The following is a 56993-nucleotide window of genomic DNA, read 5'->3' as shown; positions in this document are numbered from 1 at the left end:
CGGAGCGGTTGTCGGAGTCGTTCGACACGCGCGTCACGGTCAGTCTCGGCAAGCGCAAGGGAAAGATCACTGTCGAATTCGGCTCCATCGACGATCTGGAGCGGATTGTCAGCATGATGGAGCAGTCCAGGCCCTAAGGAGGGCCCATCCCGGAGGTCACAGTGGAAACGTCACTGTGACGTTCGGGTTTACGGCCCTGGAGAGGCGTAAAGCGTTGATCGCTTATTCTTGCTGGCGAGCACTGTGTGATGCGGCGTGAGTGTGGATGAATCAGACAGCTGGAGGCTGAGCAGAGCAGTGTCGACCAGCGTGACCGCACTTACCCTCGGCGGACTCGACAAACTCCCGGTGCATGCGCGGCGATGCGTGTTCTGGGAGATCGATCCGGCGGTGGCGGCGGATTCCCATAGCTTCAGTGACCCGGTCTTCGAAAAGGAGGCCTGGCTCTCGACCGTGATGTTGCAGTGGGGGTTGTGCGGCCAGGTCGCCGTCATCGAGGACAAACCGGCCGGCTGCGCCATCTACGCGCCCCCGAGTGCGGTGCCCCGCGCGGGTCTCTTCCCCACGTCCCCGGTGAGCCCGGATGCAGTGCTGCTGACCACGCTGAGCGCCGAAATCCCGTTCCAAGGGGAGCAGGTTGGTCAGCAGCTGATCCAGGCCGTGGTGGGCGATCTGGTGCGCCGCGGTGTGCGGGCCATCGAGGCGTTCGGCATTCGCAAGGATCCGCCGACCAGTTCCATGCCCGCCGTCGGTTCCATGTCGTTGCGCGAGCGGATCGGTTCGCCGCTGCGCTCCCCCGCACCGTCGCCCTCGGGGTGCTCCCCCGAGAACTGCATGATCGAGGCGGACTTCCTGGAGGACGTGGGTTTCAAGGTGGTCGCCTCGCATTACCGGTTCCCGCGCCTGCGGCTGGAATTGGATCACGAGCACCTGTGGAAGGAAGACGTCGAGCGCGCGCTCGATCAGCTCCTCGCGGCGGCGGCGCTCACCATGCCGACCCGCATCTCCACCCGCTGACCACTCCCCCGTCCGGCTCCGCCGCAACGAAAACCCCGCCTCCCGGAAGTTCGGGAGGCGGGGTTGTTTCATGTGAAACATTACAGCCGGTCTGCGGCCGCCAACTCTTCGGCGAGCAGTTCGGCGAATGTGTAAGTCCCGGTGGGCTGGTCGTCCTGGCCCAGCAGGTACAGCCGCTTCACCGAGATCAGGATGGCCTCGGCGATGACGTCGCGCATGCGCGGGTTGGTCAGCACCGTCGCGTCGTAATCACTGGTGAGATAGCCGATGTCGACCTGCACGGTCGGCATCTTGGTGAGGCGCAGCAGGTCCCAGGTGCGGGCGTGGGTCCGGCAGTCCTGCAGCGAGGTGCGGGCCACGATCTCGCGCTGGATGAACCCGGCCAGCACTTGACCGATCATCGACGTCGACCCGTGCGAGTTGCCGAAGTGGAAGCTGGCCACGCCGCTGGCGGAATCGTTGTCACTGCTGGCGCAGCGCAGCGAGATCATCAGGTCGGCGTCGAAGGTGTTGGAGGTCTCCGCCCGCTCGGCATCGGAGGGGTTGGCCCCCCACGGCCGCGACAGGAAGGTCTCCATACCCGTTGCCGCCATGCGGCCTTCGAGCCGGCTGGCCAGATCCCAGAGGATCTCCGATTCGTAGACGTCACCGAATTCGGTCGGCACCGGCGAACCCTTGTCCGGCCCACCCAGGCCCGGATCGATGACGATGCGCTTGCCGGTGAGCTGCGGCCCGGCCCGGTGTACCACCTCTTCCTCGGCGATCCGATGCGGATTGCCGCCGGTGACGCGGGCGCCCAGCAGATCCAGCGAGCGCAGCGTGTCCGGACCGCAGATGCCGTCCGACGAGAGCCCGATCTCGCGCTGGAACGCGGTGAGCGCATCGTGGGTGTGCGGGCCGAAGTACCCGTCGACCCGGCCCACATAGAAGCCGAGATCCTGCAGCCGACGCTGCAGGGTGGCGACATCGTCGCCGTAGAGCGGGGCGGAGAGCTGGTAGATGAGCGTACGGGCGCCGAGGCGGTACGAGGCCTCCTTCAGCGCACGGTAGGTGGCCGGGCCGACCACGCCATCGACCAGGAGACCGCGGTACTGCTGAAAAGCGCGGACTGCGGAGTCCAGATCATGGTCGAAGGTGGCGTCGGCGTCCTTCCAGTACTCCCCGTCCAGACCCGCCGGATCGCTGGTGGGATGAGTGTGCAGGAACCCGAGGCTTGCCAGGGTGCTCCGAACCTCTGCTACGGCTGGTCCTGTATCGCCGTGACGAAGTCGGTGCATGCGTGAGAGCCCTTTCCTTCCGCCAACCCGGGTACCCATTCGCGCGGTGGTTCACACCACCGCGCGACCGGAGCGTCGAACGATTGTTTCAGACCCGGACCGAATTTCGGCAACTGTCGAGTGCAGGGATACTAACCCCGGCGCCAGCGTCAGGGGCCGTAGGCGTCGCTCCGCCTCTCCGCGCTTGCCTGTGCAACCACGTAGGCCCCCGCTGGCGCCGAAATTCTATCCAGCGTCGCTAAAGAACTTCTTCGAGTTCGCGCAAGAGGGCGGCTTTGCCCTTTGCTCCGACGATCCGCTTGGTTTCCTTGCCCCCTTGGAACAGGACCATGGTAGGCAACGACAGGATCCCGTAGTGCTTCGAGGTCTCCGGGTTGTTGTCGGCGTCGAGCTTGGCGATGGTGATCTTGTCCGTGTTGGCGGCGATCTCCTCCAGCACGGGGGCGACCATCTTGCACGGGCCGCACCAGGCCGCCCAGAAGTCGACGAGCACGGGCTTCTCGCTGAGCAGTACTTCGTCGGCGAAGGTGGCGTCGGTCACCGTCTTGGTGGCACCGGTCTTGGCGTCGGACATTGCCAAACTCCTTAGTTGTTCACTTCCACCGGCTGACCGGCGTGATCGAGGGTGTTGCTGGTGATGTCACCCTGGTCGGCGAGCCAGCGCTCGGCGTCGATGGCCGCGCGGCAGCCGGTGCCGGCGGCGGTGATGGCCTGCCGGTAGGTGTGGTCCACCAGGTCGCCGGCGGCGAAGACGCCCGGCACCGAGGTGTAGGTGCTCTGGCCCTGGACCAGGACGTAGCCCTCGTCGTCCAGATCGACCTGGCCGCGCACCAGTTCGCTGCGCGGGTCGTGGCCGATGGCGACGAACAGGCCGGTGGCGGCCAGCTCGGAGGTCTCACCGGTGCGGGTGTCGCGCAGGGTCAGGCTGGTGACGCTCGAATCACCGTGCACCGCAGCGACTTCCGAGTTCAGGATGAAGCGGATCTTGTCGTTGTTCTTGGCCCGCTCCAGCATGATCCGGGAGGCGCGGAACTCCTCGCGGCGGTGGATGATGGTCACCGAGCTGGCGAACTTGGTGAGGAAGGTCGCCTCCTCCATCGCCGAGTCGCCGCCGCCGACCACCACGATGTCCTGGCCCTTGAAAAAGAAGCCGTCACAGGTGGCGCAGGCGCTGACGCCGCGGCCGAGCAGCTCCTGCTCGCCCGGGACATTGAGGTAGCGGGCCGCCGAACCCATGGCGAGGATCACGGCGTGCGCCTCGTACACCTCGCCGCCGACGGTCACCTTCTTGACCGGACCGGTCAGATCGAGGGCGTCCACGTCCTCGGTGCGGATGTCGGTGCCGAAGCGCTTGGCCTGCTCCCGCATCTCCTCCATCAGATCGGGGCCCATGATGCCCTCGCGGAAGCCGGGGAAGTTCTCGACCTCGGTGGTGGTCATGAGCGCGCCGCCGAACTGGGTGCCCTCGAACAGCAGCGGTTCCAGTTCCGCGCGAGCGGCGTACACCGCGGCGGTGTAGCCGGCCGGGCCGGAGCCGACGATGATCAGGTCGCGAACAGGCGTGCTCAAGATGGCCCTCCGAAGCTGTAGTACAGAATCTCGATCGCTCGAGCGTGAGCGAACCGGTCAACAACAGCCTAAACGCTCACATTCCCGCGCTTGATTGCCTCCGCTCGCTGCGGCGGGTTCGTGGCCGGGCTAGCCGATATCGGTGCGGCCGAGGACCTGCGGATGGCCAGGCGTGCAATTCGTTCCGAGCACGGCCGCAGTGATCTGTGGCGCTTTCGGGCCTTGGAGCAGGACCAGGACACCCGGGGTGCCGGAGAACACGACGCTGCGGCTGCCGAGGACCTGGCGGTCCAGATCGGCGGCGCGTAGGCAGTCGGTGAGGGCGGTACCCGCGGCCAGGGGGCCGGTGATGTCGTGGCGGCCCATGGCGGTCAGGACGACGCCGGGTGAGAGGGCGGGGTCCAGTTCGTCGTCGGTGGGCTGGGCGGCCGGGGTGGTCGGGCGGGTGCTCAGGGCGTCCACGGCGACGACGGCGCCCGCGGCCAGGGCGGCGGCGGCCGCGGCGGCGGTGAGCCAGCGCAGGCGGCGGGACGGGCGTTCGGTGAACTCGGCGGGCTCGGTCTCGTCCTCGTCCAGGTCCGGCGGGAGGAGCGGTTCCTCGAGTTCGCGGGGGTCGAGGCGACCGGTGGCGAAGATGGAGCCGTCGAGGACCGGCATGGGTGCGGTGGGGATAGGGGTGTCCGCTGCCGCGAGGTCGTCGATCATGCGTTCCAAGCGGTCGGCCACGTCGGTGGGGATGGGGCGGGTGATGTTCTCGTCGCGTCCGAGTTCGCGCAGCCGGTCGTCGATGCCGTCGAGGGCGTTGAGGTAGCGCATGGCCTCCGGGTCGCGCCGGACCGCGGGCCAGAGCCGTGCGGACTGCTCCGGCGGCAGGCTGCCGCCGTGCAGATCGGCCAGCAGCTCGGTGGAGAAGGTTTCCTCCATTGCCCCTCCAGGGCGTCGAGTGGGAATCACAGACCTGTCTTCGTATCGGACGTACGGGAACCGTACAAGGTTCCCCCAATAGTGCGGTGTTCGAGCGGAATTCAGGTGTTCATTGCCCGGCTGTGTCGGGGTGCAAACGTCCTATTCGCGAAGTTTCATCTCGAGCCTACGGCGGCCGCGGGCGCAGCGGCTCTTGACCGTGCCCTCCGGGATGCCCAGCAGGGCAGCGGCATCCGCGATGGAGTAGCCCTCGAGTTCCACCGTGACCAGTGCGGTGCGCTGATCGGCGGGCAGCGTGAACAGTGCCGCGTCGACCAGCAGGCTGGCCTCCAGGGCCGCGAAATCGTCTCGCGGACAGGCGGGCTCGTCGGCGGTGTCCTCGGACAGCGGTTCGGTGCGGCGCAGTTTGTTGCGGCGGATGCGGTCCAGGCAGGCGTTGACCACGATGCGGTGCATCCAGCTGCGGACCTCGGCGTCGCCGCGGAATCCGGCCGCGCCGCGATGCGCGGACAGCAGGGCGTCCTGGAGCGAGTCGGCGGCGTCCTCGGGACTGTAGGAGGCGCGTAGCGCGGTTTGGTAGAGGTGGTCGCGATGGCGGCGGAACAGTTCGGCGAAGGCGTGCGGTGCGCCCGCGGCGTGCGCGGCCAATAGTTCGCGATCGCTCGCGTTCGACGGTGACTCTGTCCTCGATGCTGACACTGCGTTCGGTGACGACAATGCATCCCCTCAGAGCGGCGAACTCCCCATGCCGAGAGTGTCAAGATCATATCGGGGACAACGATTCAGCAGCGGTGAATCGCGTGAGAATGCGCAGGTAGCGGCCGTTTGGTCCGTATCACGCGACCTGGTGGCGGTCAGCGCTGAGGACGTCGGAAGAGCCCGTCAGGCACTTGCTTCGAAGCGGATTTCGGCGATGGCCGTCTGGAACTGGCCACCGTTGTTCGCGAGCTGGGTGATCCACAGGAGCACGTACCGGGCGGGCTGGTCGGTCCGCACCGGGATCTCGGTCATGCCCTCGCCGAGCACCGCCGACCCGACCAGCTGGGTCTGGTCGAGGGTCGGCGAGGCGGTCGGCGAGGTGCGGATCTCGACCTGCGTTCCGGGCGAAGGCGATTCGATGCTCACCTTGGTCAGCTTGGACGGGCTGCCGAGGGTGGCGAGGACGCCCACGCCCTTCTTGAGGGCCGGGAACTGCTGGAAGTAGGCGTCGCTGCGCCAGGTGGTGGTGGGGTTGTTGTCCAGCACGGCCCCGACGCTGCCCACATTGTCCGGGGTGCCCTCCGGGGAGAACACCGTCGCGCCGGTGACCGGCACCGGCACACCGCCGACGGGCGGCGCGCCGACCGGGGTCTGGGTGGCCGCGCCCGGGCTGGGCGGCGGCGTCGCCGAGGTGGTCAGGCCGATATTGCGCTGTTCGTTGAGCGGCGCGTTGGAAGAGCCGGGCGCGAACACGCTCAGCAACCACCAGATGATGACGCCGACCACGAGCGCGGCCAGCACGCCGAGCCCGACCAGGATCCACATCATCCGCTGCGAGCGTTCCTTCTCGGCGGCGAGCAGTTCCGGATCGGCGAGGGTCTCGTCGGGTGCGCTGGGCGGCTTCTGCCCGAGCCGCAGCACCGGGATGAAGTCGGTCTTCTGGTCCACCACCGACGCCTGCTCCAGCACGTGCTGGACGGTGGCGGCGGTGCGGACGCCCTTGTTGGACTCCAGCGAGCGCACCGCGACCGCGGAGATCTCGAAGGGCACCTCGGGCCGGATGTTGCGGGGCTCCACCGGGGTTCCGTCGGGCCCGAAATCGGCCAGCGGCAGTCCGCCGACGGTGATCGCGGTGCCGGAGATGCCGCCGGGGCGGATGGGCCAGTGCGCGGTGATGAGCGCGTAGAGCATGGCGCCGAGCCCGCGCACATCGGACTGGGCGTCAGAGTCGGACAGGGTGCCGGGGAAGGCCAGCACGGCGTCGCCGGAGGCGCTGATCCGCACCCGGTCGGGGTGGTCGATGGACAGCGAGCCGCCGCCGCGGTGCGCCATTTCGGCCGCGGCCGCCAGCGCCCGGATGGCGCGGGCCGCGCCGATCGGGGACGGCACGGTGTCGGCCATCTCCTTGAGCGAGCGGCCGGGCGTCCATTCGGCCACCACGATGCCGCCGGAGGAGCCGCGCACCACGTCCAGGACGCGGGCGAGACCGGGCGAGTTGATCCGGCCCAGGCGCAGGGTGCGGGACAGGATGGCCTGCGGTCCGTCGTGCCCGGAGTTCTCGGTGGCCTCCTGGTCGGCGTCGACGAAGGTGAGGGCCACCTCGCGGTCGAGCTTCACGTCCAGGGCCTGCCAGAATCGCAGGCCGCGCGCACCGCCGTGGCCGGCCAGCAGCCGGTAGCGACCGCCCGCCACGGAGGCGCCGGGGGTCAGCTTGGGGCCGCGCTGGATCCGCTTGGTCGGCGATTCCACCCGCATGGGCGGCATCTGCGGTGAGATGGCCTCGTAGACACCGGTTTCGGGACCCGCGTGGTCCTGGTCCTCCGGTAGTTCCTCTGGTCCGCCGGAACCGCTCTTGCGGTCCGCGGACTCGGCTCTGACCCCGGGCTTTCCGCCGGCCTCGCCGGCCGGAGGGGTGTCCGTGGAGAGCCCGCCGCCCGCGGCCTGTGCGGATTCGGCGGCCGGGACACCGCCCGCCGCGTCGTCGCTCACCCTCGTTCCTCCTTCGCCCTCGTATGTCGAAGACCGATGTGTCGGCGCCGGACCCGCCGCTGCGGCCTCCGGAGTAGTGCGGAAGCCGCCGTCGGGGTTCCGGGCGACATCCGGCGCGCCGCGGGAGCTGTCCGCGGGCAGGCCGGTTTGGGCAGTTGCGTTTGCCTGCCGAACAGGGTACGGGAACTCCACCTTCTCGGTGAGTTCAACCGCATCGGGTCGGATGACCGGAAGCACCATGGTCTGTGCGTCGAGGTACGGATCGAAGCGGTAGTAGTACGGCGCGGCGCGCAGGTCCGGTTTGGGCAGCAGGGTGGTCTCGTGGAGGTCCTCGAGCGGGGTGCCGTCGAGGTCCAGATCCGGGGCCGGCGGCGTGAAGCCGAGTCGCCGCGACACGGCGACGGTGATGGCCACGATCTCGGGGATGCCGAGCAGGCGCATCAGCCCGAAGGCCACGCCGAACATGACGATCGCGGTGATGCCGACCCGGATGAGCGAGCCGAAGCCGCCGAAGGAGTCCGAGAGCCGGTGCAGGCCCAGCACCTTGTCCACGATGAGCAGCACCGCGCCGCCGGCCAGTGAGGCGAGCACGACGCGCGTGATGGTCTGGCCGACATTGGCCATGCGCAGATCGCCGAGGCTGCGGTGCAGCAGCCAGCCGCCGATCACCGCGCCGGTGACGAAGCCGAGGCCGCGGGCCACGCCGAGCGCGATGACCACGTGTTCGGGTGAGAAGAACACCGGCGCCAGCGCCGACAGCGTGATCTGGACGCTGGTGATGCCGAGGATGATCCAGGTGGGCGTCCACGCCTGTTCGCGGGCGTAGAAGACGCGCAGGTGGATCAGCACCAGCGCGTACGGGATCAGGTTGAAGGCGGACCACGACACGGCTTCGCCGAGGCGGGCCGCGTCGCCGCCGAAGCGGCCGTAACCGTAGATGGCCTCACCGATCTGGGTGCCGGCGAAGGTCAGGAAGGTGACGATCGGCACCAGCGCGATCATGGTGAGCCGGGTGGCCGCGCTCAGGTCGTCGACCACGGCCGGTGTGTCGTCGGCGGCGGCGTTGCGGCTGAGTCGCGGCATGATCGCGGTCAGCAGGGTCACGCCGAGCACGCCCCACGGCAGCTGCAGCAGGAGCCACGCGTTCTGGTAGATGGTCGGGCCCGCGACGTCGGCGTGCGAGGCCACGCGCAGGGTGAAGCTGAAGCCGATCTGGCTGATCAGCACGTACAGGATGATGGCCGCGGCCATCCCGCCGAACTGCTTGAGCCGGGCGTCGAGGCCCCACAGCGGCCGCAAATCGATGCCTTCGCGGCGGATGGCGGGCAGCAGGGTGGCGACCTGGACGGCGACGCCGACGGTGGTGCCGATGCCGAGCAGCAGCAGTTTGGGTTCGCCCATCCGGACCGGGTTCAGCGTGAGCTCGCCGGGTAGCAGGGCGTAGAGCCCGAGCACCACCAGGGCGACGCAGTTGTTGAGCACGGGCGCCCAGGCGCCGGGTTTGAACACCTGGTGGGTGTTCAGGATCGCCATGAGCAGCGCCGACATGCCGTAAAGCAGCACGGCGGGCACGAGCATGAAGGTCAGCGCCGTGGTGAGTGCGGAGTTGACCTTGCTGTCGCTGGACAGGAAGACGTGCTCGGTGAGCACGGGGGTCAGGATCAGTGCGATGACGGTTCCGGTGCCGAGCACGGTGAGCGCGATGGTGAACAGCCGTCGGACGAAGGCCGCTCCCCCGTCGGCGTCCTCGCGTTCGGCGCGGACCAGGGTGGGCACCACGATGGCGGTGAGCACCGCGCCGAGCAGCAGCTCGGAGATCATGTTGGGGATCGAGCTGGCGATGGTGAAGGCACTGGCGATGGCCGGGCCGAGCACGGTCAGCAGCAGCGCCTGTTTCGCGAATCCGGTGATGCGGCTGATCAGCGTCGCCAGCGCGAGCGAGCCGGTGTCGCGCACGAGTTTCGCGTTGGAGTTGTCCGGCTTCTCCTCGGCGCGCGGTGCGGTGACCACGGCCTGCTGGCCCGAATTGGCTTGCCGCTGCGGCCCCGTCGGCGGTCCGGGGCGCGGTGCGGCCATCGGGCGCGGATTCGACATGGGAGGTGTCGGGTATCGCTGGGCGCCGGGCGGCATCGAGATGGGCCCGGTTCCGGGCGCGCGGTTGCCCGCGGCGCCGGGATGTCCCCAGTGGTAGCGCTCTTCGGGCGGGACGCGTCCGGCGGCGGGTTCGGGGCGGCCCTGCTGGGGTCGTCGCATGATGGGCCCGGATTCGCCGGGCGCGGGAACGTGGCGTTGCGGACCGGCCGGTTGACCCGGATAGGGGCGTCCCGGAATGCCCTGCGGATTACCGGGAATCGCTCGCTGTGCTCCGGAGGCGGGGCCCTGCGGCCCGCGCGGTCCGGGGCGGGGCGCGCCGCGTTCCCACGGCGCGGAGGGGGCGCGGCGCGCCGGCGGCGGCCCGTCGGGCCCGTCCTGCCGCCCGCCCTGTCCTTCGTGATGGCCGGGGTGGCCTGCGGTCCGGCCCGATGAGTCCTCCGGTCGGCCGGATGAGCGTGGCCCGCCGTACTCGCTCACCGTGCCTCCTGTCGTTTCATGTCCTGCTTGCGCCCGCGGCCGTCCTGCTCGGGACCGTGGGCGGCGCCGGCGTCGAACCCCTCCTCGTCGGCTGGATCGGACTGTCCGCGGAAGCGGTGCCAGAGCCGGCGACCGACCAGCAGGAGCAGGAGTGCACAGGCGCTCGCCGTAATTATTGCCAACACCTGACCGTAGGCGTTGGATCGCACCGATACCGAGACCGCGTTGCCGAGCGGCACGCCGTCCGGTGTGCTGAGTCCGATCGGAATGGCCAGGTTTCGGCTGTCGGAGACCTCGGTCGGGATCTGGAAGGACCGATTTCCCTTGGCCGGCAGCTGCTGTTCGCCGATATCGGTGATATTCGTCTCGGCCGGTGCGTTGATCTTGAAGCGCACCCGGATGGCCACCGGCAGGTCGTTGCGGGCGACCAGCAGCAGCGGGCTCTGTTCGGAGGCGAGGGTGTAGACGCCGCCGGGGGGCAGCACGGTCACCGATCCGTACAGGTTGTCCATGGTTTTGGTGGTCTGGTCCAGCCGCCGCTGGGCATTGGTGTCGGCGGCGGCGCCCCCGGCTCGGCGGTCGGTCAGTGACAGCACCCGGATCAGGTCGTCGCGCAGCGGGGTGAGGAAGGCGCGCGGGCTGAGTTCCTGCTGCGGCACGTCCACCAGCGCGCTCATCAGTTCGGTGATGCGCTGGCCCTGCTGGTGCACGGGTTCGGCGTAGTGCGCGGGGACCGCGTCGTCGGCGGCCTGCTCCAGATAGTCGAGCGTGTAGGGCTGCGGATCGGGCTGTTGCGCGAGCAGTTCGGTGAGCGGTCGCGGAGTGGCGAGGTTGTTGCGCAGCTGCAGGTCCAGCAGGGCGAGCACGGAGGAGGCCTCGTCCCGGTTGGCCCCCCACTGCTGCGGCGGCACCAGCAGCGCGGAACGCGGGCGGCCCGGCTGCGGGTTGAGCGCGGTCCAGGCGACGGCCCCGAGCGCGTCCTGCAATCGGGCGGCGCGCGAGTCGACGGTGACGTCGTAGCGGGCCTTGTCCGGGGTGAAGGGCGGGGTCGGCGGGTTGGATCCGATGGCGGCGAGCGCGGTGGCGGCCCAGATGTCGAAGGTGGCGGCGTGCGGGGCGGCCGGCGCGGGCTGCGTGGTGGTGCCGCCGGCGGGCGGCGGGCTGACGTCGGCCAGGGTGACCATGTCGGGGGTGCCGGGTTCGGATGCGCCGCCGGGCGCCGCGGGGGTCGCGGGTGGCGTCTTGGCGGCGAGCAGGTTGGAGCGGCCGTCGGCCGGTGCGACCGCGTTGTCAGCGAGCACGGTGGTGGTGAAGCCGTGGTGCGCGAAGAGCGCGGCGCCCTCGTTGTCGACGGTGCCCGCGTCCGGAATGGCCACGCCGCGCACCGATTTCACGCCGAGTACGGAGTCGATGAGGTCGGCGGGCGCGTTGAGCGCGCGGTCGGCGAGCGTGACGTCCCCGGCCGCGGCCAGGGCGTTCGGGTCGACCTGCGCGAATGGCAGTGCGGTCACGCACATTCCGGGCGCGAGCGTGCGCAGTCGTTCCAGCCACGCCTTGGCGGCCCGGCCGCCGCTGCCGGATCGGGTGGGTCCTTCGGGGTCGGAGGGGCTGGCCAGCACCCGGTAGTCCCTGGTCATGTCGGACACGGTGATGAGCAGGTCCGGGTCGACGGCCAAGCAGACCGCGTTGATCAGGCTGCGATCGCGGGCGCTGTCGGGTTTGGCGATGCTCTCCAGGGCCGAGAGCAGCTGGTCGAGCCGCCCGCCCTGGGCCAGTGAGGCGGCGAGGTCGTCATCGGTGAGCAGGGCTTGCGCGTCGGGTGCGCCGGGCTGCCCGGCGACCAGGCGGGGCCGGTCGGCCAGCGGCCAGAGCAGGGTGGTGGCGACCGGCGGGGCGTCGACGACGGACGGGACGGGCTGGCCGGGCGCGTGTTTGGGGTCGGCGCCGGGCACGCCGAGTACGGGCAGCAGGAAGCGGGCGTCGTCGAGGCGGGCCTGGCCACCGTACGCGGGTTGCCCGTTCACATTGAGCAGCAGCGGGTAGACGCCGGGCGCGTCGATGTTCAGCGACGAGATGCCGCTGGGCAGCTCGGTTCCGGAGTGCAGGGCGACGGTGACGCTGAACTGCTTGCGCTGTCCGGCGGTCAATTGGTCTGCGACGTCCTGGAATTCACCGGCGACGTCGTAACTGGCCTGGTCCAGGCGCAGTGTGGTGCGCAGCGCGCTGGGGTTGGTGACGGCCGCGCCGCGCTGGATGCGGACGCTGACGTCGTCGACCGGCCGGTCACCGATATTGGTCACGGTGCCCGACACCACGAAGTAGGGGTCGCTGCCGGCCGTGATGGCGGTCGGTGTCACCGAATCCAGTGACAGTTTCAGGAATTTGGGTGCACTGTTCTGTCCGCTACCGCTGCCGGTGGGTTCGGCGGCAGCAATGGGCGTGCCGCCCGCATGCAATGCGGCGATGATGCTGCCCGGGCCGATTCCCAGTGACGTGAGCACCGCCAGCATTACCGCGACGAGTGACAGCAGCGTGCGCCGCGATCCCGCACGCGTCATTGTCTGCCGTTCTCCATCCGGTCGATCAGCCGGTTGGCGACCTCGGCCAGCCTGCGTTCGTCAGCGTAGGCGAGCCGGGAGTCCAGTTCGCTCAAGGGAACCCAGGCCACCTTGGTGACCTCGACGTCGGCGTCGGAGAGCTCACCGCCCAGTGAGCGCATCAGGTAATGGTGCACGGTCTTGTGTACCCGCCGGCCCTCGGTGACGAACCAGTAGTCGATGCTGCCGAGTTCGGCGACCACGGTGCCGTGGATGCCGGTCTCCTCCTGGACTTCCCGGATGGCGGTCTGCTCGGAGGTCTCGCCTTCTTCGATGTGTCCCTTGGGCAGGGACCAGAGCAGGCGTCCGCGCCGGTCGGTGCGCCCGATGAGGGCGGCGCAGCGCTTCTCGCTGGGGCCGTCGAGGCCGTCCACCACGAGTCCGCCCGCGGAGGTCTCGCGGACGGTGCGCATGCGCGGTTTCGCCGCGCCGGTAGCTTTCGCCGCATTACCGGCCGAACCACGCCGCCGGGGCTGGCGGCGTCGACTGTTCGCACGATCGGCCGGGGACACTGCGTCAGTCTATAGGGGAGGGCGGCACTGCCCGCCCCAGCGCGGTGGCTCCTATATATACAGAGCTCTCATAGCAGGTAGACACCGGTCGTGAGGCGGCACGCCGGATGGCCGCACCGGGTCGCGGGACACTATTCGGGAATTGCGCCCACATGCGACTAAGCTGCGTCTTCGTGGTTTCGCCGAAGTCCGAGGAAGCAGCTGTCGATGATCGCCGTACTCGTTTGCTGGCGGCGGCAGCGATAACCCTCGGCAGGCTGTCGGATGTGCTGACTCCCCTCGGCGAACTGTTCGCCGCACACGGCCATCACCTGTATCTGGTCGGTGGCAGCGTCCGCGACGCGGTGCTGGGCCGGCTCGGCACCGATCTGGATTTCACCACCGACGCCCGCCCCGAGGTGGTGCAGGAGTTGATGCGCGGCTGGGCCGACAACCTGTGGGATACCGGCGGCCTGGCCTTCGGCACGGTGAGCGCGGCCAAGGACGGCCAGCAGCTGGAGATCACCACGTTCCGCAGCGATGCCTATGATCGGGTCTCCCGCAATCCGGAGGTCACCTTCGGCGACACCCTCGAGGGTGATCTGGTGCGCCGGGACTTCACGGTGAACGCCATGGCGGTGCGGATCGGCTCGCTGGGCGAGTTGGAGTTCGTGGACCCGCTGGGCGGTGTCGAGGCGCTGTTGGCCGGTGTCCTGGATACGCCTGCGCTGCCGCAGGATTCGTTCGCCGACGATCCGCTGCGCATGCTGCGCGGCGCGCGGTTCGTCTCGCAGCTGGGTTTCGAGCTGGCCCCGCGGGTGCGGGCGGCGATCGTGGAGATGGCTCCCGAGATCGACCGCATCACCGCCGAGCGGGTGCGCACCGAGCTGGACAAGCTGATCGGCGGCGAGTACCCGACCGACGGCATCGACATCATGGTCGAGACCGGTCTGGCCGAGTGGGTGCTGCCCGAGGTTCCGGCCATGCAGCTGGAGATCGACGAGCACCACCAGCACAAGGACGTCTACCAGCATTCGCTGACCGTGCTCCGTCAGGCCATCGATCAGGAGGAGGGCGATCCGGACCTGGTGTTGCGCTGGGCCGCCCTGCTGCACGACATCGGGAAGCCGCCGACCAAGCGCAATGAGCCCGGTGGCGGCGTCAGCTTCCACCATCACGAGGTGGTGGGCGCGAAGATGGTGCGAAAGCGCCTGCGCGCCTTGAAGTATCCCAAGCAGTTCACCGAGGACGTGGCGCGGCTGGTGTACCTGCACCTGCGTTTCCACGGCTACGGCAAGGGCCAGTGGACCGATTCGGCGGTGCGCCGCTACGTGACCGACGGCGGCGACCTGCTCCCCCGCCTGCACAAGCTGGTTCGCGCCGACTGCACCACCCGCAACAAGCGCCGGGCCGCCGCGCTGCGTTCGACCTACGACGGGCTGGAGACGCGCATCGCGGTGCTGGCCGAGCAGGAGGATCTGGCGCGGGTGCGGCCGGACCTGGACGGCAACGCGATCATGGAGCTGCTGGATCTGAAGCCGGGCCCGGATGTCGGCAAGGCGTGGCGTTTCCTGAAGGAACTGCGCCTGGACCGCGGTCCGATGACTCGCGATGAAGCCGAGGCGGCCCTGCTCGAATGGTGGCCGACACAGAAGTAGCGTCCGGCGCAGCGGTAAGGCGTTGCGTCAGAAGATGATCAGCGTCGTCCCCGCGACGATGGCCGATCGGATCTGTGCGAGATCGAACGAGCCGGTGATGCCCGGCAGGTCGATGCGGAAGAACACGTGCTCGCCGACCAGTTCGGCCCGGCTGATCCGCGCCTGACTGGGCAGCCCCGTCAGCGGAATCGGGTTGAGCGTGGTGAATCGCTTGGGCGCGCGGACTTTTCGCCAGTGCGCGCGGTGCACGGTGATCGACAGGACATTGTCGATGACCTCGGCGGAGGCCAGCGCCCGGATCCGGCGCCGCCGGTGCCGGGCCAGGATCAGTCCGTCGTCGGCGCGTTCCAGTTCCCAGTCGGGCTGCCAGCTGTTGATCCATTCCAGCAGCGCCGCAAGGGTTATCACGCCGGTGAGGTCGAGCTGTGAGGTGCGGACCTTGGTGGGGACGCCGGGGATGAGCCGCAGCCCGTGGGCGATGACGGTCAGTTCCTCGATCGGGTGGGTGTTCCAGAGCAGTCCGGTGAGCACGGTCTTGGCCTGGAAGTGCGCGCCGCGCCGCCGCACCTTGAGCGTGTGCAGGGTGGCCCGCATATCGCTGCCGAGCAGGGTGGCGCTGACCTCCTGGCCGCCGAACTGGCTGAGGATGCCTTCGGACAGCAGGGTCATGAGGACATCGGGCATCAGCGCGGTGACGGTTCCGGACCCGAAGTCGGCGGCCGGTTCGAGCCAGGCGCTGGTGAAGCTCGTCCACTGCTCCACCCAGACCTGGTCGAACAAGCGTTTTCCGAGGTCCATGCCCAGGTCCACCGCGCGCAGGGGTGACCAGGCCTTCGGATCGAAATACGTGGCCATGATTGCTTCGAGCGTACTGGCCGCCGGTGGCGACGCCAGCGGCGCGAAGGTGAACAGGAACACTCCGAGACCTCTTGCCATCCGTACTTGCGGATGGATCGGATTGATATCTCCGTAGTTGCGGATATATCCTGCCTGTCATGCCCGAAATACGGATTCGTGACGCCGCGCAGCTGCTCGGCGTCAGCGACGACACGGTGCGCCGCTGGATCGACGGCGGCGTGTTGTCCGGCCGCAAGGACGAGTCCGGTCGTCTGGTGGTGGACGGCGGGGAGCTCGCGGCCTTGGCCGTCGAACAGGCCCGCACGCCGCAGACCCGGATGGGTAGCGCCAGTTCGGCGCGCAATCGGTTTCCGGGACTGGTCACCAGAGTGGTGGCCGATACCGTGATGGCGCAGGTGGAGATGCAATGCGGACCGTTCACAGTGGTGTCGTTGATGAGCAGCGAGTCGGTGCGCGAGCTGGGGCTGCAGCCCGGCAGCGTGGCGTGGGCGAGCGTCAAGGCGACCACCGTCGTGGTGGAAACAGCCACCACCGCAACATTCAAAGAAGCCGGTGGCGCGGCCTAGGTTTCACGTCCGGTGCGGCCCTGTCCGCCACCGCGGTCCTGGGCGCGGGCCTGCTCGCGGGGTGCGGGTCCTCGTCGGACAGCGCCGAGACCGAGACCGTCACCGTGTTCGCGGCCGCGTCCCTGAAGCAGGTGTTCACCCAACTGGGCACCCGGTACGAGTCCGCGCATCCGGGGACGAAGGTGACGTTCTCCTTCGCCGGTTCCTCGGATCTGGTGGCGCAGTTGAATCAGGGCGCGCCCGCCGATGTCTTCGCCTCCGCGGACCAGAACAATATGGACAAGGCGGTGAAGGGCGGCCGGATCACCGACCAGCCACAGACTTTCGCCACCAATATGCTGACCATCGTGACGCCGCCCGGTAATCCGGCGCACGTCGATTCGCTGGCAGATCTGTCGCACGCGGGTCTGCGGCTGGTGGTGTGCGCACCGCAGGTGCCGTGTGGTTCGGCCACCAAGAAGGTGACCGCCGATGCCGGAGTGGCGATTTCGCCGGTGAGCGAGGAGTCCTCGGTGACCGACGTGCTGGCCAAGGTGACCTCGGGTCAGGCCGACGCCGGGCTGGTCTACGTCACCGACGCGGCGGGCGCGGGCGCCAAGGTGACCACCGTGAACTTCCCCGAATCCGCCAAGGCCGTGAACACCTATCCGATCGCGACGGTGGCGGATTCCAAGAACGCGTCCGCGGCCAAGGACTTCGTCGCCCTGGTTACCGGACCGGACGGTCGGAAGGCATTGCAGCAGGCCGGTTTCGGGCAGCCGTGATGCGTCCCCCGGTCTGGTTGCTGCTGCCGGCCGCCATCGGCTTCGTGCTGGTGGCCGGTCCGCTGGTGGCCCTGACCGGGGCGGTGGACTGGTCGCATTTCCTCGACCTGATCACCTCGGAGTCCTCGCGGGTGGCGCTGGAGCTGAGCCTGCGCACCTCGTTGGCCGCCGCCGCGTTGTGCGTCCTGCTGGGCGTGCCCATGGCGGCGGTGCTGGCCCGGGTCCGGTGGCGGGCGATGCCGGTGCTGCGGGCACTGGTGTTGCTGCCCTTGGTATTACCGCCGGTGGTGGGCGGTCTGGCGCTGCTGTATCTGTTCGGACGGCACGGCCTGGTGGGCCGTGAGCTGGAGTCGCTCGGCATCCGCATCGCGTTCAGCACGACGGCGGTGGTGCTGGCGCAGACGTTCGTCGCGCTGCCGTTCCTGGTGATCACCCTGGAGGGCGCGATGCGCACCGCGGGTGACCGGTACGAGCGGATCGCGGCGACCCTGGGCGCGCGGCCGTCCGTGGTGTGGTGGCGGGTGACCTTGCCGCTGCTGCGCCCGGCCCTGGTGTCGGGCACGGTGCTGGTGTTCGCGCGGGCGCTGGGCGAGTTCGGCGCGACCCTCACCTTCGCGGGCAGCCTGCAGGGCCGGACCCGCACCCTGCCGTTGGAGATCTATCTGCAACGTGAGTCCGATCCGGATGCCGCGGTGGCCCTTTCGCTGCTGCTGGTGCTGGTCGCCGCGGTGATCGTGCTGGTCGCGTACCGGCGAACGCTAACGTGACCACCATGTCGCCGATCTTCGCCTCCCGTGCCGAGCGCATCGTCGATGCGCTGCTGACCGCCGATCCGCACCTGGCCGCCGAGGTCGGTGATCATCGCGCCGATGACCGGCTGCCGGATCTGTCGCCGGGTGCGGTGGCCGAGCGGGTCGCGCTGCTGCGCGACGCCTCGCACACATTGGCCGAGGTGGATCCCGACGACCTCGCGCCGGAGGACGGCGTCGATCTGGCGTTGCTGCAGCAGCGGGTCGACGGCCTGCTCTTCGAACTCACCGAGATCCGCGAGCACGAGTGGAATCCGCTGGTGCACAATCCCGGTCCGCTGCTGCATCACCTGATCGCCCGTCCGTTCGCGCCCGCCGAGGTGCGGCTGGAGGCGCTGCGTGCCCGGCTCACCGCGCTGCCGGATGCGCTGGCCACGGCGCGCGCGGTGCTCGGTGACATGCCGGGCGTCCATGTCGGGACCGCGATCGGTCAGTTCGACGGGGTGGCCGCGCTGGTGCGCGACCAGGTGCCGGTGCTGGCCGCCGAGGCGCCCGGGTTCGTCATCGAGCCCGCCGCCGCGGGTGCGGTGTCGGCGCTGAAGGAGTTCACCTCCTGGCTGGCCGGTCGGCTGGACGGCGCGGACCGTGATCCGCGCCTGGGCCGTCGGTTGTGGGAGGCCAAGCTCTGGCACACCCTCGACACCGAACTGGGCTCGCGGGAGATCCTGGACCGCGCCCACCGTCATCTCGAGCAGCTGACCGGCGAAATCCGTTCGGCGGCGGCCGAACTGCTCGGCGTCGCGCACCCAGACGACGACACCGTGCGCCGCGCGCTGGAGCGGGTGTCGGCCGAGTGCCCGTCGAACGACACGGTGGTGGCCGTGGCCACCGACGCGCTCGCCGAGGCCACCGCCTTCGTCCGCGAGCACGACCTGGCGTCGCTGGTCGAGGACCCGCTGGTGATCCAGGAGATGCCGGAATTCGCCCGCGGGGTGGCGGTGGCCTACTGCGATTCGGTGGGTCCGCTCGAAACCGCCGAGCTCCCCACCTTCTTCGCCATCGCTCCGACCCCGGAGGAGTGGTCGCCGGAGCGGGCGGCGTCGTTCTATCGGGAATACAACGACCACATGATGCGCAATCTGACCGTGCACGAGGCCATGCCCGGCCACTATCTCCAGTTGGCGCGGGCCCGCCGCTTCCGCGGTTCGACCGCGGCCCGCGCATTGTGCTCGAGCGGGACCTTCATCGAGGGCTGGGCCGTATACACCGAGAAGCTCATGGCCGACGCCGGTTTCGGCGGGCTCCCGGTCCGGTTGCAGCAGTTGAAGTCCCACCTCCGCATGACCATCAACGCCATCCTGGACCAGTCGGTGCACTGCGACGCCATGACCGAGTCGGAGGCCATGCGCCTGATGCTCGACCGCGGCTTCCAGGAGGAGGGCGAGGCCGCCGGCAAATGGCGTCGCACCCTGCTCACCTCCACCCAGCTCTCCACCTATTTCGTCGGCTACACCGAGGTGGCCGCAGTGGCCGCGGCGCGCCCCGCCGCCACTCCCCTGCGGGACTGGCACGACGCGATGCTCGCGCACGGCTCCCCCGCGCCGCGCCACCTGGGCACCCTGCTGGGAGAGCTGACGCCGTGACCGGGCTCGAGGTGTCCGCCCGCCTGCACGACCGGGATGTCCGGGTGGCCGTGGAGGTTCCGGCCGGTGCGGTGCTGGCGGTCCTCGGCCCCAATGGCGCGGGCAAGTCGAGCCTGCTGGATGTGGTTGCGGGCCTGGCCGTTCCGGATGAGGGGTATGTCCGGCTCGATGGGCGTGCGCTGACCGACACCGCGAAACGTCTCGCGGTGCCGCCGCATCAGCGGGGCGTATCCCTGCTGGCGCAGGATGCCCTGCTGTTCCCGCATCTGTCGGTGGAGGCGAATGTCGCGTTCGGCCCTCGCAGCCGCGGTATGCGCGGCAAGGCCGCGGTGGCGCTCGCGCGGGAGTGGTTGCGGGCGGTGGAGGCGGAGGACCTGGCGGACCGTTCGCCCGATTCCCTGTCGGGCGGTCAGGCGCAGCGGGTGGCCCTGGCCCGGGCGCTGGCCGTGCATCCGCGGGTGCTGCTGCTCGACGAACCCATGGCGGCATTGGATGTGACCGCGGCCCCGGCCATGCGGGCGTTGCTGCGCAAGGTGCTGCGCCCGCACGGCGAGGACGCCGCCTTCGCGGATGCGCGTCCCGCGGCGACGATCCTGGTCACCCACGACATCATCGACGCGGTCACGCTGGCGGATCGGGTTGTCGTGATCGAGTCCGGCCGGGTCATCGAATCAGGTTCCGTCACCGAGGTTCTCGCCCGCCCGCGTAGCCGTTTCGCGGCCCGGATCGCCGGGGTGAACCTGATTCTCGGCACGGCGGTGCCCGGTGACAGCGTGGGGCTGGGCGCCGTGACGGACGGCCGCGCCGAGGTTTTCGGCCGGGCCGAGGACCAGTGGACGCCCGGTGGCGACGCCGCGGCGGTGTTCTCGCCCGCCGCGGTGGCGGTGCATCGGGACCATCCCGAGGGCAGTCCCCGCAATGTGTTCCGGGTGACGGTGTCCGAGCTGGAGGATCGCGGCGGGATCGTGCGGGTGCGCGCGGTGGACGGCCCGGGGGCCACCGCGGGCCTGGCTGCGGATCTGACCCCGGCCGCGGTGGCCCGGCTGGGCGTGGCCCCGGGTATGGAGGTGTATTTCGCGGTGAAGGCGACCGAGGTGGACGTCTACGCGTATTGACGCCCGGAGTACCGCCGGAAGCACACGCATGTCACTGTGATCCATGACACAGTTTTTGTCGTGAGATTCTTGTCGCCGGATGCGGGCGCGCCGACAATCGGATCATGACGACAGCGAGAGGACGCGGATGACGCTGGATCTGAACAGCGACCTCGGTGAAGGTTTCGGTGACTGGGCCATGGGCGATGACGCCGCCATGCTGGACGTGGTCACCAGCGCCAACATCGCCTGCGGCTTCCATGCGGGCGATCCGGCCATCATGCGCCGCACCTGCGCCCTGGCCGTGGCGAAGGGCGTCCGCATCGGCGCGCAGGTGGGCCATCGCGATCTGGCTGGATTCGGCCGTCGCGCCATCGCCGTCACCCCGGCCGAACTGCGGGAAGAGACGCTGTATCAGATCGGCGCGTTGGCGGGCTTCGCCGCCGCGGCCGGGGATCGGGTCCGCTACGTGAAACCCCATGGCGCGCTGTATCACCAGGCCGCCGCGGATCGGGCGCTGGCCGAGGCGATCGTGGCGGCGCTGCGCGACTTCGACCCCGAGCTGGCGCTGCTGGGCCCGGCGGGTACGGAACTCGAGCTTGCGGCCCAGGACGCTGGAACTCCCTTCGTCGGTGAGGGTTTCGCCGATCGCGCCTACACCCCCGAAGGTTTGCTCGCCCCACGTGGGCTGCCGGGCGCGGTGCTCGGCGCGGACGCGGCGGTAGCGCAGGCGCTGTCGATCGCGTGGCATGGCAAGGCGACGGCCGTGGACGGCGGCGCGGTGGTGGTGACGGCCGCCAGCATCTGCGTGCACGGCGACACCCCGGCGGCGGTCGACATGGCGCGCCGGATACGCGCGGCGCTCGACGAATCCGGGACGCCCGTGCGGGCGTTCATCTGATCGGGATGGTACGCGGTGACCGATCCCAGGCAGATTGAAGCCGCCGGTGCGGTGCGGGCGGCGGGTGACCGTGCGCTGCTGGTGATTCCGCCACTGCGCGCCATGGTCGCCGAGCTGTTGTCCGCGCTGGAACCGCGGCCCCGTGGCGTGCTGGATGTGCTGCCCGCCGCCGAAACCGTGCTGGTGACCCTGGATTCGCCGCGGTCGCTGGAGCCGGTGCGAAAGCGGTTGCTGGCCTTGCTGAACCGGCTGGACACGGCGGCCCGGGTCGATGCCGGTGATCGGCGGTCACCGGCGCGGCCTTCCGCCTTCGACGGCTGGAGTCGTGACGATGCCGTGGGCGATCGGGGTGAGCGGGCCGCGCCACGCGAACCGGTCGTGATCCCGGTCCGCTACGACGGCGAGGATCTGCCCGAGGTCGCGTGCCTGCTCGGCCTCTCCGAGGCCGAGGTCGTCGCCCAGCACACCGGGACCGTATGGCATTGCGCCTTCGTGGGTTTCGCGCCCGGTTTCGGCTATCTGGAATCATTCGACGCCCGGCTGACCGTGCCGCGGCGCGCCCAGTCGCGGACCGTGATCCCGGCGGGCGCGGTGGCCTTGGCGGGCGGCTATTCGGCCGTCTACCCGCGCTGCAGCCCGGGCGGATGGCAGCTGATCGGCACCACCGATTCATCGATGTGGGATGTGGACCGGGATCCGCCCGCCCTCGTGCACGCGGGGACGCCGGTCCGGTTCGTCGACGCGGGGAGGTAAGTCATGAGCGCACTGCGGGTCGATCGGGTGGGGCCACTGGCCACCATTCAGGATCTGGGCCGTCCCGGCTGGTTCGACTCCGGGGTGGGCGCGGCCGGGGCCGCGGACCGGGCCTCGCTACGGCTGGCGAACCGACTGGTCGGCAACTTCGAAGGCGCCGCGGGCATCGAGGTGCTCCTGGGCGGACTGGAATTACTGGCCCAGCGGCGTGTCACGGTGGCGGTGACCGGCGCGTCGGCCCCCGTCACCGTCGACGACCGCCCGATGGGCACTGCCTGCGTGCTGGAAATCGAGGAGGGCCAACGGCTTCGGCTGGGTTTCGCCGCCACCGGCCTGCGCAGTTATGTGGCGGTGCGCGGCGGGATCGAGGTCTTGCCGGTGCTGGGTTCTCGCAGCCGCGACACCCTCTCCGGTATCGGCCCCGAACCCCTGCGCCCGGGCGACCTGCTGCCGGTGGGCCCGCCGCCGCGCGCGCTGCCGATCGTGGATGTCGCGCCGGTTCCGGCACTGGGCAACGACCTGCTCACCGTGCGCGCGGTACCCGGCCCGCGGGCCGACTGGTTCACCGATGCCGCAGCGCTTTTCGCGGGCGAGTGGTCGGTATCCCCGGACACCGACCGGATCGGCGCGCGGCTGGACCGGCGGCACGGGCCGGCGTTGCGGCGCAGCGTCGCCGGTGAATTGCCCACGGAGGGTATGGCCTTGGGCTCGGTGCAGGTGCCGCCCAGCGGTCAGCCCGTGGTCTTCCTCGCGGATCATCCGATCACCGGCGGCTATCCGGTGATCGCGGTGGTGGTGGACGCCGACGTGGACACGGTGGCGCAGGCCCGGCCGGGGCAGTCGCTGCGCTTCCGCCGCATCGAGTGACAGCGCGTCGTCACGGATTCCGTTGCGCTACTTCAGCTTGGCGTGCATGAGGTACACGTTGTAGCTGTTCCACGCCGACATGGTGAAGTACAGATCGTTCCCGCTCGACCAGGGATGGACGAATCCGCCGTAGGTGGTGGGATATTCGCGGGTGTCGACCAGCGTCACCGGATCGGTCCACGTCCCCTGCGGTTCGGCGGCGGTGCGCAGTACCAGGGCTCCCCGGTCGAGGTCCAGGTACAGCATCTGCCACCGCCGCGTCGACGCGTCGTACCGCACCGACACCTCCCCCGCGGTCCCGGAAACCACCGGCGTGGCGAGTAATTCGTCGGGTCCGAACGCGGGCACCCAGGTGTTGCCGATCCAGTACTGGTACGCCGACTTGTTGAGCACCTGATCGCTCGGCACCCGGGCCAGCGCGATGGTGCCGAACCGGCCGTTGGGCGTGCCGAACATGTAGGCGTACCCGTCGTGCGGGGTCATCGCCATGACCTGGAACCGCCCGAGTCCGAAAACGTTGTCCCAGCGCGCCCATTCGGATTTGGTCCAGGTGTCGCCGCCGTCGTCGGACCAGGCCAGCCCGCCCAGAGTGGTCCACCACATGCCGGGCTCGAGGCGGCTCCACCGCGCCACCGACATGTAGGTCAGGTACTGCCGGCCGTGCAGCGCGAATCCCGAGGTGGGGATGGTGGTGATCTCGAAATTGTCGACCTTGCGGCTGGCCAGGATCTCGGCCGCGTGGCAGCGGCTGTCCTGGGCGAAGGTGTCCAGCACCAGGCCCTTGGACAGGTCGCGCTCGGTGCTGAAGGCGATGGCGTTGCTGCGCCAGTCCTGGTCGCCGTTGCCCGCCCCGACCGGCTCCCAGCCCTTGCCGAAGGTGTCGCCGAACACGACGGCGATCCGCCCGGGCTCGGTCTCCCACATGAGGCCGAGGTCGGTGCCGTCCACCGACCAGCGCATGTCGGTCCGGTTGCTGGAGCCGTGCCCGGTCACCTGGTTCACCAGCTCGAGTGCGTCGAGCGCGACGGGGGCGACGGGTGCGGCGACCGGCGCGGGCGCCAGCGACGGCACGGCCGGTGCGGGCTGCGGCTGCGGTTCGGGGGGCTCCCCGCCGGGGATCAGGATCGGAATGGTCTCGGGGACCTGATCGATCTGCAGCCGCGGCAACGGGATTCCGCCCGATCCGCTGTTCGCCGACGGCGGGGGCGCGGGTTCGGGTGCCGGCTCGGTGGGCGGCTCGTCGGTGGTGTCCTCGTCATCGCCCGGCTCGGCGGGCTCGGTCTCGGGCGGGAGGTTCTCGGGCCGGGGGCTCTGGTCGGTGCGGATGTCCGGGCACGGGTTGGTGCACGGGTCCGCGGGCAGCGGCGCCGGGTCGATCCGGGTGTTGTTCTGCCGGGGTCCGGGGATCGGGACCGGCGTGAACTTCGGGACCGGGACCTGGATGTGGATGGTGGTGTCCACCGGCGGGGGTGGCGGCGGCGGGAGGTCCGGATTCGGTTCCCGGGCCAGCGGATCGAATCCTGTTTCGCCGCAGGCGTTCAGCGGCGGCGGGGCCCAGGGCGCGAGGGCGTTCGCGGTGGCGGGCACGCCGGGCAGCACCATGACCCCGGCCATCGCCAGGCTGGAGAGTGCCAGTGCCGCAGGTGCTTCGGAGCGCCGCGCAGTCATTGAATCCACGGTATCGGGCCCGGCCGCATCCGGCAGAGCGCTGCCGCGTGTCGCCGGGCCGGTGTGATCGAGCCGATATCTATGCCGCGGACGGACTGGTCCGTCGACGGGAATTCGCCCCGATGGCGACGATTCCGCAGGCGTAGACGGCGGCCGCGGCCACCACCACCGCGGGGGAGCGCCCGTCCGCCGGGATCAGCAGCGCGGTCCCGGCCAGCGCCAGCACGAAGGTGATGTTGAAGATCGTGTCCTGCAGCGCGAACACCTGGCCGCGGTGGGTGTCGTCGATCTCGATCTGCATGGCCGCGTCGCCGGTCAGCTTGATGACCTGCCCGGCCAGCCCGAGCAGGAAGGCCGCCGCGAGCAGCAGCAGTTCCGCCCGCCGCTCGGTCTCGCCGGTGGCGACGGTGATCGGCGTGACCAGGGTCAGCTGCACGACGATCGCGGCCACCAGGCAGCTCACCACGGTGCGCGGGCGGCCCAGCCGCGGGATCAGGAAGGGGGCCACCACGGCCGCGGTCACCAGTCCCGCCCCGGTCGCGGTGATGGCCGCGCTGAACTTGGCGAGGTGGGTGCCGACCGCGGACGCGTCGCCGCGGCGCAGCGCCAGCACCATGAGCAGGGTGTCCGCGCCGAACACGATGCGGTGCGCGCCGATCCCGAGGAAGGCGGTGGTCACGTCCCGCGATCCCCAGGCCGCGGTGGCGCCCCGGTGCAGTCCGGCCATGATGGCCCGCACGGTGGCGAGCCCGCCCGCGGTGTCGCCGGTGGGCCCGTCCCGGTCGGGACCCAGTGCCCGGGGCCGGAATCCGGCCACCACCAGCCCGCTCACGATCGAGCCCGAGGCGCTGGCGGCGGTCGCCACCGCGGACGCGAAGTCACCGGCCCCGATCAGCCCGATGAGCGAGAACCCCAGGCCCGCGCCGAGAATCGCGCATCCGGACGCCACCGTCGCCAGCACCGAGTTCATCGGGACCAGCCAGCGCTGGGACAGCACCTTGGGCAGGGACGCGGACACGCCCGCGCCGACGAAGCGGCTCACCCCGACCACGGCCAGCGCGCCCAGCAGGAGCGGGGTGGCCCGGATCCCGGCCAGCAGCCCGGCCGCGGTCGCCAGGATGAGCACCGCGCGCAGCAGGTTGGCGTACAGCAGCACCCGGCGGCGGTCCCAGCGGTCGAGCAGCGCGCCCGCGAACGGCCCGATGATCGAATACGGCAGCAGCAGCGCGGCGAAGCCCCCGGCGATGGCCAGCGGATCGGTCTGCCGCTCGGGGTTGAACAGGATCGCGCCCGACAGCGCGGCCTGGAACATGCCGTCGCCGAACTGCCCGGTGAGCCGGACCATGGTCAGGCGCAGGGTGCCCGGGTTCTCACGCAGCGCGGCCGTCACCGCGGCGAGCCGGGTGCGCGGCTCGGCGGGCGGGGGCGCGGTCACCGGGACGGGTGCGTGGTCACCAGGGCGAACACGGCGGCGCGCATGTCATCGGCCATGGGCAGGTTGTCGACGGTGTCGGAATCGATCCACTGGTAGTGGTCGTGCTCGAGCGGGTCGAGCCGGATCTCGCCGGGTTCGGCCTCGACCACGAAGCTGTATTTGCGGACCCGCGACTTGGTGCGGGTGGCGTAGTCGAAGCCGCCCAGCACATCGGTGATGTTCACGACCCGCAGCCCGGTCTCCTCGAACAGTTCGCGGGCCACGCAGTCGGCGAAGGTCTCCCCCGATTCCACGCCGCCGCCCGGCAGTTCCCACATCCCCGCGTGCGAGCCTTCCTCGACACGCCGTACGACCAGGAGTTTGCCGTCCCGGAAGACGGCCACGCCCATGACGAAATGAGCGATCCCCTCGCTCTCGGCCTGCTGCCGGAGTTCGCGCTCGATGCCCGCGAGTACCTCGGGTCGCATCCCCCTGCTCTCCCTCCCGTTTCGCTTGCGGCACATCATGATACGGTCGCCGACCGAAACCCGCTGATGGTCGGGGCGGGATCCGGGAACGGGGCGACCGGGCGACCGGACAATCGCCGAGCATTTGCCCGGGTCGATTGCCGGAAGCGTAGTACCTGGTCGGCGGCAGGTGGGGCGGCGCTGCCCGCACGCTAGAATTTAACCCGGAATTCAAGTTGGGCCGCTGTATCGGCCCCTACCCTGGAATCCGATCGGTGCTCGCCGGTGAGAGGAGTACGGCGGTGTCCACCCTCACGACACCACACATCGATATCCATCGTGGCGGCGACCGCATGAAAACCCGTGTGGCGTGGCTGGATTCGAAGCATTCTTTCTCCTTCGGAGAACACTACGATCCAGACAACACCCATCACGGCCTGCTGCTGGTCAACAACGAGGACATCGTCCTGCCGGGCGAGGGGTTCGAGACCCATCCGCACCGGGACATGGAGATCGTCACCTGGGTGCTCAGCGGCAGCCTGGTGCATCAGGATTCCTTGGGCCATAACGGCGTCATCTACCCGGGTCTGGCCCAGCGGATGAGCGCCGGCACCGGCATCCTGCACTCCGAGAAGAACGACTCCTGGCGGCTCAGCAATGCGCCCGAACACCAGGAGCCGGTGCATTTCGTGCAGATGTGGGTGGTGCCCGACGACTCCGGGCTGACCCCCGGCTACCAGCAGCTGGAGATCGACGCCGAACTCGCGAGCGGCGACCTGGTCACGGTGGCCTCGGGCCTGCCCCGCTACCGCGACCGCACGGCAATCGCCATCGCCAGCAGCCATTCCGCCATGCATGTGGCCCGGATGCCCGGTGAGGGCGCCGAGGTCCGCCTACCCGAGGCCCCCTACCTGCATGTTTTCGTCGCACGCGGCGAGGTGGAGATGGAGGGCGCGGGGACCCTGTACGAGGGTGACGCGGTCCGGCTGGCCCGCAGCGGCGGCCAGCGGGTCACGGCCAACCTGCCCTCGGAGATCCTGGTGTGGGAAATGCATGCCCGGCTCGGCGGGCAATAGCATCGGCCCATGAACCAGTACCCGCCGCCGGACCAGTACGGTCAGTACCCGCCGCAGCAGGGGCAGCCGGGGAACTACCCGCCGGGCGCGTACCCGCCGGCGGGCAACTATCCGCCGCCGGGCGGCGGGCAGTACTGGCAGGAGTCGCCGCAGCGCAAGGGCATGGCGATCACCGCCCTGGTGTTCGGCATCATCGGCCTGCTGACGTTCTGGACCGTCCTGTTCACCATCGTCGGCCTGATCTGCGGCGTGGTGGCCATCGTGCTGGGCCTGATCGCGGTGATGAAGGCGCGGCGCGGGGCGGCCGGCGGCTTCGGGATGGCGCTGACGGGCACGATCATGGGTGTGATCAGCCTGATCGGCGGCGCGGTGATCGGCGTGCTGGTGTGGACGGTGTTCAAGGACACCGGTGCCACCGACTTCCTGGACTGTGTCCGCGACGCCAATGGCGATCAGGCCAAGGTCGATCAGTGCCAGCGCGAGTTCGATCAGCGGCTGGAGGACAAGTTCAGCGTGACGCTCACACCGGTTCCGACGCGCTGACGCCACCGGTGCTGGATCCGGCTGCCCCCGGGTGGCATTCGCGTACGGCGGCCAGCACTTCCGACAGTTCCGGTCGAAAGTCCCCTTCCGGCGGGTGAATCCAGGTGCGGTAGGCGTTGTGCTCGTCGGTGGGTGAGGGCAACACGATGGTGCTGCCGGGCTGCGCAACGGATGCGCAATCGCGGAACAGATCCGAGAACAGCGCGATGTCGAGATACGAGTCGTCGCTGGGGCCGGTGAGGAAGGTCCAGCGGCCGGAGCGCGGATGGGCGACGACCGGACCGCGCCGCTCGCGTGCGGTGAGCTGGTCGCGGACCCTGCGGCCCAGCTCGGCGGGCATGGTCACGGCGCCGACGGCCCCGACCTCCAACATGATTCGGCCCAGCGTCGAATCCACCACGCCGTACAGCCCGTGGTCCTTGCGGTAGCGTCTGCACCGGGCCAGCGCTTCCTGGGTGGCGGTGTACAACGACGGGTCCAGCGCGCTCATGGCGAACCTCCTGCTACCGACAGTAAGCCCGCGCAATCACTATGACAATAGTCACACGCCAGCGAGTTTCGCGGCGTAGCATCGGTCGCCATGGCACCTGTCTCGCCCACCGTCGCCCGGTGGGAGCTGGTCCTGCGGCTCCGTGAATTACGCGAGCAGTGCGGCTTCGATTCGGCGACGTTCGCCAAGCGCGTCGGCTTCACCCCGGCCAATTGGTCGCATGTGGAGAAGGGCCGCCGCGTCCTCACCGCCACCACCATCGGCCCGGTGCTGGAGCTGCTGGAGGTGGAGGGCGAGGAGCGCGACGAACTGCTGGAGCTGCTGCTGCTCAGCAAGGAGCGCGGCTGGTGGGCGAAGTCCTCGGCGCTGATCGGGCCTGAGCTGCAACGGTATTACGGTATGGAGCTGGGCGCGGAGAGCATCCTCAGCTACGACAGCCTGGTGGTGCCGGGCCTGCTGCAGACCGAGGAATACGCGCGGGCGCTGATCAGCGCCGACGTCATGATCCGTCCGGTGCAGGTGGAACAGCTGGTGGCGGTGCGGCTGAAACGGCAGGAACGGCTGCGCGGCGACGACCGGGTGGAGCTCACCGCGGTGATCGGCGAGGCCACCCTGTTGCAGCAGATCGGCGGCCCGAAAGTATTGCGCGGCCAACTCGAACATCTGGCGACACTGCTGGACGAACTGGATTCCATTTCGGTGCGGGTGATTCCGTTCACCGCGACACGCGGCGCGATGCTGGGTGGCTCGAGTTTCCATCTGCTGGATTTCGCTTCCGAAAGTCTTCCCACCTTCACCTGGGTGGAGAGCGCGGTTTTCGGTGGGGCCGTGGAGGATCCGGATCAGATTCGCGATCTGCGGTTCGCATTTGTGCGCGCACTCGACCAATCCCTTGGTCGCGCAGAATCTTTGGAGCTCATCAAACGCTATTCGCAAGGGTAGGAGACGCATGCGTAACGGTAAAATGCTGCACATGCTTACCACCGCGAAGTATCAGCCGGAATCCAGCGGCTGGTTCACGTCGACTCGTACCAATAACGGAAATCAGTGCGTGGAGGTTCGATTCGACGGTGATGCGGTGCTCATCCGCGACAGCAAGTACCGGCGCAATCCGGAACATCGCCCTGACGACGAGCCCATCATCACCGTCACCGCGGCCGAATGGATGACATTCCTGGCCGCCGTGCTGGGCCGCCATATCCACCGCACCGCGCTCATCGCGGAGACCGGTGCGGACGGCCACACCTCACTCCGGCACGGACCGATCACCCTGGTGTACACCCCCGGCGAATGGCGCGCTTTCGTCGACGGGGCCCGGGACGGGGAATTCGATCGGGTGCCGGTCGGCGCCTGAATCGGTGCGTTCACCCATCGTGAACGCAATGGGTGCGAAGTTCGCACACCCCGGCCGGATGCCCTCGCAATGGGCATACTGGACACCGTGACTTCGCAGCTGACGCCTCCCTCCGGTATCGACCTGTCCTTCCGTGACGCGGACGTTCGGGTGCAGGACGACCTGTTCGCGCACGTCAACGGCAAATGGCTGGACACCTATGAAATCCCGGCCGACCGGGCGGTCGACGGTGCCTTCCGCACGCTCTACGACCAGGCCGAACTGGATGTGCAGAAGATCATCCAGGACGCCTCGGCCGCCGACGCCGCGCCCGGCTCCGAAGAACGCAAGATCGGCGATCTGTACAACAGCTTCATGGCCGCCGAGGTCATCGAGGCCGCGGGCCTGACCCCGATCGCCGAGGAGCTGGCCGCCGTCGCCGCGGTCGCCGACCGCGCGGAGTTCGCCGCCCTCATCGGCCGCCTGCAGCGCACCGGCGTCGGCGGCGCGCTGGCCTTCTACGTCGACACCGACGACAAGAACTCCACCCGCTACCTGGTGCACGCCACCCAGTCCGGCATCGGCCTGCCCGACGAGTCGTACTACCACAAGGACGAATACGCGGAGATCCGCGCGAAGTACGTCGCCCACATGCGCCGCATGTTCGAGCTGGCGGGCCTGGACTACGACGCGCAGCGGGTCTTCGACCTGGAAGCCAAGCTGGCCGCGGGCCATTGGGACGTCGTGCGCCGTCGCGACGCCGAATTGAGCTACAACCTGGTGACTTTCGCGGACCTGGCCGCGGAGAACCCGGAATTCGACTGGACCGCGTGGACTTCCGCGCTGGCCGCCGGCCTGGACCGCTCGGGCGCGGAGCTGTTCGCGGAACTGGTGGTGCGCCAGCCCGATTACGTGCGCACCTTCGCCCAGACCTGGGCGTCGGAGTCGCTGGAGGACTGGAAGGGCTGGGCCGCCTGGCGAGTCGTGAAGGCCCGCGCCCCGTATCTCACCGAGGCCCTGGTCGAGGAGAGCTTCGACTTCTACGGCCGCACCCTGACCGGCGCGCAGGAGAACCGGGAGCGCTGGAAGCGCGGCGTCTCCCTGGTGCAGGACCTGCTCGGCGAGGCGGTCGGCAAACTCTACGTGGCCCGGCACTTCCCGCCCGCGGCCAAGGCGCGCATGGTCGAGCTGGTGGAGAACCTGCAGGAGGCCTACCGCCGCAATATCTCCCAGCTGGAGTGGATGGGCCCGGACACCCGGCAGGCCGCGCTGGCCAAGCTGGAGAAGTTCACCCCCAAGATCGGCTACCCGGAGGAGTGGCGCGACTACACCGCAGTCACCGTGGATCCCGCCGACGTGGTGGGCAATTACCGCAGCGGGTACGCCGCCGAGCACGACCGGGATCTGAACAAGCTGGGCGGCCCGGTGGATCGCGGTGAATGGTTCATGACCCCGCAGACGGTGAACGCCTACTACAACCCGGGCATGAACGAGATCGTCTTCCCGGCCGCGATCCTGCAGCCGCCGTTCTTCGACATGAACGCCGACGACGCCGCCAACTACGGCGGAATCGGCGCGGTCATCGGCCACGAGATCGGCCACGGCTTCGACGATCAGGGTTCGAAGTACGACGGCGACGGCAACATGATCGACTGGTGGACCGAGTCGGACCGCACCGAGTTCGGTAAGCGCACCAAGGCGCTGATCGCCCAGTACAACACCTTCTCGCCCAAGGACCTGTCCGACGACCACACGGTCAACGGCGAGTTCACCATCGGTGAGAACATCGGCGATCTGGGTGGTCTCTCGATCGCCCTGGAGGCGTACAAGATCGCCACCGAGGGTCAGAACTCCCCTGTCCTCGACCAGCTGACCGGCTTGCAGCGCGTGTTCTTCGGCTGGGCGCAGGTGTGGCGCACCAAGGCTCGCTCGGAGGAGGCGATTCGCCGTCTCGCGGTCGATCCGCACTCCCCGCCGGAGTTCCGTTGCAATGGCGTCGTCCGCAACCTCGACAGCTTCCACGAAGCCTTCGAGGTCACTCCCGGCGATGCTCTCTACCTGGATCCCGCCGAGCGCGTGAAGATCTGGTGATCACTCACCGCTGATGACCTCGAGCCCCGTCCCGACGGGTGGGGCTCGAGGCCAGGGAGTGGTGGATCAGCGCAGGCGCTCTTCGGTTTCGGCGTCGAAGAAGAACAGTTCGTCCTGCTTGGGCGTCAGGTAGAGCCGGTCGCCGAGCGCGACCTGGAAGCGCCGGTCGACGCGCGCCACCACCCGGCCCGAACGGCTGGACCATTCGTCGGCCACGCCGTGCGAGTAGACGAACGACTCCGAGCCCAGCTCCTCGAGCAGCTCCACCTCGACCGCGAGCGCATCGCTCGCGTCGGTGGTGACCTCCCACGATTCCGGCCGGATGCCGATGATGACGCTCGCGCGGTCGACGCTGTGCGGCAGCGGGATTCGCAGCTCGTTCAGCACGGCCGCGCCCTCGCGCACGGGCGCGGTGAGCAGGTTCATGCCGGGGGATCCGATGAATCCGGCGACGAAGGTGTTGACCGGGTTGTCGTAGAGCTCCCGCGGCGCGGCGACCTGCTGCAGCTTCCCGTCCTTCATCACCGCCACCCGGTGTCCCATGGTCATGGCCTCGACCTGGTCGTGGGTGACGTAGACGGTGGTGGTGCCGAGCCGCTTCTGCAGCGCGGCGATCTGCGAGCGGGTCGAGACCCGCAGTTTCGCATCGAGATTCGACAGCGGTTCGTCCATGCAGAACACCTGCGGCCGCCGCACGATGGCCCGGCCCATGGCGACGCGCTGCCGCTGGCCGCCGGACAGCCGCGCGGGTTTGCGGTCCAGCAGGTCCTCGAGCTCCAGCATGGCCGCGGCCTCCTTCACCCGAACCAGGGTGTCGGCCTTGCTCATTCCGGCATTGCGCAGCGCGAATCCCATATTGTCGGCCACGGTCATGTTCGGGTAGAGCGCGTAGCTCTGGAACACCATGGCCACGTCGCGCGAGCGCGGCGGCAGGCCGGTGACGTCCAGGCCGCCGATGCGCAGCCGCCCGGCGGTCACCGCTTCGAGACCCGCCAGCATGCGCAGACTGGTGGACTTGCCGCAGCCCGAAGGCCCGACCAGCACCAGGAATTCGCCGTCGGCGATCTCCAGGTTCAGGTCGTCGACCGCGGGGCCGGGCGCACCCGGATAGGTGAGGGAAACACCCTCGAACTGCACAGTCGCCATGGCGGGCGGGTCTCCTTGTCCAATACTCGCGCTGCCGGGGGCCTCCGTGGTTACGCAGGCAAGCGCGGGGAGGCGGAGCGACGCCTCCGGCCCCTGACGGCAGCGTGAGGGCTAGTTCTTACTTGGGCAGCTTGGGCGTGATCTGCCGGTCGATGATGGTCTGCAGCTGGTTGCCGATATCGCCGAAAGCACCTGCGACATCCCGGTTCTGCAGGCCGATCTGCTCGAGCCCGGTGCCGATGATCTGGTCGCCGCCGGGCACGAACACGCGCGCGTAGTTCTGCGGCTTGGTCAGCGGCAGCTGGTCGATGGCGGTCTTGAAGTTCGGGTTCTTGGACAGGAAGTCCGCCATGCTCGGATCCTGCTGCGCCGACTTGCGCACCGGAATGTAGCCGGTGGCCTGCGAGAAGTAGGAGGTGTTGGCCGCGTTGGTGATGAAGTCGATGAACTTCAGCGCGTTCTCCTTCCGGGCGTCGCTGATGCGCGACGGAATCGCCAGGCCCGCACCACCGGTGGTGGCGCCCGCCCGGTTCGGATGCGGCAGGAAGCCGGTGCCGAATTCGGTCTTGCCCGCGGAGTTGGTCTTGATGCTCTTGAGGTCACCGGTGGAGCCGATGGCGGAGGCGATGATGCCGTTGCCGAAGTCGACCGCGTACGTGGGCCGGATGCTGGCGTACTTCTTGGTGTTGATGGAGTCGCGCAGGTACTGGCCGGCCTTCACGGTGGCCGGGTCGCTGAACTTCAGCTTCCACTCGTCGGAGTACGCGCCGCCGAAGGTCCAGCACGGGCCCTGGAAGGTCCAGGCCAGGTAGTTCTTCGCGTCGCCCCAGCCGTGCGCCCACTTGTCGCCGCCGAGCACGCCCTGGATCTTGGGGCCCCACTCGTCGAATTCGTCCCAGCTGTTCGGGGTGCGGTCGGGCAGCCCGGCCTTCGCCCAGACGTCCTTGTTGTAGTAGAAGATCTGCGTCGAGCGCGAGTAGGGCAGCGCCCAGGTCTTGCCGTTGAACTTGTAGTCGCCGATGAAGGTGTCCACGTAATCGGACACGTTCACCCCGGCACTGGCGAAGTGGCTGTCCAGCGGCTCGATGGTGCCGTTGAGCGCGTAGTTGAACCACCACACGTCGGACAGGATGACCACGTCGGGCAGTTCGCCGCCGGAGAGCGCGGCATTGAACTTGGTCGCGACCTCCTCGTAGTTCTTGCCGGCGTCGACCAGGTTGACCTTCAGGTCCGGGTACTTGGCCTGGAACCGGTTGATCAGCTCGGTTTCCTGGTCCTTGGAGGTGCCCGGGTGGTTGGACCAGAAGGTGATGGTCTTCGAGTCGCCGCCCTGGGTGCCGCCGCCACCGGAACCGGCGCACGCGGTCAGGGCCGCGGCGCCGGCGGCCGCACCGGCCAGGCCGAGGAAGCCGCGACGCGAGAGCGCGGGAAATCGTGATTCGGACACAGGGATCTCCTTCTGGGACTTAACCCTTGACCGCACCGGAGGTGAGGCCCTTGATCATCTGGCGCTGGAGCACCAGGAAGACGACGAGGATGGGAAGCATGGTCAGGATGACCCCGGCCATGACCGGTCCCCAGTTGGTGACGCTGGGGTTCTCGGTGTTCTGGAGCAGGGTCAGGCCGACCGGCAGGGTGGCGACCCGCGCGTCGTCGGCCATCAGGAACGGCCACAGGTATTCGTTCCACTCGTTCACCAGGGTGACCACCGCGAACGCCACCATGGTGGGCCCGGACATGGGCAGCACCACCCGGGTCAGCAGCCGCCACCAGCCCGCGCCGTCCATCCGCGCCGCCTCGATCACCTCGGAGGGCAGCGACAGGAAGTGGTTGCGCATGAGGAAGGTGCCGAAGGCGACGCCGCAGAGCGGAACGATGATGCCCTGGAAGGTGTTCCGCCAGCCCAGCTGCGCGATGAGCGCGTAGTTGGAGATGATGGTGATCTGGTTGGGCACCATGAGCGCCGCGATGATCACCAGGAACACGATGTTCTTGCCGGGGAAGCGCAGGAACACCAGCCCGTAGGCGCTGAGCACGCCGAGCACGAACTTCACCGCGGACACGACGCTGGTCACGATGATGGAGTTGCGCAGGAACTGCCAGAACGGCAGCGTGGTGGTGGCGTCGTGATAGTTGGAGGCCAGCCACTGTTTCGGCCAGTAGCTGACCGGCTGGGAGTAGACCTCCGCGTGCGCCATGAACGAGCGCGTGAGGATGTAGTACAGCGGGACGCCGATGATGATCAGCACGCACACCATGGCGGCGTAGCCGAACACCTTGGCCCACAGCTCCTGATCGTTGAATGCGCGCAGTAGGTTCAGCCGCTTCACTTCTCGTCCCCTCGGTCCATGACGCGCACCTGGATCAATGTCACGATCAGCAGCACCAGGAACATGATGGTGGCGACGGCCGCGCCGTAGCCCGCCCGCTGGTTCACCCAGGATTCGCGATAGACCTGGTAGATCATGGTGGTGGTGCCGGTGCCGATGGGCCCGCCGCGCGTCATCACATTGATGAGGTCGAAGACCTGCAGCGAGTTGAGCAGCACCGTGATCGACAGGAAGTAGGTGGTGGGCCGCAGCTGCGGCAGCAACACCCGGGTGAAGGTGGTCCAGCGGCTCGCGCCGTCGATCTCGGCGGCCTCCATCAGGTCGGTCCGAACGCCTTGCAGCGCCGCCAGATAGATGACGAAGCTGTAGCCGAGGTTCTTCCAGATGTAGGTGACCGTGATCATGAACAGTGCCCAGTGCGGGTCCTGCGCGAAGTCGGGTGAGTGGATTCCCATCCGCTGCAGCAGGTCCGGGATCAGGCCGAAGCCGGGGTCGAAGATGAACTGGAAGCCCACGCCGATGGCCGCGCCGGAGATCACGTACGGCGCGAAGATGGCGGATCGAACCACATTGCGCCCGACCAGTTTGCGGTCCAGCAGCAGCGCGAGGGCCAGGCCCAGGATCATGCTGCCGAGCACCGCGGCGACGGTGAACACGACGGTATTGCCGACGATCTGCCAGGTGTCGTCGCGCCCGAACCATTCGGTGTAGTTGTCGAATCCGACCCAGTTCAGGGTGGTCGCGGAGATATTCCAGTCGGTGAAGGACAGTCGCACGTTGTCGATCAGCGGCCGATAGACGAACAGCCCCAACAGGATCAGGTTGGGCGCGACCAGGACGGTGAAGAGCGCGTAGTCCCGCCAGGGTCTGCTTCGCCACCCGCGCCCGGGGGGCGTCGGGAGTACTCGTTCGGGCCAAGATCGCACCCGCGCAGCTTTACGGCCTATGGCAACTGTCTGGTTAATTCCGGATGGTAGCTCGCTGAACTGTCGGTCGTTCTCCGCCACCGACTGTTCACCGCTCACACCATCTAGGGGCGCGGACATGGGGCGAATCGTACGACCGCCCAAGATGTTTCGAGGCCAAAACCATATGAACGGTTAGCCAACAGCGAGAATGGACGAGCGCCCCGGCCGATGGCCGGGGCGCTCGCTATGAACGTGACGACTGATTTCGAGAGTGTCCGGGTGACTCACCGGGTACCCCCGAAATCGGTTCGCTCCTCAACCGCCGGCACGCGTGCACGAGGGTGAACGGCTCTCGGCCGCGCGCTGAAGGCTCGGGGAGGCGGGGGAGCTCAGTTCCAATCGCCCCAGCCGTCGCCCGTGTTCAGGGTGCCGCCGGCGGTGTTCTGCACGATGACCGGGTCGCCCTTCTGCACGTTCTCCTGGAACCACTTGGCGTCCTCGGTGGAGACGTTCAGGCAGCCGTGCGAGGCGTTGGAGACGCCCTGCTGCGCCACGCTCCACGGGGCGGCGTGCACGAAGATGCCGCTGTTGGACATGCGGGTCGCGTATTCGACCTCGAGCTTGTAGCCCTCGGGCGCGGTGGTCGGCACGCCGTAGGTGGAGGAGTCCATGATCATCTTGCGGTTCTTCTCGCTGACGATGTAGGTCCCGTTCGGGGTCTCGTGACCCTTCTTGCCCATGGAGGTGGGCATGGTCTTCACGACCTCGCCGTTGCGGGTCACGGTGATCATGTGGGTGGTGTCGTCGGCGGTGGTGATGAACTCGTCGCCGATCGTGTAGGCCACGTCGGTGCCGCCGGCCTGCACGGTCACCTTGGAGCCGGCGGGCCAGAAGTTCTCGGGCCGCCAGCGGACCTGCTTATCGCCCATCCAGTAGAAGTGGCCGTTCACCTTGTTGGTGGAGGTGATGCGGATCGACTTCTCGGCGGCGGCGTGGTCGCCGACCGGGTCCTTGAAGTTGATGATGATCGGCATGGCCACGCCGACCACGTCACCGTCGCCGGGGCTGACGTTCGGGGCCGCGAAGTTGGCGGGCGGAATCGGCGCCTTGGCGTTCGGGTCGGTCGGCAGCGAGCCCGGCTCGGGCTGCGGCATGACCGCGGAGGGGGTGCCCGGAATATCCGGACCGCCCGGCCATAGCGGAGTCGCTGAGGCGGGTGCTGCCACCACTGCTCCGGTTGCCGCGATGGCGGCAAGGGCGATCAGTCCCGTCTTTCGATACCGGGTATGGCGCACAGCTTGGTCCTCTCAGATCTTTGTTCTTCACGCAGAACGCGGGCGCACTTCACCCGCAGTAGTCCCAACCCCGCGTTCATTACTACAGCGATCTGTCGAGTGCGCCAACCGCGTTCTGCGAGTTATTCGTACCGACTGCTAGGTGTGCGCCCGGTCACAACACCGTGGGCCGGTTCCTCGGTGGGCGTGTATGCGCCGATGGCGGCGGCGATTCACCGAAAGTGACACCGGTACGGCCGCTTTAGGAGTGATTGCTTCCCAAAACCTACTTGTGATCGAGATCACCGACATCGCTTCACGACTCGACGATGTCGAACGTGATGGCGCGCCGCGGTCCGACCGTGATGGTGTGCGGCACCGACATCGGCGCACCCCCGCGCGCGAACCGCGGCGAGAGCCGCATCCGCACCCCGCTCAGTACGGTTGCCAGCACGATGCGCAGCTCGTAATCGGCCAGGGTGGCGCCGATGCAGCGCCGGTGACCGCCCCCGAACGGCGCGTACTCGAACGGACCGTATTTGCGCTCGAGGAACCGTTCGGGCCGGAAACGCCGTGGTTCCGGCCACACCGCGGGATCGGTGTGCAGCAGGTGCACCGACACCCCCATGGTGTCCCCCGCCACCAGCGGCTTGCCGAGCAGCGTGAAATCACCTGTGAGCCTGCGCAATACGATCGGCACCGGTGGATGCAGGCGCAGCGTCTCCTGGCATACCGCGTCCAGGTAGGGCAGCTTCATCAGCTCGTCCGGATCGGGATCGGTTCCGGCAGAGAATAATTCGGCCCGCAGCCGGGCCAGTGTGTCCGGTTCCCGGTGCAGCCGGTACAGCGCCCACACCAGTGCGGTGGCGGTGGTTTCGTGCCCGGCGACCAGCAGCGTGCGCAGCTGCTCGCGCAGGTCGGTGTCGGTGATGGCGTCGCCGTCCTCGTAGCGCGTATCCAGCAGCAGCGCCAGCAGATCCGTGCCGCCGCCCCCGTGCGCGCGCCGCCGCGTCACCTCGGCGTCGATGAGTTCGTCGAGCCGGTCCCGCGCGGCGGCGAACCGCTCCCAGCCGGTCAGCCCGAACATGTTGCGCCGCAGGCCGGGAACCAGGAACAGCGTGCTGCCGAAGGACTCCAGGAAGGCGGTGGTGGCGGCGGTGTACTCGGCGCGTCGTGCGGGCTCGTCGATGCCGAACACGGCCGCCAGGATCACCCGCAGCGTGAGCGCCCGGGCCGCCGCGCGGGCGTCGACGCGGGTGCCCGGGCGCCACGGCGTCCCGGTGCGTTCGCCGTCCAGTTCGGCGCGGGTGGCGTCGCGAATGGCGTTGCCGTAGGCGCTGATTCGATTGCGGTGGAAGGCGGGCGCGAGCAGGGCGCGCTCGCGCCGGTGCCGCTCGGCGCGGGCCAGGATGAGCGAGGCCGCGCCGACCATCGGCTCGATCGGATTGGGCAGCGGCGGTTCCAGTAGATCCGTGGGCGCGCGGAACAGTTCCCGCGCACCCGCGGCGGTGCCGGTGAAGAGCACCGAACCGAGCGTGGGCATGCGCACCCGGAAGGGATCGCCGTCGCGGGCCCGCCGCCAGATGACGTACCGCTCCAGGATGTCGGTGCTCATGGCTTCCTATACGGGTGCCCGGATGAAATGGTTCGCGGCCTTGATTCGATCTTCTGGGTGCCCGTGGTGTACTCATGGGCGCACAACTCAAACCTGTTTGTTTCGAAATATAGGACTCGCCCGTGTTGCGTCAGCAGCTTTCCGTCCGGATCGTCGTGCCCGCGATCTCCGCCGTCGCCGCCCTGCTGCTCGCCGGCTGTGGGAGCACCGTCACCGGCCATCCGACGGCCGCCCCCGGCGATATCGTGCTCCCGACCACGACCAAGACCCCGGGGAACACCCCCACCAAGCCCGGTAAGCCCGGTGCGCCGACCACCACGCCGCGCGCGGATCGCGGTGGCAAGACCGACTTCCACGCCTCGATCGGCGACTGCGTCAAGCTGGGCGGCACCACCGAGAACGCCACCATCGACAAGGCGGTCTGCGGCAGCCAGGACTCCAATTACAAGGTGACCGGCAAGGCTCCGAAGAATGCCCAGTGCGGCAAGGACTCCGACCAGGTCTACTACGAGACCCTCAACGGTTCCGAGACCGGCGCGCTCTGCCTGACCATCGACTGGGTGGTGGGCGACTGCATGGAGGTCGGCGGCGACACCGCGCACCGCATCCCGTGCACCAGCAAGACGGCCACCGAGGGCGTGAAGGTGGTGTCGATCGTGCAGCACAGCACCAGCGTCGACGACTGCCCGGACGGCGATCAGGGCTACGTCTACGACGATCGCAACTTCGTCGTCTGCGTCAACACGCTCTAGGACCGGGCCGGAACACTCCGGGACCGGTAGGACGACAAGCGGCGGTGATTCTCGAATCACCGCCGCTTTCAGCATTTCTCGGCTCGGATGACCGAGGGCCGGGTCAGACGGGCCGGTAGCCCGCGCCGACACCGCCCCGTCCGTTGACGTCATCCATGATCGCGCTCATGTTGGTGCCGACCTCCGGGCCGAAGCAGGCCACCGCCAGGTAGGCGTTGACCATGCCGACCAGGGTGGTGCCGACGACGACCGGCGCGCCGGAATCGCCCTCGACGACGCACATCTGGCTCCAGGTCTCGACATTGGTGTCGAAGACATCGCCCCACGCGACGCCGCAGGTGTTGCCGGTGGTCCGGCCCTCCTTGCAGACGATGGCGGGGAAGGTCGCCGGGCCGCCCATGCCGGTGATGGTGACGCCGCCGATCCGATTGACCGGGATGACCCGGTTCGGATCGAACTGGATGACGGCGTAGTCCAGATCGTGGTTGGAGTACGCGAACTGCCCGATCTGCCCTGCGGCCCGGTCCTTCTCGGCCCAGACCTTGGAGCCCGCGTCGCCACAGTGACCGGCGGTGAGGCCGACCAGGCGACCTGCTCCGTCGTAGCCGATCGTGGTGACGGTGCATTCGTATTGATCGTCGATGATGATCCCGGAGCCGCCGCCGATGACGGCGCCTCCATCGGCGTGAGCGGCTCCGGCGCCGGTGAGCACGGTGCCGATAGCGACGGCGAACGCGCCGGTCGCCCCGGCCAGTTTGTTGATCATGTCCCTCCAGGTGTCGGAAGCCGCACGAATCGCAACCTGCGGTTACACATCCTGTCAGTATTCGGGCCCGGTTGGCGGTTGTACTGCCTTGTGTTGCCGAGCCGTGTCCTGCTGGGCTTCGCGGCACTTACCTAGTTGGATGGGGATATCGGAACAATGCACAATTGCTATCGAATTCCGATAAATTTGGTCCTACAAATTGATACCGATAGATGTTCACATCTTCCGGCAGTTAGTCGAAAACTAGAACAAGTTCTAGATATCTGCCAGGTTCTTTTGCACGAAAACCAACTCTGATGTGGCTGTTCACAGCCCTAGCGTGAATGTGATCCGGTTCTATGATCGGAACCACAATCGGTGGTGTGTTTTTCCTAACTCCGTAGTAGGGTGCGTCAAGCAAACAGTCGCCGGAGGCGGGTAACTCCGGCGTCGAGAGGGGTAGTCAGTGCAGTCGACCACGATCCCGGGGGGGCCGGGGAGTCCACCGCCGGCGTCACGGATGAATACGGCAGTGGATTGGGCCAAGGGGTACTGGCGGGACCATCCGAAACGGTCGCTGGAAACCGGCGGTCGCATGATGGTGATGGGTGTCGCGGCGGTCACCGAGCTTTTCGTGGCCATCTTCCGACGACGTTTCCCCTACGGTGAGTTCGTCCGGCAGTGCGCCTTCATGGCCAATGTCGCCGCCGCTCCCACCCTGCTGGTCGCCATTCCGATCGGCGTCATCGTCTCGATCCAGGTGGGTTCGGTTGCCGGACAGGTCGGCGCGACCTCGTTCATCGGTGCGGCCAACGGACTGGGCATCATTCAGCAGGGCGCGCCGCTGGTCACCTCGCTCATGATCGCCGGCGCGGTCGGTTCGGCCATCTGCGCCGACCTCGGCTCGCGGACCATCCGCGAGGAGATCGACGCCATGAAGGTGATGGGCGTCGACCCCATGCGGCGGCTGGTGGCCCCCCGCCTCGGCGCGGCCATGCTGGTCTCCGTACTGCTCTGCGGCTTCGTGGTTTTCGTCGGCTTCCTGACCGGCTACGTCTTCAATATCTTCGCGCAGAACGGCACGCCGGGCTCCTACATCGGCACCTTCTCGTCCTTCGCCGTCACGGCCGATCTGATTGCCGCCCTGCTGAAGTCGCTCATCTTCGGCCTGCTCGCCGCGATCATCGCCTGCGACTCCGGGCTCAATGCCAAGGGGGGCCCGGGCGGTGTCGCCAACGCGGTGAACACCGCCGTGGTCATGTCGGCGGTCATGCTCTTCGGCGTCAATCTGATCATCACGCAGCTGTACAACTCCTTCTTCCCCCCAGCGATGGTCTGAGCCGTGTCAGCTACTTACGTACCGCCGCTGCTGCGGCCGTTCACACGCATCAAGGGCGCGGCCGGATGGCCGCGCGACTGGCTGGCGCGCATCGGCCACCAGGTCTTCTTCTTCCTGCGCTCGATCGGCTCCATGCCGATGGCGTTCAAGCAGTACCCCAAAGAGGTGTGGCGGCTGCTGTCCGACGTCACCTGGGGCAACGGCAATCTCGTGGTCGGTGGCGGCACCATCGGCGTGGTGCTGATCCTGTCGGCGTTCGGCGGTATGACCGTCGCCATCCAGGGCTACACCTCGCTGAACCTGCTCGGGTTGAGCCCGCTGACCGGCGCCATCTCCGCCTTCGCCACCACGCGTGAGCTCGGACCCATGCTCGCCACGGTCGCTTTCGCGGCGCAGGCGGGCTGCCGGTTCACCGCGCAGCTGGGCGCCATGCGCATCTCCGAGGAGATCGACGCGCTGGAATCGGTTGCCATCCGGCCGCTTCCGTACCTGGTCAGCACCCGCATGATCGCGGCCATGATCGCCATCGTGCCGCTGTACTGCCTGGCGCTGCCGCTGGCCTACGTCTCGTGTTCGCTGACCGTGTCCCTGGTGGGCGGTACCGCGACAGGCACTTTCCAGCACTACTTCTATCAGTTCCTGATCCCCCACGATGTGCTGTACTCACTGCTGAAGGCGATCATCTTCGTCGCGATCACCACCTTCATCCAGTGCTACTACGGGTATTTCGCCTCGGGCGGCCCCGAGGGCGTGGGTGTGGCCGCTGGTCGCGCGATCAAGTACTGCATCATCGCGGTCGTCTTCGCCGACCTGTTCATGACCTTGGCGATCTGGGGGGTCAACCCCGGTATCCGGATCTCGGGATAGGGGGCGCACACGATGATCATCGATCCGAGCGGGCGCGGACCGACGATGCGGCAGCTGCTCATCGCCGGTATCTGCGGTCTCACCGTCATGGCCGTCATCCTGGGATTCCTGATGGCGCGGTACAAGGGCTACTTCGTCGAAAAGGTCAATATCACCGCGAATCTCACCACCACCGGTGACGGCCTGCCGGCCAACGCGGACGTGAAGTTCCGCGGCGTGCTGGTGGGCGCGGTCAAGGATGTGTCGGTGGCCGCCAAGGGCGAGCTGCAGCAGGTGCACATCGAGATGAAGCCCGAGTACACCTCGGGCATCCCGGCCAATGTCACCGCGCGCGTGGTGCCATCCAACCTGTTCGCCGTCACCTCGGTCGAACTGGTCTACAACGGAGCCGATTCCGCGCACCTGAAAGAGGGTTCGCAGATCGCGGAGGACACCTCCAAGGGCACCATCGCCCTGCAGGACACCCTCACCACCGTCCGCAACATCCTCGGCAAGCTGGATCCGGTGCAGCTGGGCCGGGTGCTGGGCACCCTGTCCTACGCCCTCGACGGCAGCGGCCGGATGCCCGGCTCCACCATCGAGCGCGTCGACACCTGGCTCGCCGGGGTGCGCGGAGCGGTCCCGGATGTGGGCGGCTTCCTCGACGACTTCTCCACCTCCTTCCGCGCGCTCAACCAGTCCGCGCCGGAACTGATGGGGGTGCTGCAGGATTCGGTCAAGACCGCGCAGACCATCTCCGACCGCCGGGCCGAGCTGACCGCGCTGCTGGCCGGGACGTCCAACACCATCGACAAGGTGAACGGCCTCTTCGCCCGCAACCCGAATGTCGGTAAGGACGTCACCAACGGCACCAGCGCCCTGTTCGGCGCGCTGTCGGACAACCCGGACGCGATTCCGCAGGCCATCTCGAACCTCAACGACTCGATCCGCAAGCTGAGTTCGAGTTTCCACTGGGGTCCGCAGAACCAGATGATCTGGAACGTGGGCATCACGTTCACGCCCTACAAGCCCTACACCCGCGAGGACTGCCCGCGGTACGGCGAGCTGGCCGCGCCCAGCTGTGGTACCGCGCCGCTCACCTCGGACCCGGGCACGCTGCCGGAATCCATGCGGCCCAGGGCCATCGACGCCGCGGCGGGTCTGCCGATCACCGCGCCGCCGCCGGGCTTCCCGCTGATCCCGGGCGTCACCGTCACCGGTGTGCCCTCGACCCAGCCGGGCGACGCTCCGAAGCCGGGCAACGACCCGCTCGCGGGCACCCCGTTGCAGGGCATGTTCCCGAACCTGGTTCCCGCGGCCCCGGCGAGCCAGCCGGACGCGCCGGCGACCGGCAAGGACATCTCCCTCGCCGGTGACGACGCCATCACCGCGATGCTCGGCCGGCGTCCCACCGCGGCGGAATACCTGCTGCTGAGCCCGATTCTGAAGGATGCGACCGTGCACCTGACGCAGAGCGAGGCCGGCCGATGAGCATTCGCAGACCGCTGATCGGCTTCGGCATCTTCGCGATCGTGTCCATCCTGGTGACCGCGGTCATCTGGAACACGCTGGCCCGCACGGTGCAGGGTTCCACCAACACCTACTCCGCGACCTTCACCGATGTGCTGGGTCTGCGGCCGGGCGATGACGTCCGGATGGCGGGCGTGCGCGTCGGCAAGGTGAACAAGATCGAATTGGACAGCAAGAACCAGGCCAAGGTGACCTTCATCGTGCAGCGCGATCAGACGCTGTTCGGCGACACCAAGGCGCTGGTCCGCTACCAGAACCTGATCGGTCAGCGGTATGTCGCGCTGACCCCGCCGGTCGCGGGCAAGCCCAAGACCGGTGATCACGTGGCGCTGAAGAACAATGGCGTGATCCCGATCGAGCGCACCGAGCCGTCCTTCGACGTCTCGGGTCTGCTCAACGGTTTCCAGCCGCTGTTCCAGGTGCTGCAGCCGGAGCAGGTGAACAACCTGTCCAACACCTTCATCCTGGCGTTGCAGGGCGACAATGTGTCGTTGAGCGCGTTCATCACCCAGGCCGCGGCGGTGGCCTCGGACTTCGAACGCCGCGACGGGATCCTCTCCGACGTGATCACCAACCTGTCCAGCGTCATGTCCGGCCTGGCCAAGCGCGGCGACGAACTGGAGACGCTGGTCACCCAGACCCGCGCCCTGATCGGCGGGCTGTACGCCCAGGGCCAGTCGCTGCAGGCGTCCACGGTCCAGATCGCCGACGCCACACTGGGTCTGGTCGACATGTTCGGCAAGATCCAGCCCAAGCTGGTGGCGGCGCAGGCCTCCAGCAATGACGCGCTCGCGCTGCTGCTGGCCAACGGTTCCAAGCTGGACCAGGCCGCGGTGGATCTGCCCGGCATCCTCTCCGACGTCGGCAAGTTCACCCAGAACGGCGCCTACGCCAATGCCTATCTCTGCAGCCTCGACGTGTCGCTGTACGGTGTCCTCTTCCCGCGCGGTCTGTTCTCGCAGATCGGCGGCAACTCCCACTCGGCGGTGTGTCGGCCATGATGTCGAAACTCAAGTCCCGCTTCAATTCCAACCGTAATTTCTGGCTCGGCGTGCTCGGCGCCGCGGTGATCGTCGGCTTGCTGATGGGCTCCTCCGTCTACAAGTCGGTCGGCATCGGCACCAAGAGCGTCAAGGCGGAGTTCGTGCAGACCGCCGGCATCAAGGTCGGTGACAAGGTGGACGTCTCCGGCGTGCCGGTCGGCACCGTCTCGGCCGCCGAGCTCGAGGGCGACCACGTGCTGATCACCCTGAGCGTCGACGACGATGTGAAGCTCGGCCCGGACGCCAAGGCGTCAATCAAGATGGCGACCCTGCTGGGCGCGCGCTACGTCGATCTCGTCCCGGGTGACGGCAAGGGCCTGAAGGGCAACCGGATCCCCAAATCCAACACCGTGGTTCCCTACAACCTGGCCGACGTGGTCCAGGAGGGCACGCCGAAGTTCGAGGAGCTCGACACCAAGAAGCTGGCGGACTCGCTCAATCTGATCAATCAGCAGATGGGCGACACCCCCCAGATGACGGTGCAGGCCCTCGACGCCATCGGCGCGCTGGCCAAGACCATGAACAACCGCAAGGACCAGGTCGACCAGCTGCTCAAGGATCTGGACAAGGTCACCAAGATCCTCGGCGACAACCGCAACAGCGTGCTGCTGGTGATCACCCAGGGCGAGGCCATCGCCAACCGGGTGATGGAGCGGCAGGGCCTGCTCGAGAGCCTGCTGGACAATATCGCCACGCTCAGCAAGCAGTTGCAGCAGATCGGCGCGCAGAACGACAACCGCTTCGGCCCGACGCTGACGCAGCTCAACACCATGGCCGAGGGTCTGCAGAAGAACAAGGACAACCTGGACCGGCTGCTGTCGATCATGCCGCCGGCCATCCGGCAGTTCAACAATGCCTTCGGCAACGGCAATTACGGTGAGGTCGCGCTGCCCTGGCTGTTCCCGGACAACTGGTTGTGCTTCGCGCAGGTGAACGAGGGGTGCCACCCATGATGCTGAAACGATTCGCCCAGGCGGCCATGATCGGTGTGGCGGCCGCCGCCGTCGGCTCGTGCTCGCTGGTTCCGCTCGGGGTGAAGGACGCCGCGGGCCAGACCCAGCACTTCACCGCCGACTTCCTCAATATCGCGGGCATGTTCGAGGGCAACCCGATCACCGTGCTCGGCCTCGAGGTGGGCCGGGTCGACAAGATCGTGCCCAAGGGCCAGTACGTCGAGGTCCACATGACCGTGGACAAGGGCGTCGACATCCCGAAGAACGTGCAGGCCGCGCTGGTTTCGCCGTCCATCGTGACCGACCGGCACATCGAGCTCACCCCGCGCTACACCGGCGGTGACAAGCTGCGCGACGGCGCGCACCTGACCACCCAGCAGACCAAGACCCCGGTCGAGCTGGACACCATGATCAAGACCATCGACTCGTTCGCCGCCGCGCTGAAACCCCAAGAGGGACAGGACGGCATCGGCCCGCTCTCGGGCCGGGTGCTCTACCCGATGATGAACGGCAACGGCGAGAAGATGCGCGATGTGCTCAACTCGCTGTCCGGGGCGTTGAAGACGGGCCTGGACAACAAGGACGCCATCTCCACCATCATCATCAAGCTGAACGAGCTGACCACCATGCTCGCCGAGAACGACGATTCGGTGCGCGGGTTCAGCAACAAGATCACCCAGATGACCGGACTGCTGTCCGAGCAGGCCCCCGGCCTGCAGGCCACGCTCGATCAGCTGAACGCCTTCCTGGCCAACACCAGTGGCGCGTTCTCGCAGTACTCCGATCAGCTCAACGGCACCCTCACCGGGCTCACGGCGGTCACCAAGCAGCTGCGCGACAACGCGGCCGGCGTGACCGAGGTAGTCGACGTGACGCCGCTGCTCATGCAGAACCTGGACCGCTCGGTCAACCGGCAGGGCAACTTCATTCGCCTGCACGGCCTGATCGGCACCTCGCTCTCGGGCGAGATCATCAGCGTGTTCTGTGAGCGCGTCCAGATGCGGGCGGACGGCTGCCGGACGGGCAAGATGGAGGATTTCGGACCCGACTTCGGTCTGATGGCGGCGGCGCTGGGGATGACCAAATGAGTAATCGAATGTCGGCCCTCCAGGGTGAGCGCACCGGCCGCCGGGCGCGGCGCGCGATCGTGGCGGTCGCGGTCACCGCGACGGCCGTGGTGGCGTCGGGCTGCGGTGTCACGGTGGAGAGCCTGCCGTTGCCCAAACCCGGTCCAGGCAGCGATACCTACACGATTCACGCGGCCTTCGACAATGCCCTGAACCTTCCGGATCAGGCCAAGGTCAAGATCGGTGGTTCCGACGTCGGGGTGGTCACCAAGATCACCACGAAGGACTTCAAGGCCAATGTGGACCTGGCCATCCGCAAGGACATCGAATTGCCCCGGGGCAGCACGGCGGAACTGCGGCAGGCCACCCCGCTCGGCGACGTCTTCGTGGCGGTGTCCAAGCCCAAGACCCAGCCCGGCGCGGAAATGCTGAAGGACGGCGCCCGGATCGAGAACACCTCGGCCGGCGCCACCGTCGAAGAGCTGCTGATCTCGGTCTCGTTGCTGTTCAACGGCGGTGGCATCGCCAGCCTGTCCAAGCTGACCTCCGAGATGGACTCCATCGTCGGCGGCCGCGGCGAACAGCTCGGCCACGTGCTGACCCAGATGACCAGTGTGATGGCCAGTCTCAACAAGAACAGCGCGCGTGTCGACAATGTGCTGTCCGGCTTCAGCGCGCTGGCCAACACCATCGAGGCCAATCACCAGCAGCTCGGCCAGGTGGCCGACAGCCTGCCCGGCATGATCGGCGCCATCGCCGAGAACAACCAGGCCATCGGCGATCTGCTCAACAAGATCTCGACGACCAGTGCGGCCCTGGGCGATTACGCGAACACCACCTCGGATTCGCTGGGCAGCCTGCTCGACAACCTGAACCAGCTGATGTCGGCGCTGGCCCGGACCGATCAGACGCTCGGCCCGGCGCTGGACGCCCTGCACGACATCCGGCCCAAGGCCGACGCCTCGTTCAAGGGCGACACGCTGGCGGTCGCGGGCACCCTCACCATGCTCGATGTCGGCCTGCTCACCGACCCGGCCAACAGCAAGTTCCCGGATCTGAAGGATCTCAACGATTTCGGCGGCAGCCTGATCCAGGTCCTGCAGATCATCTACGGCCGGATCAACGGGGGACACCGATGAACTGGGTATCGCGACACAAGAACCTGGTGTCCAATGCCGCGCTGGTGCTGATCCTGCTGGTGGGCGCGTCCTACCTGGCGATCAGCGTGATGCGGGTGAACCCGCTGCGCGAGACCTACACGGTCACGGTCAATCTCGACCGTTCCGGCGGTCTGCAGGCGGGCAATGACGTGACCCTGCGCGGCTTCCGGGTCGGCAAGGTCAACGACATCAAGCTGATCGACAACGGCGCGGCCATCGCGGCCACCGCCGAGATCGACAAGAAGTACTCCATCCCCGCGGACACCGTGGTCGCGGTGGGCGCGCTCTCGGGCGCGGGCGAGCAGTACATCGACTTCCGCCCGAACACCGAGAGCGGTCCGTTCCTGCACAACGGTTCGCTCGTGCAGTTCGATCCGGCCAAGGTCAAGACGCCCACCCCGGTGTGGTCGGTGCTCGACAATGCCAGCGCCCTGATCGCGCAGGTGGATCCGGACAAGTTCAGCGCCATCCTGACCGAGCTGGACACCGCGCTGTCCGGCGGCCCGGACCAGCTGCGCTCGCTGATCAACGCGGTGAGCATCGCCACCAAGGGCCTGGACGATCTGCTCCCGCAGACCACCAATCTGCTCAAGAATTTGCAGGTCATTTCCGGCACCACCGCGCTGGCGCAACCCGACCTGGGTACGCTGACCCGTAATTCGAGTGTGTTGTTCAATCAGTTCAACGACGCGAACGCCGAACTCCAGAAGATCCTGGAGCAGGCCCCCGGCCAGATGCGGGACCTCGGTGCGGTACTGGACAAGACCGCCGACCCGATGACCAGTCTGGCCACCAACTTCGCGGCCATCACCAGGGCCGCGCAGCTACGCGCGCCGGCGCTGCGGGCACTGTTCCCGTCGCTGGTGATCGGCACCTCCGCCATGGGTGTGCCCGCGCACGACGGCGAGTTCTACACGATCATCGACATCTGGCCGCGTGCCTTCTGTGACTACGCCACCAAGAAGGTCCGGCCCGATGTGGCCACCGAGAGCACCTTCCCGAAGTGGGCGGGTTACTGCCAGAACCCGCCGCAGGACCAGCAGATCCGTGGTTCGGCCAACGCACCGCGACCGGACGTGCCCAACAACGGCGCGCTCCCGCCCGCGGGCGCGGATCCGAACGAGCGGACTCTGCCGCCGGTCAAGTAGGGCCTCAACCAACACGGTGCGTCCGCAGCGCACCGGGAAAGTGATCTATCAGATGTCGGACGACGCCGCCCAGGACAAGAGAACCGAAGACGATTCCATCGCCGAGGCCGATAGCCAGGGCAACGCCGAGCCGAAGGCGAGCGAGGCCGCTGAGCCGGAGGCGGCTGAGACCGCTGAGCCGAAAGCCGGCGAAGCCGCCGAGACGGTGGCGATGAGCAAGGCCGCCGAGTCGAAGGCGAGTGTGGACGCCGAGGCCGCGGCGGGCTCCGAGGCGGCCGCCGAGCCGAAGGCGGGCGGCAAGTCCGGCCTGCTGTCCGTGGTATCGGTGCCGGTGGTCGCGCTCGGCGCGCTCGGTGTGGTGGCGGTGGCCGCCATCGCGGGGGCTGCCGGATTCTGGTGGCAGTCCCACGACCGCGCCCAGCAGCTCGACGACCGCGACAACGCCACCTCGGCGGCCTGCGGATTCGTCCGCACTCTCGCCTCCTACGACGAGAAGTCCTTGGGTGACTTCGCCGAGCGCATGAAGGCGCAGATCGTCGACGGCGGTGAGTTCGCGCACGACTTCCAGCCGGTGGCCTCCGACCTGCAGGACCTGCTGATCAAGCAGCACGCGAAGGCGACACTGAGCATGCTGCGCTGTGCCTACGAGACCGGCGATTCGAGCAAGGCGACCATCTTGGTCGACATGACCCAGACCGCCACCAACGATCTGCACACCCAGCCGGTCGTGCTGACGCTCCCGTCCTACGTCGAGTTGGAGAAGAAGGACGGCAAGTGGCTGGTGAACAAGTACCGCACCGTTTACGGCAACGATGAGACCGCGATCCCCGGGGCCACCGGCGGCGACAAGCAGGGCGTCCAGCCCTCGGGTCAGGCGACTCCCCCGGCGCAGCCCGCGCCGACGCCCGCGGCTCCCAAGCCCGGCAACTGAGTAGTCCGCCGCAGCGCGAAAAGGGCCCGCCCCCGGAGCTTTCCGGAGGCGGGCCCCTCTGGTTCTATCGCGGCGTCATCGTCGCAGGTAGGCGCGCTGCACCAGGGTCCTCGGAGGCTGTTCTCAGAACAGTGTGAGTGCCTCGGTGACAGGCGCTTTGGCGGCGGCGGCCCGGCGGCGTGGGGTGGCGGGTGCGGAATGCGCGGTCGCGCCGATCTTCTCGGCCGGTTCCGCGGGCGCGGTCACCGGCAGCGGCTCGGTCTTGGGTTCCGCGATCGGGATCGGCGCGGTGGGCGGATCGAAGGGCTCCGGCTGACCGGCATCGGAGTCGGTGGTCTGCCCGGTGGCGGCGGCCTGGCGGGCGGCCTGTCCGGCCAGGGTGTCGGCCTGCTCGTTGAAGTAGTTGCCGACGTGGCCGCGTACCCAGCGGAACCGGACCGGGCCGGGCCGGGTGGCGATGGCGCGGTCGATCTGCTGGATCAGTTCGACATTCTTGACCGCCGCGCCGGTCGAGGTCTTCCAGCCGTTGTTGCGCCAGCCGTTGATCCACTCGGAGGCGCATTTGATGGCGTAGAGCGAATCGCTCTCGATGAGTAGGGGTTCGGCGCTCGGATGGGCCCGGACCGCCTCGAGCAGCGCGCGCAGTTCCGCGATCTGATTGGTGCCCGAGGGCCCGCCGCCGCTGGCCGAGCCGCCCGCGTGATTGACCCAGGCCCAGCCGATCGCCCCGCCCGGATTGCGCAGGCATGATCCGTCGGTGCTCACGATGATCATGCGGCCTACCCTACGCGATCCGGCCGACAAGATCGGTGCCGTGGAATTCCTCTATCTCCCTGCGCAATTGCGATTCGGTCCGCCGGACCGTGGCCTGCACCAATGCGGCCAGCGCCGCGGAGAGCAACTTGCCGGTGACGCCGCGCGGCGCCCAGTACTCGGTCTCCGAGGTCAGCACCGCGCGCCCGTACCCGAGCGGGTCGAAGCGCAGGGTGATGACACAGAAGTTGGAGCACGCCGACGCCGGCTTCCCCTTCCGGCGTCGGCGCAGTGTGTACTCGATGACCGCGTTGCGGCGGTAGTCGGTGATCTCACACTCGATCGTGGGATGCCACAGGCCGACGCGCAATGTCGCGGCGAAGACCGCTCCGAGGCCATGGTCGGAATCCCCGACCGGCTCGAAGGCGGCCACGCCGAAAGCCCAGTCCGGCACGAACTGATGGTTGTCCGTATATGTGAACGCGACTTCCACCGGTGCGCCGACATCACTCGCGTACTTGAAATGGCCCATAGGCTGCTCCCTGTCCCACGGCTGCCATCAAAAGTACTACAGCAATCCTATTTATTGAACGGAGTCGTCCAATCGATCCACGATGTACTCGGCGATCGGCAGCGCGGAGGTGGCCGCCGGGGACGGTGCGTTGAGCACGTGCACCGAGCGCGGCGTGCGCTCGAGCAAGAAGTCGTGAGCCAGGCTACCGTCGCGCAGCACCGCCTGAGCGCGGATTCCGGCCTCCCGCGGCAATAGGTCGGCGACCGTCAACTCCGGGCAGTACCGGCGACATTCGGCCAGGTAACCGCGCTTGAACAGGGAGTTGCGCAGCTCGCGCAGCCCGGTGCCGACATTGGCGGCGGCCACCTTGTGAAAACCGCGGTAGCCCAGGATCTCCCGGGCGTCGCGCAGATTCACGCTCCCCTTGCGGTACCCCTCGCGGGCCAGGCCGAGCACGGCATTGGGCCCGACGGTCAGCGCGCCGTCGATGGTGGGGCTCAGATGCACCCCCAGGAACGGCAATTCGGGATCCGGGATCGGGTAGATGAGGGTGTTCACCAGATCTTTGCGGTGCGGCGGCAGCTGGTAGTACTCGCCGCGGAACGGCACGATGCGCAGATCGATGTCGAGTCGCGCCAGTCGCGCCATCCGGTCGGCCTGCAGGCCGGCGCACACCACCAGCCGCCGGGCCTGCCAGCTGCCGGTCGGCCCGGAAATTGTTACCGCTGAGTCTGTTTCGGTGATGGCGGCGATCTCCGCGTTCAGCACGATCTCGCCCCCGGCCGCGCGCACGTCCTCGGCCAGCGCCCGGGTCACCTTGCTGTAGTCGATGATGCCGGTGCTCGCCACGAACAGGGCCCCGACCCCGGTGATCCGCGGCTCCCGCCGCACCAGTTCGGCGGCGTCGAGCAATTCCACCTCGATCCGGTTGGCGACCGACCGCTCAGAGAGCGCGAGCATCCGCGCGTGCTCTGCCGCATCGGTGGCCACCAGCAGCTTTCCGCATTCCTCGAACGGAATGTGGTGTGCCGCCGCGAACTCCTTGGTCAGCTCCGCGCCGCGCACGCACAGCCGCGCCTTCAGGCTGCCGGGCTCGTAGTAGATGCCGGAGTGGATGACCCCGCTGTTGTGCCCGGTCTGGTGCAGGCCCAGCTGTCCGGCCTTCTCCACCAGCAGCAGGCTCGCCCCCGGGTGACGCTCGAGAACGCGGTGCGCGGTCGCCACCCCGACGATGCCCCCGCCGATCACGCAGTAGTCGTACACACCGGAAGTCTCACACAGTGACGGTCGCCGAGTCTTCTCCGTGGACAACGTTCGCATCGGCCGCGGCCGGGACCGGATGCCGGGCGATCTGCAGGCCGTAGGTGCCCAGCGCCGGATCCGACAGGGTCAGCGTCACGTCGCCGTGGCTGTCCACATCGGTGCGCAGCCGGGTGTTGGCGGTCGGGTCGGTGGTGATCCCCAGCTGCCGCCCGAGCGGCGAGTTCAGCAGCACGTCGGCCACGGTGGCGAAGACGTTGGTGTCGAGGGTGAGGGTCACCGTCTCGTGCTGGACCCCGGCCAGCTGCGCGCCCACATAGGTGGTGCCGAGCCGGAGCTGACCGGCCAGCGGTCGCGGCGCCTCGGCCGCGGGAGCGCTGCCCGGGATGTGGTCCGGAATCGCCTGCGCCACCGCCGGATCCAGCGGATATCCACTGAAAAGCGAGGTCAGCGTGATCTTCTCGGCGATCGGCGCGCCGAGCTGGACACCCGGCCGATCGGCGGGGCCGGGCGCGGCGAGCGCCGGGCGTCCGGCCGGTGTGGTGGTCGTGAGTTTGCCGGGCCGCTGGGCCATCTCGTTGGCGATGTACGAGCCCGCCGCGACGGTCAGCCCGATGCTGGCCATGCTGGCGGTGACGATGGCGCTGTAGCGGATCACCTGGGCCGTTCGCCGGGTCGACCGGGCGGCCTGGGTCGCCAATTGATGCGACATGACTGGTGCGTCCTCTCCCTCTCCCCTGGGCCCCCCTGCGCAACGCAGACCCGCACCATTGAAAGTCGTACGCGCGTCCAGATTACGGTGGCGGCGGGTACCACATGCCGTAGGTGAGACCAGGATCACTATCGAGAAAGGTTGGGCATCATCAGGTTTTCGGCAGCGAAAGCCTGGGTAAAAACTTGTTAGCGGCGAGCGCCAACTCGACTGCCATCGAAGAGACCTCCGGCCAACGGCGTCCGGTCGGCACCAGGCACGGCGCACCCAGGCTGGCGCTCGCTCGCTCCCTCTCGGCCGGTCCGGCATCGCCCGGACCGCTGGGAGAAAAGCCCCTGTGGGAATTGGGGATTCTGGTCGGAGGCCGGGATCGACGGCGGGTCAGGCGAACTGGCCCGCCGTTCTGCCGCTTCCGGGCGGACCGGCGAAGGCCTGGGCCAGGCCCAGCCATTCGGACGCCTCCTCGCCCCGCACCTCGAGCGCGAGATCGTCGAGGTGGCGACGCTGGGTGACCGCCAGGCAGAAATCCAGGGCGGGCCCGCTGACCCGCTGCGTGGCATCCTCGGGTCCCCAGGTCCACGACGTCCCGTCGGGCGCGGCCAGCTCGATCCGGAACTCCTCGCCGGGCGCGGCCTTGCCATGCGTCAGGTACGCGAAGTTCCGGGTCCGGACGCCGATGTGCGCGATGTGCCGCAGCCGCGCGGTGGGCTCCCGGGTGAGGCCGAGCGTGTCGGCCACGTCCTGGCCGTGCGCCCAGGTCTCCATCAGGCGGGCGGTGACCATGGAGGCCGGGCTCATGGGCGGGCCGAACCAGGGCAGCTTGGTGCCGGCCGGGACCGTGCGCAGCGCCTCCACCAGGGCGGCACGGTCGCGACGCCAGTCGGCGAGCAGTTGCGGCGCAGGGGTTTTCGCTCCCTCCTCGGCGGCCTCGTCCACGAAGGTGAGGGCCTTCGGCAGCGCGGCCTGGACCAGCCTGTCGAATTCGGCCGCATCGGTGGCCGCGACGGCGGCGACCTGATCGGTCCAGTTCAGGTGGGCGATCTGGTGCGCGATGGTCCACCCGGCGGCGGGGGTGTCGCGCTCCCAGCCGGTCGGATCCAGGTCCGCGATCAGCCGATCGAGATCGGCGCATTCGGCGGTGAAGTCGGCGAGCAATGCCTCGAGATCGGCCACGGGGTCAGCATCGCAGCCGTCCCGGAAAAATGCAAGCACGCGTGCTTGATTTTCGAGGGCTGCCGGAGAGTTGCTCCGAAAGGGTCGTCTACCAGCCGAAAAGGATCAGATGCACGGCCCCGACCACCAGGCCCAGGGCGGCGCCGTGGAGATACAGCAGCCAGGCGTCCTGTTCGACGGAGGCGTAGAACATCTCCATGAATTCGCCGGGCGTGAGCTGCTGCAGCTTGCGGGCCGCGAACTCGTCGATCTTCTTGGCCTGCGCGGCCGCGAACTCCGGATCGTCGGCCAGGCTCGGGGCCAGCCCCACCGCGGCGGTGGTCGCGCCGATCTTCAGATTGTCGAACTGCCGCTTGCCGAACACGGTCCGCACCACCGAGTGGGTCGGCCCGAGCTGGCGGTGGATCTCCTTGGCGATGAGCCGTTCCAGCAGCTGCCGGGTCTTGTCACCGTTGGGCCCGCTGAGCAGTTCGCCCGCCAGGTTCGGCAGGGTCAGCACCTGGTAGGCCAGGATGTGGGCCAGATCGGCGGCGGCCTCGGGCTGCCGCTTGGCCAGCAGCGCCTGCTTCCACAGGTACTTGTACCAAGGCTGGGGATCGCCCGGCTCGAACACCATCTTGACGGCGATGACATTGACCAGCACGCCGATGGTCGCGGTCGCGGACAGGATGACCAGCCACGGCGGGATCCAGCCCAGCACCGGAATGCTCTGGTGCACATGCATGTACAGCGCCAGCAGCAGGCCGAACGGCGCGCCCAGCAGGCCGATGCGGACCATGAACTCGAGTTCCGGCGCGGCGATGGTGGTGGTCAGGTCCTTGAGGATCTCCGGGTTCTCCCGCAGATACCGGATGACGAAGTCCTTGATGTCGATCAGCTGGTCGACATTGTCGCCGAGCTGGTCGAAGGCGGTCCGGGCCAGCGACGGCAGTTCGCGTTCGATGCGCTGGTAGAGCGCATTGCGCACGGACTTGGGCACCGCGCCCCACAGGTCCGGGTTCTCCTTGCTCATGATCTCGTCGACCATGCCCGGCACCTGTTTGCGGCCCACCTCGGCGATGTAGTCGGCGATGCCCTCGAGGTCGAGTTCGCGAATGAAGTCCTTGGGACTGCCGATCCGCATGATGGCCACGTCCACGCAGATGCTGGCCATCTTCTCGGCGCGCGCGGGGATGAATCCTTGGAAGCCGAGCTGCCTGCCGTCGCCGGAGAAGGTGGGCAGCACCTGGACGCGGCGCGGCAGGTAGGGGTAGAGGATCTCGAGGCCGGGCACCCGGAAACCCTTGAAGTAGACCGGCCAGAACAACATCAGCACGCCGGTCCAGTTGGTGAGCCAGCCGGCGATGGCGCTGAAGATGGGGAAGCTGATCAGATCGACCACGAGTTTGGACTGGCCCGTCAGTTGTTCCCAATCCAGGAACAGGCCCGAGGCCAGTGTCGTCATTGCGGGGTCCCCCTACGGCCGAGCTCGTGGTGAGAAATCAGATCTCCAACACTCTCATCGGGTCGAGTCGCTGTCAAAAGGTCCTGGCCTGGAAGAACGTGTCGTGTCGCGCCGGTGTGGGCGGGGTCATGGCGACGTACTCTGCGGCGGGTCCGGGATTTCGGAATACTGGTCAACCGACCAGGGTGGCAGGGTGACAGGCAGGGAGCAGAGCATGACCGTCGATCGTCGGGCCTTCATCGGCGGCACCGCCGCCGCCGCAGTGGGCGGCGCCGCGGCGC

The 56993-nt window shown here is 68.3% G+C and carries 52 protein-coding genes (1 of these 52 running past the window's edge); 26 read left to right on the top strand and 26 right to left on the bottom strand.

Annotated features, from left to right (window positions below; genetic code table 11):
- Together ACFV4K_RS03820 and ACFV4K_RS03815 are read left to right on the top strand one after the other, a co-directional pair.
- Positions 1–137: the 3' end of a ParB/RepB/Spo0J family partition protein gene (locus ACFV4K_RS03820; RefSeq protein ID WP_379271855.1), read on the top strand. It extends 877 nt beyond the left edge of the window; 137 of the gene's 1014 nt are visible here — the last part of the coding sequence; its start codon lies beyond the left edge, outside the window; it ends in the stop codon at positions 135–137.
- A 160-nt stretch (positions 138–297) separates the two neighbouring features.
- On the top strand, positions 298–1017 hold the full coding sequence (locus ACFV4K_RS03815) for a GNAT family N-acetyltransferase (protein ID WP_379271854.1): 720 nt from the start codon (positions 298–300) through the stop codon (positions 1015–1017).
- Between the two features lie 80 nt (positions 1018–1097).
- On the opposite strand, the gene ACFV4K_RS03810 is transcribed toward ACFV4K_RS03815, so the two are convergent.
- The 8 genes from ACFV4K_RS03810 to ACFV4K_RS03775 all read right to left on the bottom strand — a co-directional run bounded on the left by ACFV4K_RS03810 (position 1098) and on the right by ACFV4K_RS03775 (position 13155).
- Entirely contained in the window at positions 1098–2294 is a 1197-nt protein-coding gene (locus tag ACFV4K_RS03810; protein WP_379271853.1) for an N-acetylmuramoyl-L-alanine amidase, read from the bottom strand.
- Positions 2295–2532: 238 nt separating this feature from the next.
- Positions 2533–2868, bottom strand: a complete 336-nt coding sequence (trxA, locus tag ACFV4K_RS03805; RefSeq protein WP_357088521.1) for a thioredoxin — start codon at positions 2866–2868, stop codon at positions 2533–2535.
- A gap of 11 nt (positions 2869–2879) precedes the next feature.
- Positions 2880–3863, bottom strand: a complete 984-nt coding sequence (gene trxB, locus ACFV4K_RS03800) for a thioredoxin-disulfide reductase (protein ID WP_379271852.1) — start codon at positions 3861–3863, stop codon at positions 2880–2882.
- A gap of 129 nt (positions 3864–3992) precedes the next feature.
- The gene (locus tag ACFV4K_RS03795; RefSeq protein ID WP_379271851.1) at positions 3993–4787 is read right to left on the bottom strand and encodes a hypothetical protein; all 795 of its coding nucleotides are present in this window, start codon (positions 4785–4787) and stop codon (positions 3993–3995) included.
- 141 nt (positions 4788–4928) lie between these two features.
- A complete protein-coding gene (sigM, locus tag ACFV4K_RS03790; protein WP_379102959.1) occupies positions 4929–5486 on the bottom strand; it encodes an RNA polymerase sigma factor SigM in 558 nt (185 codons plus the stop codon).
- A 183-nt stretch (positions 5487–5669) separates the two neighbouring features.
- The gene (locus ACFV4K_RS03785) at positions 5670–9569 is read right to left on the bottom strand and encodes a murein biosynthesis integral membrane protein MurJ (RefSeq protein ID WP_379271867.1); all 3900 of its coding nucleotides are present in this window, start codon (positions 9567–9569) and stop codon (positions 5670–5672) included.
- Positions 9570–10042: 473 nt separating this feature from the next.
- Positions 10043–12604, bottom strand: coding sequence for a DUF6049 family protein (locus tag ACFV4K_RS03780; RefSeq protein ID WP_379271850.1), 2562 nt, complete (start codon positions 12602–12604; stop codon positions 10043–10045).
- The gene (locus tag ACFV4K_RS03775) at positions 12601–13155 is read right to left on the bottom strand and encodes an NUDIX hydrolase (protein WP_357088536.1); all 555 of its coding nucleotides are present in this window, start codon (positions 13153–13155) and stop codon (positions 12601–12603) included. The genes ACFV4K_RS03780 and ACFV4K_RS03775 overlap by 4 nt, the downstream gene beginning before the upstream one ends.
- A 173-nt stretch (positions 13156–13328) precedes the next feature.
- On the opposite strand from ACFV4K_RS03775, the gene ACFV4K_RS03770 reads away from it, so the two are divergent.
- Positions 13329–14792 (top strand): CCA tRNA nucleotidyltransferase, encoded by a 1464-nt coding sequence (locus tag ACFV4K_RS03770; protein WP_379271849.1) that lies wholly within the window; start codon positions 13329–13331, stop codon positions 14790–14792.
- Between the two features lie 27 nt (positions 14793–14819).
- Here the strand turns inward: ACFV4K_RS03770 and ACFV4K_RS03765 are convergent, their stop codons facing one another.
- Complete coding sequence (locus tag ACFV4K_RS03765; RefSeq protein WP_379271848.1) at positions 14820–15728, bottom strand: hypothetical protein; 909 nt, start codon at positions 15726–15728, stop codon at positions 14820–14822.
- 59 nt (positions 15729–15787) lie between these two features.
- On the opposite strand from ACFV4K_RS03765, the gene ACFV4K_RS03760 reads away from it, so the two are divergent.
- The 8 genes from ACFV4K_RS03760 to ACFV4K_RS03725 all read left to right on the top strand — a co-directional run bounded on the left by ACFV4K_RS03760 (position 15788) and on the right by ACFV4K_RS03725 (position 22987).
- Entirely contained in the window at positions 15788–16216 is a 429-nt protein-coding gene (locus ACFV4K_RS03760; RefSeq protein WP_379271847.1) for a molybdopterin-binding protein, read from the top strand.
- Positions 16189–16980 carry a molybdate ABC transporter substrate-binding protein gene (gene modA, locus ACFV4K_RS03755; RefSeq protein ID WP_379271866.1) on the top strand — a complete coding sequence of 264 codons (792 nt, stop codon included), beginning with the start codon at positions 16189–16191 and terminating at the stop codon, positions 16978–16980. Before ACFV4K_RS03760 ends, modA begins: the two co-directional genes overlap by 28 nt.
- Positions 16980–17747: an ABC transporter permease gene (locus tag ACFV4K_RS03750; protein WP_379271846.1), complete on the top strand. Its 768-nt coding sequence runs from the start codon at positions 16980–16982 to the stop codon at positions 17745–17747. The genes modA and ACFV4K_RS03750 overlap by 1 nt, the downstream gene beginning before the upstream one ends.
- A 5-nt stretch (positions 17748–17752) precedes the next feature.
- On the top strand, positions 17753–19372 hold the full coding sequence (locus tag ACFV4K_RS03745) for a DUF885 domain-containing protein (protein WP_379271845.1): 1620 nt from the start codon (positions 17753–17755) through the stop codon (positions 19370–19372).
- Complete coding sequence (locus ACFV4K_RS03740) at positions 19369–20487, top strand: sulfate/molybdate ABC transporter ATP-binding protein (protein WP_379271844.1); 1119 nt, start codon at positions 19369–19371, stop codon at positions 20485–20487. The genes ACFV4K_RS03745 and ACFV4K_RS03740 overlap by 4 nt, the downstream gene beginning before the upstream one ends.
- 127 nt (positions 20488–20614) lie before the next feature.
- The gene (locus ACFV4K_RS03735; protein WP_379271843.1) at positions 20615–21367 is read left to right on the top strand and encodes a LamB/YcsF family protein; all 753 of its coding nucleotides are present in this window, start codon (positions 20615–20617) and stop codon (positions 21365–21367) included.
- Positions 21368–21382: 15 nt separating this feature from the next.
- Positions 21383–22120 (top strand): allophanate hydrolase subunit 1, encoded by a 738-nt coding sequence (locus ACFV4K_RS03730; protein WP_379271842.1) that lies wholly within the window; start codon positions 21383–21385, stop codon positions 22118–22120.
- A 3-nt stretch (positions 22121–22123) separates the two neighbouring features.
- Positions 22124–22987 carry a biotin-dependent carboxyltransferase family protein gene (locus ACFV4K_RS03725; RefSeq protein WP_379271841.1) on the top strand — a complete coding sequence of 288 codons (864 nt, stop codon included), beginning with the start codon at positions 22124–22126 and terminating at the stop codon, positions 22985–22987.
- A 27-nt stretch (positions 22988–23014) separates the two neighbouring features.
- On the opposite strand, the gene ACFV4K_RS03720 is transcribed toward ACFV4K_RS03725, so the two are convergent.
- The 3 genes from ACFV4K_RS03720 to ACFV4K_RS03710 form a co-directional block, all read right to left on the bottom strand.
- Positions 23015–24655, bottom strand: coding sequence for a DUF4185 domain-containing protein (locus ACFV4K_RS03720; protein ID WP_379271840.1), 1641 nt, complete (start codon positions 24653–24655; stop codon positions 23015–23017).
- Positions 24656–24734: 79 nt separating this feature from the next.
- Complete coding sequence (locus ACFV4K_RS03715) at positions 24735–26090, bottom strand: hypothetical protein (protein ID WP_379271839.1); 1356 nt, start codon at positions 26088–26090, stop codon at positions 24735–24737.
- Positions 26087–26557 carry an NUDIX hydrolase gene (locus ACFV4K_RS03710; RefSeq protein WP_379271838.1) on the bottom strand — a complete coding sequence of 157 codons (471 nt, stop codon included), beginning with the start codon at positions 26555–26557 and terminating at the stop codon, positions 26087–26089. Before ACFV4K_RS03710 ends, ACFV4K_RS03715 begins: the two co-directional genes overlap by 4 nt.
- A 281-nt stretch (positions 26558–26838) precedes the next feature.
- On the opposite strand from ACFV4K_RS03710, the gene ACFV4K_RS03705 reads away from it, so the two are divergent.
- Together ACFV4K_RS03705 and ACFV4K_RS03700 are read left to right on the top strand one after the other, a co-directional pair.
- Complete coding sequence (locus ACFV4K_RS03705; RefSeq protein WP_357088559.1) at positions 26839–27612, top strand: pirin family protein; 774 nt, start codon at positions 26839–26841, stop codon at positions 27610–27612.
- A gap of 9 nt (positions 27613–27621) precedes the next feature.
- Positions 27622–28155 (top strand): DUF4190 domain-containing protein, encoded by a 534-nt coding sequence (locus ACFV4K_RS03700; RefSeq protein ID WP_379271836.1) that lies wholly within the window; start codon positions 27622–27624, stop codon positions 28153–28155.
- Here ACFV4K_RS03700 and ACFV4K_RS03695 read toward each other — a convergent pair.
- Positions 28133–28645, bottom strand: a complete 513-nt coding sequence (locus tag ACFV4K_RS03695) for a hypothetical protein (RefSeq protein ID WP_379271835.1) — start codon at positions 28643–28645, stop codon at positions 28133–28135. The genes ACFV4K_RS03700 and ACFV4K_RS03695 overlap by 23 nt on opposite strands.
- A 90-nt stretch (positions 28646–28735) precedes the next feature.
- Between ACFV4K_RS03695 and ACFV4K_RS03690 the strand changes: the two genes are divergently transcribed.
- The 3 genes from ACFV4K_RS03690 to ACFV4K_RS03680 all read left to right on the top strand — a co-directional run bounded on the left by ACFV4K_RS03690 (position 28736) and on the right by ACFV4K_RS03680 (position 32069).
- Positions 28736–29587, top strand: coding sequence for a Scr1 family TA system antitoxin-like transcriptional regulator (locus tag ACFV4K_RS03690; protein ID WP_379271834.1), 852 nt, complete (start codon positions 28736–28738; stop codon positions 29585–29587).
- Positions 29588–29618: 31 nt separating this feature from the next.
- Complete coding sequence (locus ACFV4K_RS03685) at positions 29619–29999, top strand: DUF397 domain-containing protein (RefSeq protein ID WP_379271832.1); 381 nt, start codon at positions 29619–29621, stop codon at positions 29997–29999.
- A gap of 69 nt (positions 30000–30068) precedes the next feature.
- Positions 30069–32069 carry a M13 family metallopeptidase gene (locus ACFV4K_RS03680; protein ID WP_379271830.1) on the top strand — a complete coding sequence of 667 codons (2001 nt, stop codon included), beginning with the start codon at positions 30069–30071 and terminating at the stop codon, positions 32067–32069.
- Between the two features lie 66 nt (positions 32070–32135).
- On the opposite strand, the gene ACFV4K_RS03675 is transcribed toward ACFV4K_RS03680, so the two are convergent.
- The 6 genes from ACFV4K_RS03675 to ACFV4K_RS03650 form a co-directional block, all read right to left on the bottom strand.
- On the bottom strand, positions 32136–33215 hold the full coding sequence (locus ACFV4K_RS03675) for an ABC transporter ATP-binding protein (protein ID WP_379271829.1): 1080 nt from the start codon (positions 33213–33215) through the stop codon (positions 32136–32138).
- A 118-nt stretch (positions 33216–33333) separates the two neighbouring features.
- Positions 33334–34662, bottom strand: coding sequence for an ABC transporter substrate-binding protein (locus ACFV4K_RS03670; RefSeq protein WP_379271827.1), 1329 nt, complete (start codon positions 34660–34662; stop codon positions 33334–33336).
- Positions 34663–34681: 19 nt separating this feature from the next.
- Positions 34682–35473: a carbohydrate ABC transporter permease gene (locus ACFV4K_RS03665; protein WP_379271865.1), complete on the bottom strand. Its 792-nt coding sequence runs from the start codon at positions 35471–35473 to the stop codon at positions 34682–34684.
- 68 nt (positions 35474–35541) lie between these two features.
- Positions 35542–36471, bottom strand: coding sequence for a carbohydrate ABC transporter permease (locus ACFV4K_RS03660; protein WP_379271826.1), 930 nt, complete (start codon positions 36469–36471; stop codon positions 35542–35544).
- A gap of 371 nt (positions 36472–36842) precedes the next feature.
- Positions 36843–37748 carry an Ig-like domain-containing protein gene (locus tag ACFV4K_RS03655; protein ID WP_379271824.1) on the bottom strand — a complete coding sequence of 302 codons (906 nt, stop codon included), beginning with the start codon at positions 37746–37748 and terminating at the stop codon, positions 36843–36845.
- A 295-nt stretch (positions 37749–38043) separates the two neighbouring features.
- Positions 38044–39342 carry a cytochrome P450 gene (locus ACFV4K_RS03650; RefSeq protein WP_379271822.1) on the bottom strand — a complete coding sequence of 433 codons (1299 nt, stop codon included), beginning with the start codon at positions 39340–39342 and terminating at the stop codon, positions 38044–38046.
- Positions 39343–39464: 122 nt separating this feature from the next.
- Here ACFV4K_RS03650 and ACFV4K_RS03645 point away from each other — a divergent pair, with 122 nt between their 5' ends.
- Entirely contained in the window at positions 39465–40094 is a 630-nt protein-coding gene (locus ACFV4K_RS03645; protein WP_357088584.1) for a hypothetical protein, read from the top strand.
- Positions 40095–40197: 103 nt separating this feature from the next.
- On the opposite strand, the gene ACFV4K_RS03640 is transcribed toward ACFV4K_RS03645, so the two are convergent.
- A complete protein-coding gene (locus ACFV4K_RS03640) occupies positions 40198–40860 on the bottom strand; it encodes a serine protease (protein ID WP_379271820.1) in 663 nt (220 codons plus the stop codon).
- A 499-nt stretch (positions 40861–41359) separates the two neighbouring features.
- On the opposite strand from ACFV4K_RS03640, the gene ACFV4K_RS03635 reads away from it, so the two are divergent.
- Genes ACFV4K_RS03635 through ACFV4K_RS03595 form a run of 9 tightly spaced genes read left to right on the top strand, consistent with a single transcriptional unit; the run spans position 41360 to position 50856 of the window.
- The gene (locus ACFV4K_RS03635; RefSeq protein ID WP_357088587.1) at positions 41360–42178 is read left to right on the top strand and encodes an ABC transporter permease; all 819 of its coding nucleotides are present in this window, start codon (positions 41360–41362) and stop codon (positions 42176–42178) included.
- Between the two features lie 3 nt (positions 42179–42181).
- The gene (locus tag ACFV4K_RS03630) at positions 42182–43045 is read left to right on the top strand and encodes an ABC transporter permease (protein ID WP_379271818.1); all 864 of its coding nucleotides are present in this window, start codon (positions 42182–42184) and stop codon (positions 43043–43045) included.
- 12 nt (positions 43046–43057) lie between these two features.
- Positions 43058–44515 carry an MCE family protein gene (locus ACFV4K_RS03625; RefSeq protein ID WP_379271816.1) on the top strand — a complete coding sequence of 486 codons (1458 nt, stop codon included), beginning with the start codon at positions 43058–43060 and terminating at the stop codon, positions 44513–44515.
- Positions 44512–45555 (top strand): MCE family protein, encoded by a 1044-nt coding sequence (locus ACFV4K_RS03620; protein WP_379271815.1) that lies wholly within the window; start codon positions 44512–44514, stop codon positions 45553–45555. The genes ACFV4K_RS03625 and ACFV4K_RS03620 overlap by 4 nt, the downstream gene beginning before the upstream one ends.
- Positions 45555–46550 (top strand): MCE family protein, encoded by a 996-nt coding sequence (locus ACFV4K_RS03615; protein WP_379271864.1) that lies wholly within the window; start codon positions 45555–45557, stop codon positions 46548–46550. The genes ACFV4K_RS03620 and ACFV4K_RS03615 overlap by 1 nt, the downstream gene beginning before the upstream one ends.
- Positions 46547–47638 carry an MCE family protein gene (locus ACFV4K_RS03610; RefSeq protein ID WP_379271813.1) on the top strand — a complete coding sequence of 364 codons (1092 nt, stop codon included), beginning with the start codon at positions 46547–46549 and terminating at the stop codon, positions 47636–47638. Before ACFV4K_RS03615 ends, ACFV4K_RS03610 begins: the two co-directional genes overlap by 4 nt.
- Positions 47635–48756 carry an MCE family protein gene (locus ACFV4K_RS03605; RefSeq protein ID WP_379271811.1) on the top strand — a complete coding sequence of 374 codons (1122 nt, stop codon included), beginning with the start codon at positions 47635–47637 and terminating at the stop codon, positions 48754–48756. The genes ACFV4K_RS03610 and ACFV4K_RS03605 overlap by 4 nt, the downstream gene beginning before the upstream one ends.
- Positions 48753–49925: an MlaD family protein gene (locus ACFV4K_RS03600; protein WP_379271809.1), complete on the top strand. Its 1173-nt coding sequence runs from the start codon at positions 48753–48755 to the stop codon at positions 49923–49925. Before ACFV4K_RS03605 ends, ACFV4K_RS03600 begins: the two co-directional genes overlap by 4 nt.
- Before the next feature lie 52 nt (positions 49926–49977).
- A complete protein-coding gene (locus ACFV4K_RS03595; protein WP_379271807.1) occupies positions 49978–50856 on the top strand; it encodes a hypothetical protein in 879 nt (292 codons plus the stop codon).
- Between the two features lie 123 nt (positions 50857–50979).
- On the opposite strand, the gene ACFV4K_RS03590 is transcribed toward ACFV4K_RS03595, so the two are convergent.
- The 6 genes from ACFV4K_RS03590 to ACFV4K_RS03565 all read right to left on the bottom strand — a co-directional run bounded on the left by ACFV4K_RS03590 (position 50980) and on the right by ACFV4K_RS03565 (position 56712).
- Positions 50980–51630, bottom strand: a complete 651-nt coding sequence (locus ACFV4K_RS03590) for a ribonuclease H (RefSeq protein WP_379271806.1) — start codon at positions 51628–51630, stop codon at positions 50980–50982.
- Between the two features lie 10 nt (positions 51631–51640).
- Positions 51641–52141, bottom strand: coding sequence for an SRPBCC family protein (locus ACFV4K_RS03585; RefSeq protein ID WP_379271805.1), 501 nt, complete (start codon positions 52139–52141; stop codon positions 51641–51643).
- A gap of 51 nt (positions 52142–52192) precedes the next feature.
- A complete protein-coding gene (gene lhgO, locus ACFV4K_RS03580) occupies positions 52193–53386 on the bottom strand; it encodes an L-2-hydroxyglutarate oxidase (RefSeq protein ID WP_379271803.1) in 1194 nt (397 codons plus the stop codon).
- Positions 53387–53396: 10 nt separating this feature from the next.
- Complete coding sequence (locus ACFV4K_RS03575; protein ID WP_379271802.1) at positions 53397–54095, bottom strand: hypothetical protein; 699 nt, start codon at positions 54093–54095, stop codon at positions 53397–53399.
- Positions 54096–54476: 381 nt separating this feature from the next.
- Entirely contained in the window at positions 54477–55268 is a 792-nt protein-coding gene (locus ACFV4K_RS03570; protein WP_379271800.1) for a TIGR03084 family metal-binding protein, read from the bottom strand.
- An 88-nt stretch (positions 55269–55356) separates the two neighbouring features.
- Positions 55357–56712: a hypothetical protein gene (locus tag ACFV4K_RS03565; protein WP_379271798.1), complete on the bottom strand. Its 1356-nt coding sequence runs from the start codon at positions 56710–56712 to the stop codon at positions 55357–55359.
- Between the last annotated feature and the right edge of the window lie 281 nt (positions 56713–56993).

The sequence above is a fragment of the Nocardia sp. NPDC059764 genome (genome assembly GCF_042732555.1).
Lineage (GTDB): Bacteria > Actinomycetota > Actinomycetes > Mycobacteriales > Mycobacteriaceae > Nocardia.
Note: the sequence above shows the minus strand (reverse complement) of the source record. Positions and strands in the feature narration are given on the sequence as shown.

Excerpts from the sequence above, each read along its gene's own strand:
- ACFV4K_RS03605 (WP_379271811.1), top strand. The coding sequence starts at position 47,635 with ATGAGTAATCGAATGTCGGCCCTCCAGGGTGAGCGCACCGGCCGCCGG.
- ACFV4K_RS03675 (WP_379271829.1), bottom strand. The coding sequence starts at position 33,215 with ATGGCGACTGTGCAGTTCGAGGGTGTTTCCCTCACCTATCCGGGTGCG.
- ACFV4K_RS03710 (WP_379271838.1), bottom strand. The coding sequence starts at position 26,557 with ATGCGACCCGAGGTACTCGCGGGCATCGAGCGCGAACTCCGGCAGCAG.
- trxA (WP_357088521.1), bottom strand. The coding sequence starts at position 2,868 with ATGTCCGACGCCAAGACCGGTGCCACCAAGACGGTGACCGACGCCACC.
- ACFV4K_RS03700 (WP_379271836.1), top strand. The coding sequence starts at position 27,622 with ATGAACCAGTACCCGCCGCCGGACCAGTACGGTCAGTACCCGCCGCAG.
- ACFV4K_RS03625 (WP_379271816.1), top strand. The coding sequence starts at position 43,058 with ATGATCATCGATCCGAGCGGGCGCGGACCGACGATGCGGCAGCTGCTC.
- ACFV4K_RS03725 (WP_379271841.1), top strand. The coding sequence starts at position 22,124 with ATGAGCGCACTGCGGGTCGATCGGGTGGGGCCACTGGCCACCATTCAG.
- ACFV4K_RS03610 (WP_379271813.1), top strand. The coding sequence starts at position 46,547 with ATGATGCTGAAACGATTCGCCCAGGCGGCCATGATCGGTGTGGCGGCC.
- ACFV4K_RS03665 (WP_379271865.1), bottom strand. The coding sequence starts at position 35,473 with ATGGTGTGCGTGCTGATCATCATCGGCGTCCCGCTGTACTACATCCTC.
- ACFV4K_RS03640 (WP_379271820.1), bottom strand. The coding sequence starts at position 40,860 with ATGATCAACAAACTGGCCGGGGCGACCGGCGCGTTCGCCGTCGCTATC.
- ACFV4K_RS03680 (WP_379271830.1), top strand. The coding sequence starts at position 30,069 with ATGGGCATACTGGACACCGTGACTTCGCAGCTGACGCCTCCCTCCGGT.
- ACFV4K_RS03745 (WP_379271845.1), top strand. The coding sequence starts at position 17,753 with ATGTCGCCGATCTTCGCCTCCCGTGCCGAGCGCATCGTCGATGCGCTG.
- ACFV4K_RS03565 (WP_379271798.1), bottom strand. The coding sequence starts at position 56,712 with ATGACGACACTGGCCTCGGGCCTGTTCCTGGATTGGGAACAACTGACG.
- ACFV4K_RS03685 (WP_379271832.1), top strand. The coding sequence starts at position 29,619 with ATGCTTACCACCGCGAAGTATCAGCCGGAATCCAGCGGCTGGTTCACG.
- ACFV4K_RS03590 (WP_379271806.1), bottom strand. The coding sequence starts at position 51,630 with ATGATCATCGTGAGCACCGACGGATCATGCCTGCGCAATCCGGGCGGG.
- ACFV4K_RS03780 (WP_379271850.1), bottom strand. The coding sequence starts at position 12,604 with ATGACGCGTGCGGGATCGCGGCGCACGCTGCTGTCACTCGTCGCGGTA.
- ACFV4K_RS03595 (WP_379271807.1), top strand. The coding sequence starts at position 49,978 with ATGTCGGACGACGCCGCCCAGGACAAGAGAACCGAAGACGATTCCATC.
- ACFV4K_RS03785 (WP_379271867.1), bottom strand. The coding sequence starts at position 9,569 with ATGTCGAATCCGCGCCCGATGGCCGCACCGCGCCCCGGACCGCCGACG.
- ACFV4K_RS03620 (WP_379271815.1), top strand. The coding sequence starts at position 44,512 with ATGAGCATTCGCAGACCGCTGATCGGCTTCGGCATCTTCGCGATCGTG.
- ACFV4K_RS03795 (WP_379271851.1), bottom strand. The coding sequence starts at position 4,787 with ATGGAGGAAACCTTCTCCACCGAGCTGCTGGCCGATCTGCACGGCGGC.
- ACFV4K_RS03735 (WP_379271843.1), top strand. The coding sequence starts at position 20,615 with ATGACGCTGGATCTGAACAGCGACCTCGGTGAAGGTTTCGGTGACTGG.
- ACFV4K_RS03810 (WP_379271853.1), bottom strand. The coding sequence starts at position 2,294 with ATGCACCGACTTCGTCACGGCGATACAGGACCAGCCGTAGCAGAGGTT.
- ACFV4K_RS03575 (WP_379271802.1), bottom strand. The coding sequence starts at position 54,095 with ATGTCGCATCAATTGGCGACCCAGGCCGCCCGGTCGACCCGGCGAACG.
- ACFV4K_RS03750 (WP_379271846.1), top strand. The coding sequence starts at position 16,980 with ATGCGTCCCCCGGTCTGGTTGCTGCTGCCGGCCGCCATCGGCTTCGTG.
- ACFV4K_RS03720 (WP_379271840.1), bottom strand. The coding sequence starts at position 24,655 with ATGACTGCGCGGCGCTCCGAAGCACCTGCGGCACTGGCACTCTCCAGC.
- ACFV4K_RS03650 (WP_379271822.1), bottom strand. The coding sequence starts at position 39,342 with ATGAGCACCGACATCCTGGAGCGGTACGTCATCTGGCGGCGGGCCCGC.
- ACFV4K_RS03765 (WP_379271848.1), bottom strand. The coding sequence starts at position 15,728 with ATGGCAAGAGGTCTCGGAGTGTTCCTGTTCACCTTCGCGCCGCTGGCG.
- ACFV4K_RS03695 (WP_379271835.1), bottom strand. The coding sequence starts at position 28,645 with ATGAGCGCGCTGGACCCGTCGTTGTACACCGCCACCCAGGAAGCGCTG.
- ACFV4K_RS03600 (WP_379271809.1), top strand. The coding sequence starts at position 48,753 with ATGAACTGGGTATCGCGACACAAGAACCTGGTGTCCAATGCCGCGCTG.
- ACFV4K_RS03635 (WP_357088587.1), top strand. The coding sequence starts at position 41,360 with ATGAATACGGCAGTGGATTGGGCCAAGGGGTACTGGCGGGACCATCCG.
- ACFV4K_RS03615 (WP_379271864.1), top strand. The coding sequence starts at position 45,555 with ATGTCGAAACTCAAGTCCCGCTTCAATTCCAACCGTAATTTCTGGCTC.
- ACFV4K_RS03760 (WP_379271847.1), top strand. The coding sequence starts at position 15,788 with ATGCCCGAAATACGGATTCGTGACGCCGCGCAGCTGCTCGGCGTCAGC.
- ACFV4K_RS03690 (WP_379271834.1), top strand. The coding sequence starts at position 28,736 with ATGGCACCTGTCTCGCCCACCGTCGCCCGGTGGGAGCTGGTCCTGCGG.
- ACFV4K_RS03585 (WP_379271805.1), bottom strand. The coding sequence starts at position 52,141 with ATGGGCCATTTCAAGTACGCGAGTGATGTCGGCGCACCGGTGGAAGTC.